The organism is Mycobacterium sp. NGS40, assembly GCF_059812735.1.
The window spans coordinates 57,672-115,342 of record NZ_JCALDG010000006.1 but is presented as its reverse complement, the minus strand read 5'-3'; the positions used below and the strand labels follow the sequence as shown (position 1 = coordinate 115,342).

Genomic DNA, 57,671 nt, shown 5'->3' with positions numbered 1-57,671 from the left:
CGAAGTCGGTGATCTCGTCCACCATCGGCGCGGCGGTGCGATCGTGATCGTGATCGGTCATGCCGATGCCCTCTCGGATCCGGCCGCTTCGAGCCATCGCTCGGGGATCTCGGTTTGCAGGGTGTCCTTGCTGGGACCGGTGTAGGCATGCCAAAGTTCGGCGAGGTTGAACCGAACGATGTAGAACCACTCGGGTTTTTGATCGGGGCCGGCCCAGGTCTCGTCTTCGGCGGCGGGGCTTTCATAGGTGACGGCGGCGATTTCACCCGTCGCGCCCCGCACATACTCCTGGGTTCGGGTATAGAGCAGAATGGGCAGCTCCTTCACCACGATCCGGTCTCCGACCCGAAACTTCGGCTCGCCGGCCTGACCGGCGAATATCTGCGGGTCGCCAGTGCCGACGGCGCGAAGGTGGTGTTCGTTGCGTTCGACCTTGGCGGGATCGCCCTCGAATTTGGGCTTGGCCTCCAATGCCTTGCCCTGCAGACCCCCTTCGTATCGGGCCTTCACCTCGATCATGCGCTCGGCTAATTCGCTGAGCCCGATGTGGTGTTTCTCGACCAGCACGCGCACGACGGCGAGCAGCCAGCGCACGTAATAGGGGAGACCAAGATAGATCGCGCGGCCCAGGTCGACATTGCCCATCCGCCGCCGCTCCTCCGACAACCAGATACCGCGCCAGCCGAGAACCTCGCACATGATGTAGGTGTTCTCTTCCCAGATCTCGTACTGCTTGTTCTCGTATTCGATCGGGGCATCCGGCTCGCCGCCGACGTCGTGCGGTGTCTTGACGTACGCGGCGAAACGATCGTGATCGATCAGATCGGGGGTGGGTGCGTCGGGGAGTTCCGGGTAAGAGGACTTGAGCCTGGCGACTAGATCCAGGCGCTCCGCGCGGTCATAAGGAGTCGCCATCTCGGCTCCATTCATGCGTCGCGATCTAGGCCTGTGCACAGCCCGGTGCGCACCCAATACAGCTCACTCCACTCGTCAAGATCACGCAACCGCAAAACCAATTGCGCGCAGGGTAATGTCGAACCGATGGAGCGTCGCGTCCTCGAAGCGATCATCTACGAACGCGAGCCGCCGATCGCGCGGATCATTCTGAATCGGGTCGACAAGGCCAATACCAAGGATGCCGTGCTCGTCACCGAAGTCGACAATTGCCTGCACGAGGCGGACCGCGACAGCGAGATCAAGGTCGTCATCCTCAAAGCCAACGGCAAGGGGTTCTGCGGCGGCCACGTCGCCCGCTGGGGGCCGGACGAAAACCCCTATCCCGATTTCGGAAACACCTTCGAGGACCTGTACAAAGGGACCGCCGATCTATTTCTGTGGCCCACGCTGTATTTGTGGGAATTCCCGAAGCCGACGATCTCGCAGATTCACGGCTATTGCATGGGCGGCGGAATCTACCTCGGGCTGCTGACCGACTTCTGCGTGGCGTCCGATGACGCGTATTTCCAGATGCCGCTTGCCCAAAGCCTCGGAGAACCCGGCGGCCACACCATGATTGAGCCGTGGTTGCTGATGAACTGGCATCGCACCATGGACTGGCTGTTGCTGGCGCCGACGCTGTCCGCCCAGCAGGCTCTCGAGTGGGGGCTGCTGAACAGGGTGGTGCCGCGCGACGACCTCGAGGACACGGTCGAGGAGATGGCGCGCAAAATCGCCCAAATCCCTTTGACCACACTGATGGCGGTGAAGAACAACGTCAAGCGCGCATGGGAACTGATGGGCATGCGGGTGCACCTTCAGGTCAGCCACATCCTGACCAACATGGTCGGCGCCGCGACCGACGTCCAGGCACGCCGAGCCGAACTGATGCAATCAGGCATGAAGCCACGCGATTTCGTCGACCGCGACGACAAGAATTCCTAGCGGCTTTGCTCGCCGGCGATTTTGCGCCCGGCCGCATGCCGTGCCGCGACGTAACCGAACACCATCGAGCTGGCAATGCTCGCGCCCGCACCCGGATACGTGCGGCCCATTACCGTCGCGGTGGTGTTGCCCGTCGCGTACAGGCCGTCGATCACCTGGTCCTGCTGATCCAGCACTTGGGCGTGCTCGTTGGTGATCACACCGCCACATGTTCCGACGTCGGATGGCAGAACACGCGTCGCGTAATACGGCGCACGGTCGAGCGGCCCGATCGCGGCGTTCGGTCGATATCCCGGATCACCGAGACAGTCGTTGTAGGCGGACTGCCCACGTCCGAAGTCGGGATCCAATCCCTTGGCGGAGAAACGGTTGAACCGTTCGATGGTGCGCGACAACTCATCGGCCGGCAGGTCGATCTGGCGGGCCAGGTCGGCGATCGTGGCGCCGCGTTTGACGGCGCCTTTCTCGATCAGCTCGGGCGGCAGGTGCTGGTTGCGTTTCAGCGGATTGGAGCTGGTGACATACCGACGCACGTATCCGTCGTCGAAGATCATCCAGCAGGGGACCGCCTTGTTGGCGTACATCGCCTTGCCCACTTCGACGTAGGAGTTCGATTCGTTGCAGAACCGACGGCCGGTCGAATCGACGTAGATGGCGCCGGGACGCTGCCGTCCCGAGCCCAGAGATGCGGCGACTGCTCCTCCGTTTGCGATGAAAACCGAAGGAAGCCACCATGCTTCGTCCAGCAGATCGGTCTTGGCGCCGAGCCGCATTGCCGTTTCCAGCACTTCGCCGGTGTCACCGGCGTTGGCGATCGACCACTGGCCTTCATTGGGTTGGTCGCCGCTGTACCGGCGGCGCATCTCCTTGTTGTGGCCGAAGCCGCCGGCGGCCAGCAGAACTCCCTTGCGCGCCTCGATGTTCAGCGCGACGCCGTCCCGGTTGACGCGAGCGCCGACGACCCGGCCGTCCTCGACGATCAGGTCTTCCATCGCGGTGCCCGTCCACAGTGGCGGTTGATTACCGCCCAGGTCGATCAGCACCTTGAGCATCTGCGCGATCAGCGAGGCGCCGTTGGTGAGGATCTGTGCGCGCCTTGCACGCGCCGCGGCGGTGCGCAGGAACACCTTGGTGGCGACCGCGAATGCGCGGGGCGCACGGTTGAAGTACTGAACCGAACGAAGCTCGTTGGTGAGTACCACGTACCCGTAACTCTTGGCCAGCGGCGGCTGAACCTTGTCGTACCAGCTGCCGAGTTCGGCGGCGTCGAACGGGATTCCCTCGACGGCGCGGCCGGACTCGTTGCCGCCCTTGTGATTCGGGTAGTAGTCGCTCCAGCCGGCACAGCGGATCAACCGAACGCCTTTGCGGCTGAGAAAATTGATCATCTCGTAGCCCGCGGTCAGGAACATCTCCCGGCGCGCCGGCGAGGAAGCCGGACCGATATCGCCGACCACGTCGGCCAGATAGGCCAGGCCGTCTTCGTGCGAATCGGCGATGCCGTCGGCACGCATCAACGGATTGTTGGGCAGCCAGACAATCCCGCCGGAAAGCCCGGTCGATCCGCCGACCAGAGCCTGCTTTTCGACGATCAGGGGTTCCAGTCCGCTGTCCAGCGCCGCCAGGCCCGCCACCATGCCGCCCCCGCCGCTGCCCGCGATCAGCAGGTCCACCGAGCGGTCCCACTGCGTGGTCATGAGCTGAACCCGAGATCGGCGATTGGGACGTCGATCGTGGTGTTGGTCTTCTGGATCGCGGGAACCAGCGCGTCGTGGGGTAGGCCGGCGAGGAACCCGTCGATTACCCGCTCGAAGTTCGAGATCAACCCTTCGATCTGGTCGGACAGCCGCATGAACTCAAAGCCCTTGGAATGCAATCCTTTTTGCTGGCGCGGCAAGTTGGAGAAGTCCTGGGCGGGGATCGGCGGCCAGCGCGGGTCGTCGGGTGCCATGGGTTCCGGTGGGGTGGGCTTGCCGGTGACCTGGTCCGGCGGGATCCGCGTCAGCGACCAGATCTCGAACAGGGTCTCCTCGGGCCCCAACGGCCTGATCCGGTACGACGAGGCGCTGCTGTATTGCGGCAGCAAAAAGTAGTGGGGGAAAGCGAAATTGATTGCCTCGGTGATGCCGCGCCGCTCCAACTCGTTGAGATCGGGCATATCGCAGCCCCGCGCCCGATGCCAGCCGACGATGGCGTCGTTGAGTGTCCTGCGCCAGGTGACCATGGCCTCGGCGGGATCAACCGGCAGGTCGATGTTCTGCAAGCCCTCGGCGATCCGGACGTCGTTCTCATGCGTCATGCCCGCCATGCCTTCGCCGAGCGTCCGCATGAAATACAGGTTGGTCTGTGCCAGGCCGGGCTTCGCGGTGGTGGTGGGCATGCTCGACGGCAGCAGTTGCGGGTGCGTCTGCGGAACGTGGTAACCCTCCATGAATGCCGCCGTCGCCAATTTCCAGTTCACCGGAAGTCGGCAGGATTGCCACCACTCGGTGCGCAGCGTTTCCACCTGCCATGCGTCATAGATCGACGCGAACGGTTCGATGCACTCCCGCAACGCCGGCGCACCGTTGTCGAGGTTGATCCACGCGCAACCACCCCAGAGCTCACAGCGGACCGGCACGAGTGCGAGGTCATCTCGGCGCATGTTGTTCGCGGCGAACGCCTCGGGCCGCAGTACGAAGGTGTTGCGGCCGTCTAAGCCCCAGCACCAGCCGTGAAACGGACACACGAAGGTACGCCGATTCCCGTTGCCTTCCACCAGCTTTACCCCGCGATGGCGGCAGGCGTTGTGATAAGCCCGCACCGTCTCGCCGTCGACCCGGACCACGATGATCGACTCGTCGAGAATCTCGTACTCGACGTAGTCGCCGGGCTTGGGTATCTCCTCGAGCCGGCAGGCCATCTGCCACACTCGGGGCCACAACATCTCGGCCTCCAGCGCGTAGAAATCCGCGTCGTAGTAGCGCTGCTTGGGAATTCGATCGACGGCCGCCACCGCCCATGGCACCGGTAACGCCGTCCAGTTCGCGCGTCTCGAACCTGCTTCTACAGCCATCTCGTCATCCCTTGTGTCAGCGTCACACGATTCGTGATGCCCGCCCCTGCCAGTAACGCTCGCGAATGCGCCTTTTGTAGAGCTTTCCGTTCGGATCGCGAGGCAATTCCGGGTCGAATTCGACTGTGCGCGGGCACTTGTAGCCGGCCAGGTGGGCCCGGCAATACGCGATCAGCTCTGCCTCCAGGTCAGGCCCGGCGTCCACGTCGGCAACGGGCTGCACGACGGCCTTGACCTCTTCGCCGAACTCGTCGTTGGGAACGCCGAAGACTGCGGCATCAACCAGCTTGGGATGCATCACCAGAAGGTTCTCCGCCTCCTGCGGGTAGATGTTCACCCCGCCGGAGACAATCGTGAACGTCGACCGATCGGTCAAGTACATGTACCCGTCCTCGTCGACGTATCCCATGTCCCCCAAGGAGCGCCAGCCGCGGTCGTTGTACACCGACGCGGTCTTGACGGGATCCTTGAAGTACTCGAATTCGGGTCCACCTTCGAAGTAAAGCTCTCCAGCCTGGCCGATGGGAAGCTCTTGACCGTCGTCGCCGACCACATGCACCGGGGCCATCGGGATCCCGACCGAGCCGGGATGGGCAAGCCACTCCTCGGGGCCGATCACGGTACCCGCGAATCCTTCTGTGCCGCCGTAATATTCGTGAATGATCGGCCCAAGCCAATCCATCATCTGGTGCTTGACGTCCACCGGGCAGGGGGCGGCGGCATGGATGACGCAGCGCAGGCTGGAGACGTCGTAGCCGCGCCGCACCGCCTCGGGCAGTTTGAGCATCCGGACGAACATCGTCGGAACGAACTGGGCGTGCGTCACCCGGTGTGTCTCGATCAGTCGCAAGACCGCCTCGGGGTCGAACTTTTTCATGATGATCGACGCCGCACCCACCCGGCTGGCCGCCATCGTGTAGTTCACGCCGGCGGCGTGATACAGCGGCGCCGGGGACAGGTACACACTCGATTGGTCCATGCCGTACTTGTGGATCAGTGCCAGCTCGAGCACCGACTGCGCCCAGGAGCCGTTGCCGTCAACCGGCAGCGGCCGGCGGACCGCCTTGGGCCGGCCCGTGGTTCCCGACGAGTAGAGCATCTCGGATCCGTCCGACAACGGTGGGCCGGCACCCGCCGCCGCCAGCGCGTCCTCGTATCGGGTCCAACCGGGCAGCTCGCCGCCGACGCCGATGTGGACGCCGACCGTTGGGTTGACATCGCCTACGTGGGACGCGATTTCGGGCATCGACGCGTCGACGAACACCGCCTTGGCATCCGAGTCGCCGATCACGTAGGCAACCTCGTCGGGCGTGAAATGGGTGTTGACGGCGGTGTAGTAGAGCCCGGAAAGCTGGCACCCCCAGGTGATTTCGAAGAACTCCGGTCGATTCGGCAACACCAGGGCCACACCGTCGCCGCGCCGCAACCCCGCATCGTGCAGCGCCGCGGCGACCCGTCGGCTGCGCTCGTAGAGCTCGCCGAACGAGATCACGCCGCCGTCGGCAATCAAAGCCGGCGACTGTGCGTGCGCGATCGCGTGGTCGGCGATGTTCACCAGCGGGCCTACGTCGCCGCGGCGCCGTCGGTCTGTGCGGCGGCCGCGGCCTGACGCCGCGCGTGTTCGGACGGCAGCACCTTGTCCTTGAAGACGGTCTGGATCAGCTGCTGTACGTCCTTGCTGATCGAGGCGAGTGCGACGAGATCGTTGGAGCTCTGCCAGTGCACCCGCATGCCCATCAGCTCCCAGGCCCGCTTCAGATTGGCCTTGGTGAGCATCAACGTCGTCAGCGGCGCCTGGGCGATGTGGCGGGCGATCGCGTCCACCCGATCGTCGAGATCCTCGCGCTTGACCACCTCGTTGACCAGGCCGACCTCCAGCGCCTTGCGCGCGTCGATCACCTCAGCGGTGAACAGGTAGTAGGCCGCACGGCGCCAGTTCATGAACACCCAAGGCTCGATCGAACATTCACCCGACGGCATGCCGAACCCCTGCAGCGGCGGGTAAGAGAAGTAGGCGTCGTCGGAGGCGATGACGATGTCGGTGGTCAGGCCCATGTGCGTCCCGCCGCCCACGCAGTAGCCGTGGACCTGCGCGATGGTGGGCTTGGAGAACTCCCACAGGTTCAGGGTCGGCTTGACGAACAGATCCGACTGCGCCTTCCACGGGTGGCCCGTCACCATCGCGTTCTCCACGAACGACGGGTAGTCGACGGCATTGTTGCCGATCGCATGCCCGGAGCAGAAACCCTTGCCGTTGGCCTTGAGCACCAGGACCTTGATGTCGTAGTCGCGGTCGGCGTCCAGTAGTGCGGCGTCGACCTCTTCGGCCAGCTTCTGGTCCTGCGCATTGGCCTTCTCTGGCCAGTTGAGGATGATCTTCGCGATCGGTCCATTCTTCTGGTAGATGATGCGTTCGCGAGTCTCGTTGAGGTCCATATGCTTTGCCCTTCCGTTATGACGAGATGACGCCGATTTCGGCGCCGATGTCGTAGATGGTCCCGACCTGGCCCGTCCACTGGACGGTGCCGGATGCTCCCGCTTCGATTTCCTGCTCCACCTTCTCGGTGGCGATCACGTAGATCGGTGTGCCCGCCTCGACGTGCTCGCCGGCGCCGACCAGCAGCCCGGTGAGTTCGGCTTCGGACACCGCAACCGATACCCGGGGGATGCGAATAACGAAGTCAGCCATGCGCATTCGCCTTCGCAACCGTGCGCTGGGCCGCTTCGACGACTCCGGTCGCCGACGGGTACACCTGCGCCTCGAGCGCGGCGGCGGCCGGGTTGGGCACGAACCGCGCGCCTACCCGCTCCACGGGTGCGGCGAGCTCGCCGAACAACTCTGATTGCAGGATCGCGGCGATCTCTGCCCCGGGGCCGGCGAATTGCACTGCGTCGTGGACGATTACGGCCCTGCGGGTACGCCGCACGGACTCGACGATGGTGTCGACGTCGAGCGGCACCAGGGTGCGCAGGTCGACGACCTCGGCGCTGACGTCGTGGTCGGCGAGGGTAGTCGCTGCCGCGAGGCACTCGTGCACACTGCGGCCGTAGCCGATCAGACTCACATCGGTGCCCGGCCGCTTGATGTCGGCCTGGCCCAGGGGAATCGAGAACCCGGGATCAACGGGAACCGGCCCCTTTTTGCCCTGCAGCCGGATCGTCTCGACGAACAGGCACGGGTCGGGGTCGAAGATCGCCGAGGCCAGCAGGCCTTTACCGTCTCGCGGGGTGGACGGCACGATCACCTTCATCCCCGGGATGTGCATGAACCACGCCTCCAGACTCTGCGAATGCGTGGCGCCGGTGGCCAGCCCCGCATAGACCTGGGTGCGAATGGTGATCGGCGCCGTGGTGCGGCCGGCGGTCATGAACCGCAGCTTGGCGGCGTTGTTGATCAGCTGGTCGGCGGCGATGCCGATGAAGTCCATGATCATGATTTCGGCCACCGGCAACAGTCCGTCGATCGCGGCGCCGATCGCCGCACCGACGATCGCGGCCTCCGAGATCGGCGTGTCCAACACCCGGTCGTGACCGTATTTCGTCGACAACCCCGCCGTCGGTCCGGACGCACCGGGATCCGCAATGTCCTCACCCAGCAGGAACACTCGGTCGTCGGCCTGCAGCGCCTGATCCAGCGCGAGGTTCAGCGCCTCGCGCATCGTCATCTCTTTTTCATCCATGTCTTTACACCGGGAACTTGATCGCAGTTGCGTACACGTCGCGGTCGAGTTCGTCGGCCGTGGGGGACTCCGCACTCATCACCGTCTGCAGGGCGGCTTCCACTGCGGCCAGCGCTTCGTTGTCAATGCGCGCGAGCTCCTGCTCGTCGGCGATGCCGGCGTCGGCGAGATGCCTCCGGAAGCGCGGCACCGGATCGGCGGCCATCGCCGCTTCCAGTTGTTCCTTCGGGATGTAGGGCATTCGATCGCCGAAATAGTGGCCCCGGAAGCGGAATGTCACGCACTCGATGAAGGTGGGGCCCTCGCCGCCGCGCGCCCGCCGCAGTGCCTCGTCCAGCGCGGCGCGCACCGCGAGCGGGTCGTTGCCGTCGACCCGAACGCCCGGCATTCCGTATCCGGCGGCCCGGTCGGCGACCCGCTCGAGCTTCATCGTGTCGTGCGTCGGCGTCATTTCGGCGTACTGGTTGTTCTGGCAGACGAACACCATCGGCAGATCCCAGAGCGCGGCCATGTTGGCTGCCTCGTGAAAGGACCCCGTATTGGTGGCGCCGTCGCCAAAGCTGACCACGGTGACGCGATCGAGCCCCTTGCGTTTGGCGGCCATCGCCAGCCCCACGGCCACCGGCGGTCCCGCACCGACGATACCGGTCGAAAGCATCACTCCCACCTCGGGTTTGGCGATGTGCATGGTTCCGCCCTTGCCGCGACCGGCACCGACCGTGCGTCCCATCATCTCGCCGTAGATCTCCTCGAGCGGGACACCTTTGCCGATCAGATCGTGCAGCCCGCGGTAGGTGGTCACCAGCTGGTCGTCGGGCCGCAGCGCGATACCCATCGCGGCGGCGATCGCCTCCTGGCCACGCGACGGCCAGTACACGCACATGAACTCGCCGGTGCCGATGCCCTTGGACAGCCGGTCGTCGGCCGCCTTCATCAGCACCATCAAGGCGTAGAGGCGGTTGACGTCGCGGGATTCGGTAGCGGTCATCGCGTTGTTCCGTTGTGGTGCAGTCTGATTGGTGCGAGCACCGTCATGCGCCCGACCATGGCTTGACCTTGAGGAAGCCGCCGCCGTCGACGCGCAACTGCTGTCCGGTGATATAGCGCGCGGCGTCGGAGGCGAGGAACAGCACCGCCTCGCTGATGTCCTCGGGTTCGACATAGGGGATAGGCATCGCCTGGACGAACGGGAAAATCGGTTCGGCGTCCTCGCGCGTCGGCTCTTTCAAGTCGGGCCGAAAGGCGCGATACATCGGCGGGCTGTGCAACATGTCGGTGTTGACGTTGGTCGGATGTACCGCGTTCATCCGGATGGAGAACGGTGCCAGCGCCCGTGCGAAGTCGTTAACATAGTGCGCCGCAGCCAGTTTCGCGAAAGCATAGCCAGCACCGCCGGGACCGCCGTCGATGCCGGTGGTGTTCATCGACGACATGAATGCCGCGTTGGAACCGATCACGATGATCGACGCGCCGGCCTGTAAGTGTTTGAGGCTCGCGTGTACGAGATTGAGCACGCCGACCAGATCCACGTCCACGGCGTCGGCGAACGCCTTCGGGGGCAGACCCGCGGTGAGCGGGCAGATACCCGCGTTGGCGACCACGATGTCGAGGTGCCCGAGTTCGGCGACACCCTCATCGATCGCAGCGGACAGGGCCACCCGGTCGCGGACGTCGGCGATCGCGGTGAACGCGCGCTGTCCCTCCTTTTCGACCAGCCGTGCTGTCTCGTCCAGATCCTCCGGCCGGGCCAACGGGTACTCGTTCGTGTCGATGTCCTCGCACAGATCGACCGCGATGATGTCGGCACCTTCGGCGGCCAGCATCCGCGCATGCGATCGTCCCTGACCCCGCGCGGCGCCGCTGATCACGGCGACCTTGCCCGTTACCCTGCCCATCGCTGATCCTTTGTCCCGGTGGCTACTTCCAACGACCCGAGTTGGGGCCCGCGTGGCGGCTCGTTACCAACGATCGGCTCCATCGCATCTTCTCCACGTAAACCTGCACGTGGCAGTGGCCGGGCTATCAATATCCCTTAGAGTAACTAGAATATCTAAAATAGCAAGAACAGACGGAGACGAGGGGGTTGGCGATGTCAGGCGTTCTGCAAGGGGTGCGAGTCGTCGAGTTGGCGTCCTGGACATATGTCCCCTCGGCCGGAGCGGCGCTGGCCGACTGGGGCGCGGACGTCATCAAGGTCGAGGGCGTGGCGTTCGGCGATCCCGGCCGCGCGCTGGTCGTCGGCGGCTTCACCCGCCAAGCGGCCCGCCCGGATGCCGACTTCATCCTCGAGTTGGGCAACCGCGGCAAGCGCAGCATCGGCATCGACATCAAATCCGAGACGGGCCGCGAATTGTTCGGCCGTCTGTTGGCCACTGCGGATGTATTCCTGACGAATTGGCTGCCCGGCGCACTGGAGCGCGCGCGGCTTACGGTCGACGACATTCGCGCGTTCAACCCGAAGATCATCATCGCGCGGGGCACCGGCCTCGGGGTCCGCGGCCCGGACCGCGATCGCGGCGGCTTCGATGCGGCCACCTACCTGGCGCGCGGCGGGGTCGCCTATACCCTGACCCCGTTCGGGATCGATACGCCGGCGGTTCAGGGCCCCGGCTTCGGGGACCTGCAAGGCGGGGCCACGCTGGCCGGTGGCGTGTGCGCGGCGCTGTTCCACCGGGAACGCACCGGCGAGCCGACAATCGTCGACTCCTCCCTCCTGGCCCAGGCGATGTGGTCCATCGCGCCGTCAATCTGTGCCGCCGATTTCTTTGATATCGACGGAATTCCCGGGGCCCCACCGGGATTGGCCATCAATCCGCTGGTGAACCGGTACCAGACCAAGGACGGCAGATGGATCCAGCTGGTCTTCCTGCAACCCGACAAATTCTGGGCCGGCTTCTGTGAGCGCATCGGACTTGCGGAGTTGGCCACCGACGAGCGCTTCGTGCCGTCGAGCAATCTGATCGCGAACGCGGCCGCGGCGACCGAGATCGTCGCGAAGACTTTCGCCGGCCAGGACCTCGCGCACTGGCAGCAGGTGCTCGCAAGCGAACCGGGCGTGTGGGGCGCACTTGCCACACCGAGGGAGACACTCAACGACCCGCAAGTGGAACCCAACGGTTACGTGGTGACAAACGTCGACGATTACGGCGAGGAATATCGAATCGTCGCTGCGCCGGTCCAATTCAACGAAACGCCCCCACTTCCGGCGCGGGCTCCAGAACATGGTCAGCACACCGAGGAGATTCTGCTCGAGCTCGGCGTCGAGTGGGACGACATCGCAAAAGCGAAGGATCTCAACTCGATCCTCTGATACCGGCGGACCACGCCACCGGCCCGACAGTTGACAAACGGCTCCTATCCGAGGGACCAAAGTCATTGTCTGCCAACAAACTGATGACGACGGCGGCTACGAGTCGTAGGTTTGTGCCCGAGGTACATCATGGCCACCTTCATGCGCAACAGCGATGCCTTCACGTGGGCAATGGAAGCCGATCCACGGCTGCGGTCAACTGTGGTCAGCATCGTGTTGCTGGACCGATCCCCGGACTGGGATGAGGTGCGTGACCGACTCGACCTGATCAGCAGGAAACTACCGATGTTTCGGCAGCGGGTGGTGGCGTCACCACCGCCGGCCCCACCGCGGTGGGAGTACGTGCGGGACTTCGACCTCGGCTACCACATTCGCCGAACCTCCTGCCCGGGGGCCGGTGGGATCGAGGACGTACTCGAGGTGGCCCGGTTGGCCGAGATGCAGGACTTCGACCGGGCGCGGGCGCTCTGGGAGGTAACGCTGATCGATGGCCTCAAAGACGGTGGCGCGGCGATGATCTGCAAGTTCCACCATGCGCTCACCGATGGAGTCGGGGGCGTCCAGATCGCGATGAACCTGTTCAACCTGTCCGAAGAGATCTATCCGCACGAGTCCCTGCCGCCCGAGCCGCAGGGATACGACCCGTCGTTGCTGGGGGACTACCGCGACTCCTGGCGATACGACGCCGACCTGATGGGCAAGGCGTTGATCGGTGTCGTCAAGACGGCTCCACGGTTGCTGATCGACAGTGTTCGGCGGCCAATCTCGACGGTCCGATCCGCGGCGGCGACCACGGCATCGGTCTACCGGACGGTGCGGCCGATAGCCCGGACCGGGTCACCGCTGATCACCGAGCGTGGCCTGATCCGGCGACTCGGTGTCCATGAGGTGCCGAAGTCGCTCCTTCGGGAAGCAGCGCACCGATGCGGGGGCGCGCTGAACGACGCGTTCGTCGCCGGCGTAGCCGGTGGGTTGCGGCAATACCACGAGAAACACGGGGTCGAGATCGGCGATCTGCACCTTTCCATGCCGATCAGTCTGCGCACAGCCGCCGACGAGATGGGAGGAAACCGGATCACGCTGATGCGCTTTGACGTGCCGGTGAGCGAGGCCGACCCGGCCGCACGAATCAAGGCGATACACCAGCGCACCGGCGCGGTGCGCGATGAGAGATCGCTGCCCTATACGCAGTTGATCGCCGGCGCGCTGAACCTGATGCCGCGCTGGTACATCGGTTCGGTACTGCGTCACGTCGACTTCGTGGCCAGCGACGTGCCGGGAGTGCCGGTGCGGGTCTACCTGGGCGGGGCGGCGGTACGCGCCCAATACGCATTCGGTCCGACGATCGGAGCGTCGGTCAATGTTACGTTGCTGACCTACGTCGACACCTGCGCGATCGGCATCAACGTCGATACCGTCGCGATACCCGACTATGATGTCTTCTACGACGCCATCGTCGCGGGGTTTGACGAGTTGACCTCGCTCGCAACCTAATTCGGAACTGAGATGCCGCCGACGTGACTACCGGCGCATACCGACACGATCACGACCACATATCAGTATCGGCGGCGGTATGGCATAACGGTGCCATTCGACAAATCATGGCACAGTGCGCCTTTGAGAATCCCGATCGCGAGTCATGCGTTCTGGCACGGATTCTTGTTCGCTATGCCGAGTAGCGGATTTTCGTTGGGGGCGACAGGAGGTATGAAGAGCATGGCGAACTGGGTTCCCGCACCTTCCTCGTGCGGACCGAACTCCAGCCGCATTCTCGACACCGCGCGGGGGATCATCATCGGCCTTCGCCGGTGCCGTTCGGAGACGGCGTTCGACGAATTGCACACTGCGGCACTGCGTCACAAGGTTCCGGTATTCGCGATGGCATGGGCGCTCGTGCACCTGGCCGGCGAGGGCGAAAAGACATCGAGCTTCATCGAGGCGCAGTCGGCTGCGCGCCACGAGTGGGGTCAACTGTTCAGCGGAGCAGCAGCACTGAGCTGCTGAGACGTGATCACGATCTTGGCGCGGCCGGGGTCCCTGGGGGGTACCACGGCCGTGCCAACCCACGTCAAGAATTCACGGGACTGACGCCGACGATCGGGCACTAGCGGCGGTCCGTCGGCGAGTCTTCACCGCCCCTTCACGCCTCGTCAACGACTCCAGGCCGGTGAGTCGGCCGCGGTGCGCAATGCTGCGATGATGCGCTGCTCCTTTTCCAGGAAGCGCTCGGTGGGAGCCGGCACCGAGATGGCGACGACGTTGTCGCCCAACGTCCGTCGCGCGATGGAGGCCGCCGAAATTCCCGGGGTGTGCTCGCCCCGGTCGAATGCGATCCCGCTACGCCGGATCTCGGTGAGCTCGCGGCGAAGCCGCTCGGCCACGCCGGCACTGAACCTGGAGATCATCGCCTCCGCCTCGGTGTCGTCCAGCGCCGCGAGCGCCGCCTTGCCATTGGCGGTCACTTCCAGCGGGAATCGGACACCGACGGCAGAGACCGCGCGGAGCCGGTGTGAGGATTCGATCTGGTCGACGAACCACATCCGCTGGCCACGCAACAAGGACAAATCGACGGTTTCACCGTCGGTCGCCCGCGCTACCCGTTCGATGGTCGGCCGGAAGATCGCCGAGACGTGCGGTCCCGCGGCGCTGCCGAACCCCAGCAATCGCTCGCCCAGCGAGAAGTGGCCTTGTGAATCCACCCCGGCCAACCCGACTTCCACCAGACCGACCAGAAGGCGCCGCGCCGTCGATTTGGCCAGTCCGAGCCGCTCACCGAGGTCGACCAGCCGCAGCCGTCCCGGCTCGGCGGCGATCTCGTCCAACGCCGCGGCGGCCCGGCGCAGCACCTGGATGCCTTCGTCGCGATTCGTGGGCGAAGCGGGTTCCGTGGGTGCCACACTTCCACTATAGTGTTCCGCAATGCGGACTACCAAGACCCGCAATATGGATCTAAGGAGCTCCAGATGAGTTCGCTACCCGCAGGGCGGCACTTTTTTCGCAGCGACGCCGGATACGAAGATGCTCGCCGCGGCACGGTATGGAACCAACGAGTCCCCGCGCGCTACCCGGAGCTGATCGTTGCGGCGGTCGACACCGACGACATCGTCAGCGCCCTGCGCTATGCCAAGGCCAACGGGCTCAAGGTGAACATCCGCTCGGGCGGCCACAGCTGGGCGGCCAATCACTTGCGCGACGGCGCCGTGCTGGTCGACGTCAACCGGATCAATCACGCGAGTATCGATGCCGAAAAGGGCGTCGCCGTGGTCGGCCCCGGCAAGGGCGGCAGCATCCTGATGGCCGAGCTGGAAGCGCAGAATCTGTTCTTTCCCGCCGGACACTGCAAGGGTGTGTGCGTCGGCGGTTACCTACTGCAGGGCGGATACGGCTGGAACAGCCGGGTCTGGGGCCTGGCGTGTGAGAACGTCATCGGCCTGGATGTGATCACTGCCGAGGGCGAGCAAATCCATTGCGACGCAGACAATCACGCCGATCTGTACTGGGCCGCGCGCGGCGCCGGCCCGGGCTTCTTCGGCGTGGTCACCTCCTTCTACCTGAAGCTGTACCCACGCCCCGGCGCCTGCGGCACCAGCGTCTACGTCTATCCCATCGAGCTCGCCGACGAGATATACACGTGGGCGCGCAACGTCAGCGCCGAGGTGGACCGCCGCGTCGAAATGCAAATCGTGGCAAGCAGAAGCGTCCCCAACATGAACATCGAAACGCCGGCCATCACCTTCGCGTCGCCGGCATTCGCCGACACCGAGAAACAAGCCCAGGAGGCCCTGGCCATCTTCGGTACGGTGCCGGTTGTGGATAAGGCGCTGGTCGCAATTCCTTACCTGGCCACCGACATGCCCACCTGGTACACCGCCGTGATGAGCAACTACCTGTCCGACCACCGCTACGCCGCCGACAACATGTGGACGTCGGCCTCCGCCGAGGATCTGCTGCCGGGCATTCACAACATCATCGACACGATTCCCGACCACCCGTCGCACTTCCTGTGGCTGAACTGGGGGCCGTCGCCGGCCCGCCCCGACATGGCCTACAGCATCGAAGACGAGGTTTACCTCGCCCTGTACGGGGCTTGGAAGAACGAGTCCGACGACGCGAAGTACGGCGACTGGGCGCGCTCCAACATGGCCGCGATGTCGCATCTGGCCACGGGCATTCAGCTTGCCGACGAGAACCTCGGCCAGCGTCCGGCCCGATTCGCCAGTGACGAAGCGATGGCCCGCCTCGACAAGATACGAGCGGCCTACGACCCGGATGGTCTGTTCAATGCGTGGATGGGACGACTCTGATGGCCGGCGATCTTTACCTCGGCTACCGCAACGAGGACGCGAACACACCGTTCGGTAAATTCTTCAATCCCGAAATGGCCTCGCTGCCAACACATGTCGTCGAGGCGCTGGAACACGGTCCGCAAGGGGGGATGGCAATGCCGGCGTTCGAAGACGCCGCGGGCGTCGCCGAGGAGGGCTACCAGCAGACCGAGAACGGCTACGGCGTCCTGGACGACGGCAGCTATCAGGTGTCGGTACGCACCGATATGCCCGGTGTCACGCCGGCGATGTGGTCCTGGTGGTTCGGCTGGCATGGCAGTGACACCCGCCGGTACAAGCTGTGGCATCCACGGGCGCACCTGTCCGCGGCCTGGAAGGACGGCTCGGACGATGCGGACGCCCGTCGAGGCGCCCAGCGCTACATCGGCCGCTGGTCGTTGATCAGCGAGTACATCGGCTCGACGATGCTCAATGGCGCAATCCAATTCGTTGCTCCCGCGGAGATGGACTGTCCGCCCGACAGCGAGGATGCGGTGGCGATCTGCGCCCGGCTGGGCGCCAGTGACGCTCCGGTGGATGTCGGATGGTTCATCCATCACGTCCGGTCCACGCCGACCGGATCCGAAATGCGGTCCCGGTTCTGGATGGGCGGACCGCATATCGCGGTGCGCAACGCTCCCGGGGTTGCCTCAATGGCTCTGCGCCCCATCGCATCTCGTATACTGGGCAACCCGGAAGCCAACGCCCGGAATCTGCTCGTGCATTGCGCGCAGGAGATGAACCACCTGGCCGGATTCCTGCCCGAGCTCCATGGGGCGTTCGGCGACGAGTAACCGCGTTCAGCCGGCGTAGGCGGGCGCGACGAAACGCTCGACCAGCTGGCGCTCGGCCTCGTCGTCGCCGACCGGCCAGTACATCAACGACAGCACCACGCGGACTACCCATTGGGCGCCCTGCGCATCGCCGTGGGTGAGGCCGGTCAGCTCGGTGGCGAACCCGGCCAATAGCGGTGATCCGGTAAGCCAGGCCATATCGCCGGCTCGCAGCGGACTGATCATCAGCTGATACAGCGGATCGGCGCGGATCAGCTTGAGCGCCACGGTAATGGCGGTGACGACCCGCTCCGGACCACTCATGGACTCGACGGTCTGCCGCACGGTCTCGACGATGCGCGACGCGGCGCGGGTGATGGCCGCATCGCGGATTTCGGCCTTGCCGCCGGCGTAACGGTAGATGGTGGCCCGCGAACAATGGACACGCTTGGCCAGCGCGTCGATGTCAAAGCCGTCCGGCCCCTCGCGCATGATCATCTCGGTGGCGGCGGCATAGATGCGCTCGGTCGCGATCTTGCGGCGGTCGCCCCCGACCAGCCAGTCGTCCCGCGCCATCGATTACCACCTTCGTCGCGAGAACTTAAAACGTTTTCATCTCATGCTGAGACGAATGGAGTCCTTTATCTCACCATAGTCGCAGGTTCGGGTTCACCGCTGAGACAGCCCGATCGGGGAGCGCCGCGTGGCGGCTTTCAACTTTTCGCATGACCGTTGACGTGGTGATATCGGTGTTCGCAGGCTGAATCTGTGACAGTCATAGCCCAGGCCGACACGTTCCTCGGTGCCGAATCTCTGCAGGATCCCTACCCGCTGTACGAGCGCATGCGCAGCGCGGGGCCGGTGCACCGGATCGGTGATTCCGAGTTCTACGCCGTGTGCAGCTGGGATGCCGTTGAACACGCCATCAGCCGGCCCGAGGACTTTTCGGCGAACCTGACCGCGACGTTGACCTACACCCCCGACGGCGGCATCAAGGCGTTCGAGATGGAGCCGCTCGGCGGCGCGACCCACGTGCTGGCCACCGCGGACGATCCCGCCCACGCCGTGCACCGCAAGCTGCTGGTGCGCCAGTTGGCGGCCCGGCGAGTTCGCGCAATCGAGCAATTCGCGACCGATACCGCGGACCGGTTATGGAACGAGGGCTGTCGCGACGGGCGCATCGAATGGATGGACGCCGTCGCCAACCGCCTGCCGATGATGGTGGTGGCAGAGCTGATCGGGGTCCCCACGACCGATGCCGCGCAGCTGATGAAGTGGGGCTACGCGGCCACCCAGACAGTGGAAGGTCTGGTCAGCGAGGAACAACTGGCCGCCGCGGGGATCGCGGTCTTGGAACTCGGCGGCTATATCAGCCAGCAGTTCGATCTCGCCGCAGCGGATCCCCAGGACAACCTGCTGGGCGAGCTTGCCGTTGCCTGTGCCTCGGGCGAGCTGGAAACCTTCGCCGCCCAGGTGATGATGGTGATCTTGTTCGCCGCCGGGGGAGAGTCGACCGCGTCGCTGCTGGGCAGCGCGGCCTGGATTCTGGCGAACCGCCCCGACATCCAGCAACAGGTGCGCGAAAACCCGGCGCTGCTCCCGGCATTCATCGAGGAGACACTGCGCTACGAGCCGCCGTTTCGGGGCCACTACCGACATGTGCGAAACGACACCGTGCTGGCCGGTGTCGAGCTGCCCGCAGACGCGCACCTGTTGCTGCTGTGGGGTGCGGCCAACCGCGACCCGGCCCACTTCGACAGGCCCGGGGAGTTCCTGCTGGATCGCGCCGAAACCAAGGGGCACATCAGTTTTGGCAAAGGCGCACACTTCTGCGTCGGGGCCGCGCTGGCACGCCTGGAAGCCACGATCGTATTGCGCCTGCTGCTGGATCGGACCTCGACGATCGCACAAGCCGACGTTGGACAGTGGCTGCCCAGTCTTCTCGTGCGTCGTCTCGAACGCCTCGAGCTGGCCGTCGGCTGATTCGCGGCTATTTCCCGGGCGGAAGTTGGCGTGGCCCTTCGGGCGGGCGAAGCTGGCGCGGGCCCTCACGCTGCGACAACTCCGGAGTGCGATCGCTGTCCGCGGGCGCCAGCGGTAGCCCGTCGGCGTCCTTGACGCGCAGTCCCGGTGCACGGTGCTGATTCACGCGCGGGGCCGGGTGGTCGTCAGTCTCGTGGTGCTCGCGCGCGGAGGCGATCCGCTCGGGACGTTGCGTATCGGCCGTCGACGAGCGCGGCTCGCCTGGGCCAGAGCTTTCGGCGTCGAACGTGACTTTGCGAGTGCGCCTGAGCGCGAACGTGATCTCCTCGACCTCTTCGAACACGTGGCGCGCGGTGCGCAGCGGTGCCGTGGTGGTGTCGATCGCCCGCGCGACGAAGGGCGGCACCAGCGGACGAATCCAGCGCGCCGCGGCCCTGGGGATCGACGGGATGGCCGAAGTGGTGGGCTCGTCCGGCACTTCAACCGCGCCGGCCGGTTCGACCTCCGCCGGCAGATTTTTCACCGCCGGCGTCAGATCGACATGGGAATCCGCTGTGCCGGCGGGCAATTCGGCGGTAGCGCGACTGGCGGCTTCCGCCTCGGCGGCGATCGGCAGGTAAATGTCTTCCTGCACCGGTTCGAAGGTCCGCACCGGCGGCGCGGGGCGCGGGCCCTCGATGGCTTCGGTGACTCGACGGCGCTGCTGCTCCCGGTCGATCTCGGTCTGTGCTTCGATGGCCAGCCGAGCCTGAGTGAGTTGATGCTCGGCCCATAGGATTTCGGCTTCGCGGCGGACTTCGGCGCGCTTGATCGCGATCGCGGTATCCGCGTCGAGTTCGGCGCGCTCACGCTCCGCCCGGGCGGTTGCGCGGCGATCGTGAGTGGTCTCGCCGCGCCACACCCGCAGAATCAGGGGAAGCAAATAGACCAACACGAAAAACGCGATGGTCGCCAAGCGCAACACCATCGCCCCGGCGCTCGCGACGGTGAGCTCGTTCATCGCGATCCAGCGCACGCCAACGCCGCCCGGGCCGGCATCGGCAAGCACCCGGTCGCGGGCGTCGTTGACGGCCTGCTCCTCGCGGGAAATCGTGGCGTCCAATGCGGGCGCCTGGGTCTCGCGGGCCGCCAACGCGTTGTCCAGCTCACGCTGCGCATCGGCGAGAATCTGGTTGGCCGTTCGGGTTTCGGGCCCGGCACCGGGATCGCCGGTGATGTGGGTCTGTGGGCACGCCGGACTCGGGTGGTATTCGCAGCGCGCGACGACCAGGGCGTTGTCCTGGCCGTTGCGGGCCTGGGTGACCGCGTCGTCGAGCCCGTTGCGCGCCGCACGGGCGCGTTGCAGCGCTTCCGACGCCTGCGCGACAGCCGGCGCCGAGTCGGCGCTACGCAGCGCCCGGTCCTCGAGATGGTGGTCGATCGAACGGGAAAACACCACGAGCGCGGCGAGTTCGCCGACGACAACGCCGACCGTCACCGCAACGACCACCCGGCCGGCGATGCCGGGCCAGCCTCGGTGCGGGCCGCTGGCGATGCCGCGCGTCACAGCCCCGACCAGCAGGCCGAACATCAGGGTCAGCGCGACGACAGCAATCAGCGGCCAGCGTGCCGACGCCTTGACCGCCAAGGCCGCGACCAGCCAGGCCAGCGCAGCTCCGAGCAGCACCACTGCGCCGGCGACGGCGTGGGTGGACCGCTCGTGGCGTTCACTCAACTCGCGCCAGTGACCGCCACCAAGCCAGGCGAGTACCCCCTCGACCCGGGAGACGGCTGAGCGCGGCTCAATTGATTCGTGGGCGCCCATCAGACTCCAACACCTCCGTCGTCAAGCGTCCCAGGCCCTCGGCCGACACACCGAATCGAAGCGCCGACGTGTGGCGTTGTTCACAACGCGATCCCGTGGGGGCGGAGAAGGGTGAAATTCCTGCGACGCGGACAGATCTGCGAAGTTTCCGGCAAATGCCGTGAGACGGTATAAGCCTATGCAAAACCACGACTACGTCACCTACGAAGAATTCGGACGCAGATTCTTCGAGGTCGCCGTCACGCCCGAGCGTGTCGCCGCCGCATTCGCCGACATCGCCGGCAACGAATTCGCGATGGAGCCGATTGCCCAGGGACCCGGCGGGATTGCCAAGGTCAGCGCCAACGTCAAGATCCAAGACCCGCGGGTCACGCGACGCTTGGGGGACAGCATCACCTTCGTCGTTCACATTCCGCTCTCGATTGATCTGCTGCTGGATCTGCGGCTCGACAAGCAGCGTTTTCAGGTCTCCGGTGACATCGCGTTGCGCGCGACCGCACGCGCGGCCGAGCCGCTGATCCTGATCGTCGACGTCGCGAAGCCGCGACCCTCCGATATCACCGTCAATGTGTCGTCGAAGTCGTTCCGCGGCGAGATACTGCGCATCCTGGCCGGTGTGGACGGTGAGATTCGCCGATTCATCGCCCAATACGTCGCCGACGAGATCGATGCGCCCCACTCGCAGGCCGCGCAGGTCATCGACGTCGAAGAGAAGTTGAACGAGGCCTGGCCGTAGTGCATGCGCCGGCAAATTGCCGGCCGGCCGAGACGGTGACGCAACGCGCGTTTTGCGGTTCCCTCGGCGCGGGTATGTAGAACCTCGACTGAACGCTCGGGACGGTTCAAGAGGAGCGACAAACTTTGGCGCAAGTAGATGTTTCGACGACGTCGGATCTGGACCCCAGTGCCGCTTGGAAACTGGCGTCCGATCTGGGTCGATTCGAGGAATGGATGACCATCTTCGGTGGCTGGCGCGGTGAAATGCCGTCGACGATCGAGCAGGGCACCAAAGTCTCGTCGTGCATCAAGGTCAAAGGATTCCGCAACGTCGTGCACTGGACGGTGACCCGCTACGACGAACCCAAATCGATTGAGCTGCAAGGCCGCGGTCGGGGTGGGATTCGGATCACCGTGGCGATGGACGTCACCGACACTCAACCGGGGTCCGTCTTTCACTTGAACGCCGACATCGGCGGCGGGGTGCTCAGCGGGCCGGTCGGCAAGGTTGTGGCGCGCGTGCTGCGCACCGATGTGCGCACGTCGGTAGAAAACCTGGCCGCGCTGCAGTAGCCGCGGGCGTCACCGCGCGGGGTGGCTTCCGAGCCATTCCCGTTCCGCCTGGCGGATTCGCCTGCCGTCCATGGCAAGCCAATCCAGCCCGACGCCCAATGCCATCAGTCCGGCAATGGCCGCCGAGAGACCAATGCCGATCTCGCCCAACGCAAATCCGGTGACGGATACCACCAGTGCGATTACCGCGGCCCCGACAACGAGCATGCCCGGCGTCCGCACGGATTGCTGCGGCGGTCCAGAGCGAACCTCGTCAATCGAGCTGTGGCTGTTGTGGTCCATGCAGACGCGGCTACCCGAAACCCCGCGTGGCCAAACGGCTTCGGCGCCCGGACCGCCGGTGAGCGCGTTCATTCCGGATCCCACGACAGCAATCGACGCACCGGCCGCGTCTCGATCGCATTGACGGTCAGCAGTCGGCGCGTGATCCGCCACCCCGAGTCCGTCGACTCGTACTCGTCGTCGTAGCGCAAATGCCAAGCCGCGTCGAATACCTCATCGCCGCGCCGAGTCCAATGATGGGCGACGCACGCGATCCGGCCGCGCGCAGTGCCAGGACGCGGCCCGTCGTCGTACACCTCGCCGACGATCGCGTGTTCGGTACGGGCCACCGCGGCCACCGCGGCAACGGCCTGCCTAATGGCCGGCCGGCCCCGATGCGCATGAAGCGGCGTCAACGTGGCCGGCGGCCCAGGCACCATCAGCTCGGCGTCTATCGCGAAAAGTGCTGCCACGGAATCGAATTGACGATCGTCAACCCCGGCCGCATAGCGGTGTACCACATCGCTGAGTGCGGATCGATCGTTCGCGGAGAGCGTCATGGCACCCGAAGCTAACAGGCGCGCGGTCAGATGGTCGGCGGTGCCAGCGCGGTGCGCACCGCATCGACCAGCGTAGCGACCCGGCGACTGGTGAATACGTCCTCGAGCATCACCGGCTTACCGTCGGGGCCCGTCAGCGGAACCCGCCAGTTTGGGTACTCATCGGTGGTACCGGGCTGATTCTGGGTGCGGCGATCACCGACCGCGTCGGTCAGCGCCACGCCCAACAACCGAGACGGCGTCCGGCCCAGGTAGCGGTAGAGGGCCAGCACGATCTGCTCGGGCTCGTCATCGTGCTCGCCGAGCAGCCCCACCCGGCGCAGCTCGGCCATCCAGGCCGCCAACTCCGCGCGATCGGACTCCAATTCCTCGGCCACGGGTCGGGTCAGCAATCCCAGCGACTCGCGCAGCCGGACATGGTCGCCGACCAGGTAACCGGCGGTCGGCGGCAGATCGTGGGTGGTGACCGACGACAGGCAGTACTCGCGCCAGCGTTCGGCCGGCAGCGGACCGCCGGTCCCGTCGCGGTCCAGCTCGAACCAGAGAATCGAGGTGCCCAGCAGTCCCCGGAGTAAGAGGTAGTCGCGGACCCACGGCTCGACGGTGCCGAGGTCCTCGCCGACCACCAGGGCACCGGCGCGGTGCGCCTCCAATGCGACGATGCCGACCATCGCCTCGTGGTCGTAGCGCACATAGGTGCCTTCATTCGGCGGTGCGCCCTCGGGGATCCACCACAGCCGGAACAACCCGATGATGTGGTCGATCCGGACACCGCCGGCATGCCGCAACACCGCCTGGATCAGCGCGCGGAACGGCCGGTACTCCTGCTCTTCCAGTCGGTCGGGGCGCCATGGCGGCTGCGACCAATCCTGGCCGAGCTGATTGAATTCGTCGGGCGGCGCGCCCGCTGTCACCCCCAGCGCCAGCACATCTTGCAGAGCCCAGGCGTCGGCCCCGTTCGGGTGCACGCCGACCGCCAGGTCGTGCATGATGCCCAACGACATGCCGGCCCGCACCGCCTGCGACTGTGCCGCGGCGAGTTGTTCGTCGATCTGCCATTGCAGCCAGCGGTGGAAATCGACCGCCTCCGCATGTTTTTCGGCGAACCGGGCGACGCCGATCGCGGTCGGATGCTGCAGGAATTCCGGCCAGCAATGCCAGTCGCCGCCGTATTTTTCGGCCAGCGCGCACCAGACGGCGAAGTCGTTGAGCGCGCCGCCTTCACGCTCGCAGAAGGCGGCATAGGCCAGCTCCCGTCCCGCGGACCGCGGTATCCGGTAAATCAGCTTCAGCGCCTCCCGCTTGGCCTTCCATGCCTTGTCACGGTCAATGGAATCGAGCCGGGCGGCGTGCTGTTGGACCTCGTCGCGAAGCCGACGCAACCGGCCACGCTTGGCCAGGTCGGCGAATTCGGGGATGGACTCGACGCGAATATAAAGCGGGTTGAAGAAGCGGCGTGACGTCGGAAGATACGGAGAAGGCTCCATCGGGATCGTCGGGGTGGCCGCGTGCAGCGGGTTGACCAACAGGTAGTCGGCCCCGTGCCGCGACGCCGACCAGACGGCCAGGTCGGTCAGGTCGGTGAGGTCGCCGACGCCCCACGACTGTTCGGACCGCACGCTGTAGAGCTGGGCGGCCAGGCCCCAGGCCCGACGCGCGCCGAGTTGCTCCGGTAGGCCGAGCCAGTCGGGCGTCACGATCAGCGCGGCGCTGGTTTCGATACCTCTGGATCGCAGATGCAAACGGTGGTAGCCCAGTGGCAGATCCGTCGGCAGCACAAAGCTCGCTTCGCCGACCCATCGCCCGTCCAGATTGAACGGCGGCGTGAAGTTGTCGACCTGCTGCACGCCGCCGTGCACGGTCCCGTCCTCGAGCCGCAACAAGACTTCGGCGGGATCGCCATGGGTCACGTGCACCCAGAACCGCGTCGGGGCGCCGGTGCGGGCGACGATGGTCGCCGGCAGTTGACGCGACCAATAGGTGCGCAGCTGGTTGGCCAGGGCCGCGTTGCGATCCTGCTCGGTGCCGGCCTCGACGCCGAGAGCCGCGAGCACGGCGATCAGCGTGTGCTCCGATATCTGAGCCTGGCGGCCCGCCCAGTCCTCGTACCACGTGGAAATGCCGAATCTCCCGGCCAGTTCGACCAACGAAGGTGCCAGCTCAGTCATGCCGCTCATCTTGCTGCCAAACGCCGCCCGGCACGATGCGAGCCGGGCGAATGACAGCGCTTGCTCGACAGGACGGGTTGGCCGTCCGCGGCTACGATCCCAATGGAGAGACGAGCAGTCCGGCCGGGGGATCCAGTGGGGAACAGGGAAACTGCCAGCTCAGCGGCGTTTGCCGGCGCTGAGCGAGTTGGCGATGCCGATTGACGCCGGCCGGATTGATGGACGTGACGAGGCTTTGAAGTGAACGCCACATTGCGCTACATGGCGAGGTCATTGCGGGTGGCTTACGGTTATCGATGTGATTCGCGTGCTGGACGTTGTCCAGGCGTTCTAACAGACCGGATGGTGAATTAGTGGCGGAAGAGAGTCGCGGGCAGCGCGGCTCGGGGTACGGCCTCGGGCTATCGACGCGCACCCAGGTGACCGGCTATCAGTTCCTTGCTCGGCGCACCTCGATGGCACTGACCCGCTGGCGGGTCCGGATGGAGGTCGAGCCGGGACGGCGCCAGACCTTGGCCATCGTGGCGTCGGTCTCCGCAGCGGTGGTGATCTGCCTGGGCGCGCTGTTGTACTCCTTCATCAGCCCGGCCGGTCAGGTGGGGGATTCGCCGATCATCGCCGACCGCGACTCCGGTGCGCTTTACGTCCGGGTCGGCGACAAGCTGTACCCGGCACTGAACCTGGCCTCGGCCAGGTTGATCACCGGACGCCCCGACAACCCGCACCTCGTGCGCTCCAGCCAGATCGCCAACGTCCCGCGTGGCCCGATGGTGGGCATCCCCGGTGCGCCGTCGACCTTCGGCCCCAAGACCCCGTCCCTGTCGTCGTGGCTGATCTGCGACACCGTCGCCGGTTCGACCGGCGTCGGTGCGCCCTCGGGTGTGACCGTGACGGTGATCGACGGCACGCCCGATCTCAGTAACCGCCGCCACGTATTGAACGGCTCGGACGCCGTGGTGCTGAGCTACAACGGCGACACCTGGGTAATCCGGGAAGGACGCCGATCGCGGATCGACGCGGCCAACCGCTCCGTGCTGTTGCCGCTCGGCTTGACCCCGGAACAGATCAGCATGGCAAAGCCGATGAGCCGCGCCTTGTTCGACGCGTTGCCGGTGGGCCCCGAGTTGACGGTGCCCGAGGTGCAGAACGCGGGCAGTGCGGCGACCTTCCCCAACGCCCCCGGCCCGGTGGGAACGATCCTCGTCACGCCGCAAATCAGTGGGCCCCAACAGTATTCGCTGGTCTTGCCCGAAGGTGTGCAGACGCTGCCGCCGTTGGTCGCGCAGATCATGCAGAACGCCGGCGGTGCCAACAACAGCAAGCCGGTGACCGTGGAGCCGGCGGCGTTGGCCAAGATGCCGGTGGTCAACAAGCTTGACCTGTCGTCGTACCCGGACAACCCGCTGAATGTCACGGATTTGCGGGAGAACCCGGCGACCTGCTGGTGGTGGGAGAAGACCAGCGGAGAGAACCGGGCCCGCATCCAGGTCATCTCCGGACCCACCATCCCGGTGTCGCAGTCCGAGACGAAAAAGATTGTCTCGCTGGTGAAGTCGGACACCACCGGCCGCACCGCCGACCAGGTCTACTTCGGTCCTAACTTCGCCAACTTCGTCGCCGTGACCGGCAACGATCCGGGTGCTAAAACCACCGAATCGCTATGGTGGGTGACGGATGCCGGCGCCCGATTCGGTGTCGACGACACCCGCGAAGTGCGCGAGGCGTTGGGTTTGCAAACCAACCCGAGCCTGGCGCCGTGGGTCGCGCTCCGGCTCCTTCCGCAGGGCCCGACGCTGTCGCGGGCTGATGCGCTGGTGGAGCACGACACCCTCCCGATGGATATGTCCCCTGCAGAGTTGGTGGTACCGAAGTGAAGCGTGGATTCGCCCGGCCGACGCCGGAGAAGCCTCCGGTCATCAAGCCGGAAAACATCGTCCTGCCGACACCGCTGAGCATTCCGCCGCCCGAGGGCAAGCCGGTGTGGTTGGTTGTGGTCGGCGTTCTGGTGATCGGCCTGATGATCGGCATGGTCGCCATGGTGTTCAGCAGCGGCTCTCGCGTATTCGGTGGCGCCGGCGCGATTTTCCCGATCTTCATGATCGGCGGTGTGGCGATGATGATGTTCGGCGGCCGGTTCGGCGGCCAGCAGCAGATGAGCCGCCCGAAGCTCGACTCGATGCGCGCCCAGTTCATGCTGATGCTGGACATGCTGCGTGAGACCGCGCACGAGTCGGCCGACAGCATGGACGCCAACTACCGCTGGTTCCACCCGGCTCCCGACACGCTGTCGGCGGCGGTGGGATCCCCGCGGATGTGGGAGCGCAAGCCTGACGGCAAGGACCTCAACTTCGGTGTGGTCCGCGTCGGCGTGGGTATGACGCGCCCCGAGGTGACCTGGGGTGAGCCCCAGAACATGCCGACCGATATCGAGCTGGAGCCCGTTACCGGTAAGGCACTTCAGGAATTCGGTCGCTATCAAAGCGTCGTATACAACCTGCCCAAGATGGTTTCGCTGCTCGTGGAACCGTGGTACGCGCTGATCGGTGAGCGCCCGCAGGTATTGGGATTGATGCGTGCGATCGTCTGTCAGCTGGCGTTCTCCCATGGCCCCGACCACGTGCAAATGGTCGTGGTCAGTTCGGACCTGGACGAATGGGATTGGGTCAAGTGGCTGCCGCACTTCGGCGATTCGCGGCGCCAGGACGCGGCGGGTAACGCCCGGATGGTCTACAGCTCGGTGCGCGAGTTCGCCGCCGAGCAAGCCGAATTGTTCGCCGGCCGTGGATCGTTCACGCCTCGCCACGCCAGCTCGTCGGCCCAGACGCCGACGCCGCACACGGTGATCATCGCCGATGTCGTTGACCCGCAATGGGAATACGTGATCAGCGCCGAAGGTGTCGACGGCGTCACCTTCTTCGACCTGACCGGTTCTTCGATGTGGACGTCGGTTCCGGAGCGGACGCTGCGGTTCGACGACAAGGGCGTGATCGAGGCGCTGCCCCGGGACCGCGACACCTGGATGGTGATCGACGACAAGCCGTGGTTCTTCGCCCTGACCGACCAGATCAGCTCCGCTGAGGCTGAGGAGTTCAGTCAGAAGCTGGCGCACTGGCGCCTCGCGGAGGCCTACGAGGAGATCGGCCAACGGGTAGCGCACATCGGCGCGCGGGACATCCTCGCCTACTACGGGGTTGACGATCCCGGTGACATCGACTTCGACGCGTTGTGGGGTGCCCGCACCGACACGATGGGCCGCTCGCGGTTGCGGGTGCCGTTCGGTAACCGCTCCGACAACGGCGAGCTGCTGTTCCTGGACATGAAATCACTGGACGAAGGCGGCGACGGCCCCCACGGCGTCATGTCCGGAACGACGGGTTCCGGTAAGTCGACACTGGTGCGCACCGTGATCGAGTCGCTGATGCTCGCCCACCCGCCCGAGGAGCTGCAGTTCGTCTTGGCCGACCTCAAGGGTGGATCGGCGGTTAAGCCGTTCGCCGGGGTGCCGCATGTTTCGCGGATCATCACCGACCTCGAGGAAGACCAGGCGCTGATGGAGCGCTTCCTCGACGCGCTGTGGGGTGAGATCGCCCGCCGCAAGGCGGTGTGCGACAACGCCGGGGTCGACGACGCCAAGGAATACAACTCGGTGCGGTCCAGGATGCGCGCCCGCGGTCAGGACATGCCGCCGCTGCCGATGCTCGTGGTGGTTATCGACGAGTTCTACGAGTGGTTCCGCATCATGCCGACCGCGGTCGACGTCCTCGACTCGATCGGCCGGCAGGGACGCGCCTACTGGATCCACCTGATGATGGCTTCGCAGACGATCGAGAGCCGCGCCGAAAAGCTCATGGAGAACATGGGTTACCGGTTGGTGCTGAAAGCGCGTACCGCCGGTGCGGCGCAGGCCGCTGGTGTGCCCAACGCCGTAAACCTGCCCGCGCAAGCCGGTCTGGGTTACTTCCGTCGCAGCCTCGAGGACATCGTCCGGTTCCAGGCGGAGTTCCTGTGGCGTGACTACTACTCCCGCGGGATCACCATCGACGGCGACGACGCGCCGGTGCTGGTGCACAGTATCGATTACATTCGCCCGCAGCTGTTTACCAACTCGTTCACCCCGCTCGAGGTCACCGAGGCCGGGCCGGACATCGAGCCGTCGCCGATTCTGGGCAACGGCGAGGTGCTCGAGGTCGACGGCGCCGAGAGCGAAGACGACGACAACGAAGGCATCAGGACGCCGAAGGTCGGCACGGAGATCATCAACCAGCTCCGCAAGATCGACTTCGAGCCTTACCGGTTGTGGCAGCCGCCGCTGACCCAGCCCGTCGCGATCGACGAATTGGTCAACCGGTTCCTCGGCCACCCCTGGGACCAGGACTACGGCTCGTCGAAGGACCTGGTGTTCCCGATCGGGATCATCGACCGGCCGTTCAAGCACGACCAGCCGCCGTGGACGGTGGACACCTCCGGGCCGGGCGCCAACGTGCTGATCCTGGGCGCCGGTGGTGCGGGCAAGACCACGGCCCTGCAGACGCTGATCTGCTCGGCCGCGCTGACCCACACCCCCGAGCAGATCCAGTTCTACTGCCTGGCCTACAGCAGTACCGCGCTGACCACGGTCGCGCGCCTGCCGCACGTGGGTGAGGTGGCCGGCCCGACCGACCCTTACGGTGTGCGCCGGACGGTGGCCGAACTGTTGGCCCTGGTGCGCGAACGCAAGCGCAGCTTCCTCGAGTACGGGATCGCGTCGATGGACGTGTTCCGGCGCCGCAAGTTCGGTGGCGAGGCCGGGCCGGTGCCCAACGACGGCTTCGGCGACGTCTACCTGGTGATCGACAACTACCGGGCGCTGGCCGAGGAGAACGAGGTCCTGATCGAGCAGGTGAACCAGATCATCAACCAGGGCCCCTCGTTCGGCGTGCACGTTGTGGTCACCGCCGATCGCGAATCCGAGCTGCGGCCGCCGGTGCGTAGCGGGTTCGGGTCCCGCGTCGAGCTGCGCCTGGCCGCGGTCGAAGACGCCAAGCTGGTGCGGTCCCGCTTCGCCAAGGACGTCCCGGTCAAGCCCGGGCGCGGCATGGTCGCCGTCAACTACGTCCGACTCGACAGCGACCCGCAAGCGGGCCTGCACACGTTGGTGGCCCGGCCCGCGCTGGCCAACACCCCCGACAAGATCTTCGAGTCCGACAGCGTCGTCGCGGCCGTCAGCAGGCTCGCGAGCGGCCAGGCGCCGCCGGTGCGCCGTCTGCCGGCGCGGTTCGGCGTGGAGCAGGTGCGGGAGCTGGCTGCCCGCGACCACCGCCAGGGTGTTGGCGTCGGCGGAATCGCTTGGGCCATCTCCGAATTGGACCTGGCGCCGGTCTACCTGAACTTCAACGAGAACGCGCACTTGATGGTGACGGGCCGACGCGAATGTGGGCGTACCACGACGCTGGCCACGATCATGTCCGAGATCGGCCGGCTGTATGCCCCGGGCTCGAGCACCGCACCGACGCCCCCGGAGGGCAAGCCCTCGGCGCAGGTCTGGCTGGTCGACCCGCGTCGTCAGCTGCTGACGGTCCTGGGCACCGAGTATGTGGAGAAGTTCGCCTACAACCTCGACGGTGTGCAGGCGCTGGTGGGCGAGCTGGCCGCGGTCCTGGCCGCTCGCCAGCCTCCGCCGGGGCTATCCGCCCAGGAGTTGTTGTCGCGGTCGTGGTGGAGCGGTCCGGAGATCTTCCTGATCGTCGACGACGTCCAGCAGCTGCCGCCGGGCTTCGATTCGCCGCTGCACCAGATCGCTCCGTGGGTGACCCGGGCCGCCGACGTCGGCCTGCATGTCCTGGTCACCCGGACGTTCGGTGGTTGGTCGTCGGCGGGCAGCGACCCGATTCTGCGGGCTCTGCACCAGGCGAACACGCCGCTGTTGGTGATGGACGCCGACCCGGACGAAGGCTTCATCCGCGGCAAGATGAAGGGCGGCCCGCTGCCCCGTGGTCGAGGCCTGCTGATGGCCGAGGACACCGGTGTGTTCGTCCAGGTGGCGGCAACCGAGGTCAACAAGTAGGGCAGCAGCCGCTGAGTTGGGATTGCCGCGGGTCGACCGCGGTCAGTCCCAACTCAGCGGCAATGCTTTGAGCGCGAATGTCTTTGACGGAAACCTGATTTCGGGCGTGTAGTCCGGGGGCACGTCGAAGTCGGGGATCTGTTTGAGCCACTCGGCGACGATCACGGTCAGCTCGATGCGCGCCAGATGAGAGCCCAGGCAGCGGTGCGGTCCACCGCCGAATCCCCAGTGCCGGTGCACCTTTCCGTCCATCACGATGTCGTCGGTCGAAACCGAGTCGGTGCCATCGCGATTGATCGCCGCCATGCACAACCGCACCGAAGTGCCGGGGGGAAGCGTCATGCCGCCGATTTCGACGAACTCCGTGGTGACTCGGGGAGCGACCGGCGCCGACGGCTCGAGCCTGACGATCTCTTCAATGAAAACCCTTGTCTGCCTTGGGTTGTCGCGAAGCATGTCGCGTAGCTGCGGTCTGCGCGCCAGTTCGTAGATGGCGTATCCGATCGCCGCAGTCACCGTGTCCAAGCCGGCCAGGATCAACAGATGGCTCATTCCCAGCAGTTCGAGATCGGTGAAGTCGCCGTCGCCCGTCATGACCTGGGACAGCATGTCGGTGCCCGGGTTCTGCCGGCGTTGGGCGATCACGTCGGTCAGATAGTTCAGCAGCAGGTGGCCCTTGTTGAGGTCCTCCTGGCTCAGGTAGGGGTTGTCCGCGATCAGGGCGTCTTTCCAGCCGATCAGCAGGTCGCGGTCTTCCAGCGGGAGACCATAGAGGTCAAGGAACACTTGGAACGGATACAGGTTCGCGAAATCCGCCATCACCTCGCAGTTGCCGCGGCCGGCGAACTCCGCGATCATCTCGGCGGCGTGCCGCTCGAGCACCGGCCGTGACTTGCTCAGGGCGTGCGGGCTGAAGTACGGCTGCAGGATTTTGCGGTATCGGGTGTGCTCGGGCGGGTCGAATGCCAACGGCACCACCGGCAACGGGTAGCCGGGAGGCTGCAGCGCGAGCCGCGACGAGAAGACCTTGGGATTTCGCAGCGCGGCCAGTACGTCGTCGCGCCGGGTTATGTAGTAGAAGCCGTTCATGAAGACGACCGGGCCCGCGTCCCGGAGCACCTTCCATCCGACACCACGGTCGAGGGCCATGGGCAATTTGGCGTATTCGAGCCGCGGTAGGTAGAAGTCGCCTGGCTCGTAATCGCCAGAGATGCTCATGCGCTCTATCTCCGCTTGTTGTCAGCTATTTCGTTCCTGGTGCCCGGCTCGGCCAGGCCGCGCCTGGAACGACGCCGTCGCCGTTTTCGGCGGCACATCAATATCGCACGTGTGTCGCACATGCTCCAATCCGGCTGGTGGGCCGCGGAACTGGCCGACCTCGAGCGTGTCAGCATCTTCTAGAATTCGAAAGCGGTCGATTTACCTATCGATTCGTCAAATCCGATCTGGCGCGATCCGTGGACGCGGCGGGAGAGGGGACCTGGTGAGGGTTCGTCTCGAGAAGTCGAAATGCGTGGGCCACGCCCAGTGCTACGCCGTCGATCCCGATCTGTTCCCCATCGACGAGTCGGGCTATTCGATCCTCGAAGAACACGAGGTGCCACCCGAGGAAGCGGAGCTGACCCGCGACGGGGTGGCCTCCTGCCCGGAGATGGCGCTCATCCTCGACGAGGAGTGACGAGGACCAACGGCGCCGGCGGCGTCCGGTCCTAAACAGGCAGGCGAACCCCGGGTGAACAGCCAACCGCCGCAAATGAACGCCAGTTGGCCGGGAGTGAACAATGGTTGGCCTGGTGTGAATAGTTGGCATCGCAAGTCGGTGGCCAGGGTATAAGCCATTAGTGTCTTTCACGAGCGGCAGTTCAGCCCAAGCGAGCTGTCGCTTGGTTGCTGGTAGTGGGGGGTAATCGAGGCAGGATGGGCATGACGCTGCTGACCAACTGTCCGGGAAACATGGTGGTAGAACACCGTGTCGGCGATGGCGGGCGGATGCACCTAAACCTACCGGATTGCCGGCTCAACGGGTTTGCCAACCCGCGGACACGTCTGGCTTTCAACGGGTCGGCGGTCCGGGGATAGCAGGTGCCGAGGCAGCCGCTAATGGTTAGTACAGGTTCTTACGCGATAGCCGAGATTGCCACCGCAATCCCGGCCAATTGAGGAGGACACGGTGTTGGACTTCGGAGCGTTACCGCCCGAAATCAATTCCGGTCGCATGTATGTGGGCCCGGGATCGGGGCCAATGATGGCCGCTGCCGCAGGCTGGGACGCGCTGTCGGCCGAGCTGGCCATAGCGGCCAGCGGATACAACTCGGTGATTTCCGAGCTGACCAGCGGACCGTGGATGGGGCCCGTGTCGCAGCGGATGCTCGCCGCGGTCCTGCCGTATATGACCTGGCTCAGCTCGATGGCGGCCGATACGGAGCAGACCGCGATGCAAGCCCGGGGGGCGGCCGCCGCGTTCGAGGCGGCGTTCATGGCGACGGTGCCACCGCCGGTGATCGCGGCCAACCGCGTGTTGTTGGCGACCCTGATCGCGACCAACTTCTTCGGCCAGAACACCCCGGCGATCGCGGTCACCGAGGCCCAGTACATGGAGATGTGGGCGCAGGACGCCGTCACCATGTACAGCTACGCGGCCGCATCGGCGATCGAGGCGGAGGTGCCTCCGATCACGTCGTCGCCGCAGACCACCACCCCGGACGGGACGAACAACCAGGCGCAAGCAGTGGCAAAGGCCGCTTCCGAGCCGGCGAGCCAGTCGGGTCAGACCGTGACCAACGCCGGCACGCAAATGGCCTCCAACAGCACGGTGCCGCAGATGCTGCAGCAAGCCTCGGTAAACGCCCCGGCCGCGGCGCCCCAGCAGCTCGCCGCCGCGCAGGATCCGCCCTGGTGGCAGGGGTGGTTCACGATCCCGACGCCGGACAATCCCAATGGCTGGACCCCAGGCTTCTTCAACACGCTGCGCCAGGGCCTGCAGGCCTACTTCGGCGTTGGTCTTGGAGCCTTCGGCTACCAGATGCAGCAGCAGTTGACCTTCGGTATCGGTACCACGGCCGGTGGTAGTGGTGCGTGGTACCCGACGCCGCAGTTCGCCGGTCTGGCCGCGCTGGGCGGTGGCCACCCCGGCGGCCTCGCGGCCACCGCGCACCTGGCCACCTCGGTCAAGGTCGGCGGACTCTCGGTCCCCAACGCCTGGGCCGGTGCGGCACCCACCGCCGTCGAGGAACCGGCCATCCATGCCACCACCGTCAACTACGCCACCAGCGCCGCCGGACCCGCCAACAACGGCGTCCTGCAGGGCATGCCCATGACCGGTACCGGACGACGCGCCGCCACCGGCTTCACCCACAAATACGGGTTCAAGCGCAACGTGCTTGTCCGTCCACCGTCCGCGGGATAACGGCCATGACGAATTCGAATCTCGAGGAACAGAAGTGACGGCCAGATGAACAGAGATTGTCCGGGTCTGAACAGTTCGCATGGACAGGGCAAGTCCAACAGCGGGCGAACTAACGTCATTATCGGGAAAACCCGTCGGTGCGCGCACCGGACGGTTACTGAGGAGGGAATCACATGTCGTTTGTGACAACGCAGCCAGAAGCGTTGGCGGCGGCGGCGAGCACATTGCAGGGGATCGGTTCGGCGCTGACCGCCCAGAATGCTGCGGCCGCTGCTCCGACGACGGGTGTGGTACCGGCCGCCGCCGATGAGGTGTCGGCGCTGACCGCGGCACAGTTCGCTGCACACGCGCAGATGTACCAGGCGGTCAGTGCACAGGCCACCGCCATCCACGAGCAATTCGTCAACACCTTGAGCATGAGCTCGGGGTCATATGCGCTGACAGAGGCGGCCAACGCGGCCGCGGCCGGCTAAGGGGATCACGATGATTGATTTTGGGGCTCTCCCTCCAGAAGTGAACTCCGCCCGCATGTATTCGGGCGCGGGTTCGACGTCGATGACGACGGCGGCTTCGGCCTGGCGTTCGCTTGCCGCGGAGCTGAATGCGGCCGCGTTGGGCTACGACAACGTGATCACTCAGTTGTCCAGCGAGGAGTGGCTGGGGCCGGCCTCGGCCGCCGCGGTCCAGGCGCTGACGCCGTATGTGACGTGGATGAAGACCACCGCCACTCAGGCCGAAGAGGCTGCCCAGCAGCTCGATGCGGCCTCCGTGGCGTTCGAGACGGCGTTCGCCTCGGTGGTGCCTCCGCCACTGATCGCCCAGAACCGCGCCCTGCTGACCCAGGCTCTGCAAACCAACGTGTTAGGTCAGAACACCGGTGTGATCGCCCAGCTCGAGTCGCAGTACGGGCAGATGTGGGCTCAGGACGCCAGCACCATGTACAACTATGCCGGGCAATCGTCGTCGGCAACGAAGGTAACCCCGTTTGCTGCGGCGCCCGAGGTATCCACCCAAGATGCGGGGGCCAAGCAAGCCGCAGCGACCTCAGCCGCGTCGGCGACCGGCACCGGCAACGCCGCCACTACCACGGCGCAGGCAATCCAGCAGACGCCCCAAACGTTGGCGGCGATCACCACGCCCGCTCAAGCCACCAACAACGCGGACCTGCTCACGCAGGGGTGGTTCCTGCTGACCGGGCAGACCGTCCTGCCCAGCAGCTTCGCGACCTTCGTCAACGGTCTGAGCCCGTTCGTCGGTTTCGCCTATAACACCGAGGGTCTGCCGTACTTCTCCGTCGGTATGGGTAACAGTGGTGTGCAGATCGCCAAAAGTACCGGGGCCCTCGGCGGTGCGGCCGCCAGCGCGGCCTCCGCGGCACCCAAGGGCCTGGCCGGTCTGGGCGGCATGCTCGGCGGCGGTGCCCACGCGGCGCCGGCGGTGGCAGCCGGTCTGGGCAACGCGGCCTCCGTCGGTCGGCTGTCGGTGCCGGCCGTGTGGTCTGGAGCCGCTCCGGCGGTCAGCCACGCCGCCGCCGTACCCGTCAGCGCCATCACCGCGGCCCCCGAAGCCGCGGGCTCGGGCAACCTGCTCGGTGGTATGCCACTGGCGGGCATGGGCGCCGGCCAAGGCTTCGGTGCCTCCGGTCCGCGCTACGGATTCCGCCCCACCGTGATGGCCCGCCCGCCCTTCGCCGGGTAGCCATTCGATTCACTGCGAATGCACGCATGACGGCCGCATGGCCGTCATGCGTGCATTTTGTTTGTCCCGACTCGATGTGAGCGGCCGAAACCCGTTGCAGTTGAACGGGTTTCACGTGCCCTAGTTCTGTCACGCTCCGAGTCACAGGTCCCAGACTGCCAGCGCGTCGCGCACCTCGGCAACGGATGTAGGCACCCGACAACGCCTGTCGTCAAGGGTCGAATCTCGTAGATCCGCTGGGCTATTCGCGATGGAATCTAAGCACCACGCGCAATCCGACCGGGATCCAGGAGGCTCAGTCATGTCGATTGATTTTGGGGCGTTGCCGCCAGAGGTCACCTCTGCGCGCCTATATGGGGGCGCAGGCGCGACGTCGTTGATCACGGCAGCCTCGGCGTGGAATTCCCTTGCGGCCGAGCTGAACTCGGCTGCGATGGGCTACCAAAACGTGATCACTCAGCTATCGAGTGAGGAGTGGCTGGGGCCGGCCTCGGCCAAGGCCGTCCAAGCTCTGAATCCGTATGTGACATGGGTGAAAACCACTGCGGCCCAGGCCGAGCACGCGTCCCAGCAGCTCTCCGCGGCCTCGGCGGCGTTCGAGACCGCGTTCGCCTCGGTGGTACCGCCACCGGTCGTCGCGCAAAATCGCGCCTTGCTGGCCCAGGCGATGGCAACCAACGCGCTGGGCCAAAACGGCGGTTTGATCGCCCAGCTCGAGGCGGAATACGCAAAGATGTGGGCCCAGGACGCCACCACGATGTACAACTACGCGGCCCAGTCCGCATCGGCGACCAAGGTGACCCCGTTCAAATCGGCACCAGAGGTCACCGACCCCTCCGGGCAGGCCAAGCAGGGCGAGGCGACTTCGTCGGCGGCGGCCACCGGAGCCGGCAATGCCGCGAATTCGACGGCCAATGCGATCACCCAGACACCGAGCACGCTGCAGTCGGCGGCTACGCCCGCGGCGGCGGCTGCCGCAGCGGCCACGCCCACGGACCCGTTCACCGAACTGTGGTTCCTGTTGACCGGGCAGACGACGTTGCCCACCAGCTTCGCCACGTTCGTCAACGGCCTGAGCCCGTTCGCCGGTTTCGCCTATAACACCGAGGGTCTGCCCTACTTCTCCGTTGGTATGGGCAACAGCGGTGTACAGATCGCCAAAAGTACCGGGGGCATCGTCTCGGCCACCGCGAGCGCGGCGTCGGCAGCCCCCAAGGGATTGGCCGGTCTGGGCGGCATGCTCGGCGGCGGCGCGACCCATGCGGCGCCTGCGGTCGCCGCGGGTCTGGGCAACGCGGGCTCGGTGGGCCGCCTGTCGGTCCCAGCCGTCTGGAACGGCGCCGCGCCGGCGATCGGCCACGCGACGGCCGTGCCGGTCAGCGCGATCAGCGCGGCTCCCGAAGCCGCTGGCTCGGGCAACCTGCTCGGTGGCATGCCCCTGGCCGGCATGGGCGGCGCCCATGGCGTCGGCGGCGCGGGACCCCGCTACGGCTTCAAACCCACCGTCATGGCCCGCCCGCCCTTCGCCGGCTAGCGGTTATCCGCTGCAAACTGCACGTTTGCGGCCCCTGAAGCGCCACCGAGCAGCGATGCTCCGTGGGTTTTATCCGCGGGCGGATTTTTATCCGTCGGTCAAGTTCTCTCCCTATTGATGGCACCCCTAACCTCCGCGCGCGCCGGGTGCCGCGACGCGACGGCATCTCGCATTCGCCCAGGTGGCAGCCCGCATTCGCGACGCGGTAAGCCACCGGTGGGATCTTGTACTCCTGTCGGATAGCGCCACGCGCCCGCGCAGCCTTCGCCTGACCCGCGGACTCGCCCGGCCACAACCGCCGGGGCCGCGCCTTAGCCTCGCAACCAACCATTTCGGTCAAGGTCATCGACAAATTCCAGTTGCGAGGAACACATGCCGTTCGAACCGGGCGCTGCGTCGATGGACTACGGCGCCGTACCGCCAGAGATCACCTCGGCCCTGATGTACACGGGTCCCGGGTCGGGGCCGCTGATGGCCGCGGCCGCTGGATGGGATGGGCTGGCAACCGAGCTGGCAACCGCGGCCAGCGGCTACAGCTCGGTGATCTCCGAACTGAGCAGCGGGCCATGGATCGGGCCGGCGTCGGCGTCAATGATTTCGGCGGTGTCACCATTCGTGAGTTGGCTCGGTGCGGCAGGCGCCCAAGCCGAGGAGACCGGCACGCAGGCCCGGGCCGCCGCCGCCGCGTTCGAGGCGGCGTTCATGGCGACGGTGCCACCGCCGGTGATCGCGGCCAACCGCGTGTTGTTGGCGACCCTGATCGCGACCAACTTCTTCGGCCAGAACACCCCGGCGATCGCGGCGACCGAAGCCCAGTACATGGAGATGTGGGCCCAGGACGCCGCCGCCATGTTCGGCTATGCGGCCGCATCGACGCTCGCGACGGAACTGACCCCGTTTACGCCCTCCCCCCGAACCACCGACCCGGAGGGGACGACGGACCAGGCGCAAGCGGTGGCAAAAGCGGTCTCCGAGCCGGCGAGCCAGTCGGGTCAGCCCGCAGCCAACGCCACCACGCAAGCGGCCGCCACCAATGCCGTTCCGCAAGCAGCGCAACAACTTTCGACCAACGTAACGGCGGCTGCCAGTCCTTCGGCCACGGCGACCGATCCACCGTGGTGGTCCAATTGGTTCACCATCCCCACTCCGGACAACCCGATGGGATGGGGTCCCAGCGTCCCGCAGACTATCTTCAAACAGCTCAGCGGCCTTCCCTACTTCGGGACGGGTTTGGGCGCCTTCGGTTATTCCATCCAGCAGCAGACGACGTTCGGCTTGGGGTCGACGGCCGGCGCCAGTGGCGCGTGGTATCCGACGCCGCAGTTTTCCGGCCTGGCCGCGCTGGGCGGTGGCCACCCCGGCGGCCTCGCGGCCACCGCACACCTGGCCTCCTCGGCCAAGGTCGGCGGACTCTCGGTCCCCAACGCGTGGGGCAACGCCGCACCCGCTGCGCTCGAAGAGCGAGCCATCCAGGCCACCACCGTCAACTACGCCACCAGCGCCACCGGACCCGCCAACAACGGTGTCCTGCAAGGCATGCCGATGACCGGCGCGGGGCGACGGGCCGCCACCGGCTTCACCCACAAATACGGCTTCAAACGCAACGTCCTTATCCGACCACCATCGGCTGGATGACCCGTGCCCACTCGATCCACCGTCGTGCAGTCACCCGTCAGCGATTCACACCACCGTGCAGTCCGCTCAGCATCCAGGAGGCTCAGCTATGTCGATTGATTTTGGAGCGTTGCCGCCAGAGGTCAACTCTGCGCGTCTATACGCGGGCGCCGGCTCGACGTCGTTGATCGCGGCGGCCTCGGCATGGAATTCCCTTGCTGCCGAGCTGAATTCGGCTGCGCTGGGTTATGAGAGCGTGATTTCCCAATTGTCTAGCGAGGAGTGGCTGGGGCCGGCTTCGGCCGCCGCCGTCCAGGCGCTGACGCCGTATGTGACGTGGGTGAAAACCACTGCGGCCCAAGCCGAAGAGGCCGCCCAGCAGCTGTCCTCAGCCTCGGCGGCGTTCGAGACCGCGTTCGCCTCGGTGGTACCGCCGCCGGTGATCGCGCAGAACCGGGCACTGCTGACCCAGGCCATGGAAACCAACGTGCTGGGACAAAACACCGGCGTGATCGCGCAACTCGAAGCCCAATACAGTCAGTTCTGGGCCCAGGACGCCAGCACGATGTACAACTACGCCGGGCAGTCGTCGTCGGCGACCAAGGTAACCCCGTTCAAGTCGGCGCCCGAGGTGTCCACTCAGGACGCCGGGGCCAAGCAGGCCGCGGCGACCTCGTCGGCCTCGAGCTCCGCGGCCGGCAACGCCGCGCAGACGACAGCCAACGCGATCACTCAGACACCCAGCACCCTGCAAGCCGCGGCGACACCCGCCGCGGCCGCAGCCGCCGCCACCACCACCACGGATCCGTTCACCCAGGCGTGGTTCCTGCTGACCGGGCAGACCATTCTGCCGAGCAGTTTCGCCACCTTCGTGAACGGTTTGAGCCCGTTCGTCGGGTTCGCGTATAACACCGAGGGTCTGCCGTACTTCTCCGTCGGTATGGGTAACAGTGGTGTGCAGATCGCCAAAAGTACCGGCGCCCTGGGAGGCGCGGCCGCCAGCGCGGCGTCCGCGGCTCCCAAGGGCCTGGCCGGTCTGGGCGGCATGCTCGGCGGCGGCGCCCACGCGGCGCCGGCGGTCGCGGCGGGTCTGGGCAACGCGGGCTCGGTCGGTCGCCTGTCGGTCCCGGCCGTCTGGTCCGGGGCCGCTCCGGCGGTCAGCCACGCCGCCGCGGTGCCCGTCAGCGCCATCACCGCAGCGCCCGAAGCCGCCGGCTCGGGCAACCTGCTCGGTGGCGTGCCACTGGCCGGCATGGGCGGCCAGGGCGGCATCGGCGCCGCCGGGCCGCGGTACGGTTTCCGCCCCACCGTGATGGCCCGCCCACCGTTCGCCGGCTGAGGAAGCGCCGCAGCTCGGGCCGCGAAGAACAGTTAGCTAAGTCGATGCGGCCAGGGTGCGCGACCGGCGATGGGATCTCATCCCCGCGGTTGCCCGCGCGGCTCTCCGGCAACGCCCCTGCCGGCAGGCTATCGACAACGAGGGAGGTCAGACAGTGTCAGTCTGGTGATTTCGCTGCTCAGGGGCCCCAAACTAGGCCTTACGCTGTTACTGTGTCGTTACTAAAAGTGAATTCGCCGTACCGTTCCGTGAACAATTGCGAACGGGCGGTCCACGGATCAGGCTTTACGGATCACGGTCATCTACTCTCATCAGAGAGTTTGGGGATTATGGAGGAGGAAAAATCATGTCGTTCGTGACGACACAGCCGGAGGCTTTGGCCGCGGCAGCCGGGACCCTGCAGGGTATCGGATCTGCTCTTAGCGCCCAAAACGCGGCTGCGGCGGCCCCGACGACCGGGGTGGTGCCGGCGGCTGCCGACGAAGTTTCAGCGCTCACTGCGGCTCAGTTCGCCGCGCACGCGCAGATGTACCAGGCCGTCAGCGCTCAGGCCACGGCGATTCACGAGCAGTTCGTGAACACGCTGTCGATGAGTTCGGGCTCGTACGCCGCTACTGAAGCAGCCAACGCAGCCGCTGCCGGCTAACTGGTTTCTTCATTTGAGGCTAAGGACACCCACATCGGAGTGGGTCACGCCAGCCACCCAGCGGTCGGGCAAGCCGTCTACGAGTAGACGGTCCGAGGGGTGCTGGTCAGGAGGGGGATCATCCTTAGGTGTTCGGTCCGGCCATTACGTCACGGTTGTAACTGACCGGACCCAGCCACTGTCCAACACAACAAAATCTCGAGTCGCAATATTAAGGAGAAAGGCAACATGGCAACACGTTTTATGACCGACCCGCACGCGATGCGTGCGATGGCGGGCCGTTTTGAGATGCACGCGCAGACGGTGTCGGATGAGGCTCGCAAGATGTGGGCGTCGTCGATGAACATCGCCGGTGCGGGCTGGAGCGGTCAGGCCCAGGCCACGTCGTACGACACGATGGGTCAGATGAACCAGGCGTTCAACAACATTGTCAACATGCTCCACGGCGTGCGTGACGGACTGATCCGTGACGCCAACAACTACGAGACGCAAGAGCAGGCCTCGCAGCAGGCCCTCGGCCACTAGTCGTAGCAACTACGGCTGCGTAACCTTCAGACATTAGGAGAAAAACGCTATGAGCATTAACTACCAGTTCGGAGATGTGGACGCGCACGGCGCCCTCATCCGCGCGCAGGCCGCTTCGTTGGAGGCCGAGCACCAGGCCATCGTTCGCGATGTGCTGGCTGCCGGCGACTTCTGGGGTGGCGCCGGTTCGGTGGCGTGCCAGGAGTTCATCACCCAGTTGGGTCGCAACTTCCAGGTCATCTACGAGCAGGCCAACCAGCACGGGCAGAAGGTGCAGACCGCGGGCAACAACATGGCCAGCACCGACAGCGCCGTCGGGTCCAGCTGGGCCTGACACCCTTCGCTTCACCCGGGGCCGCACACCAATCGGTGTGCGGCCCCGTTTCATGTGCGCCGGCGCTGTGTTGGACGGCCCGGGTGAGCCGTCAGCGAAACTCGTTGCAGCACAGCGTCGTTTGCCACGATGTTCGCACCGCACTCGATCCGGGGCTTCGTAAGATTTGAGAAGTCTATGAACTCCGTGACAAGCGCTTATGCGCTTTGCGAGAATTCAAGGACATGACCGCCGTAACGTCCGGATACGCGGGTAGCCAGCGCCCACGTCAAGCCATCCTTGGACAGCTGCCGAGGATCTATCGTGCCGACGGTTCACCGATCCGGGTTTTGCTGGTGGACGACGAGCCGGCGCTCACCAACCTCGTCAAAATGGCCCTGCACTACGAGGGCTGGGTGGTGGAGATCGCCCACAACGGACGTGAAGCACTGGCCAAGTTCGACCGGGTGACGCCGGATGTCCTCGTTCTCGACATCATGCTTCCGGACATGGATGGCCTGCGCATTCTGCAGCGGATCCGCGAATCCGACGTTTACACCCCCACACTGTTCTTGACCGCACGCGATTCGGTCATGGACCGGGTCACCGGCCTCACCGCGGGCGCCGACGACTATATGACCAAGCCGTTCAGCCTCGAGGAACTGGTCGCACGTCTGCGCGGGTTGCTGCGCAGGTCCAGCCAGCTGTCCCCGCCGGCCGCCGAAGCGCTCAAGGTCGGCGATCTTCGGCTGGACACCGCCAGCCGCGAAGTCACCCGCGACGGCACACCGATATCGCTGTCGTCTACCGAGTTCGAATTGCTGCGTTTCCTGATGCGCAACCCGCGCCGCGCGCTGAGCCGTACCGAAATTCTGGACCGCGTCTGGAACTACGACTTCGCCGGGCGCACCAGCATCGTCGACCTCTACATCTCGTATCTGCGAAAGAAAATCGACTCTGGCCGCGAGCCGATGATCCACACCGTGCGAGGTGTCGGATACATGCTGCGACCCCTGGAATGACGGGCCGGCGCAATACCCCTTTCTGGTTGCCCCGGTCGCTGCGCCGCCAATTGCTGATAGGCGTATTAGCCGTTGTCACAGTGGTTTTGGTGTCTGTCGGGGTGGTCTCGGTGCTCAGCCTTCGCGGCTACGTCACCGCGATCAGCGACGCCGATGTCGCCGAATCGCTCGATGCGCTGAGCAACTCCTACACCCGGTACCGAAACGGCGAGCACACCTCGGCGCACCGCCGCACCCCGCCGGTGGACCAGGCGATGCTGGAATTCACCGGACAAACACCGGGCAACCTGATCGCCGTGGTGCACGACGGCACCGTGATCGGCTCCGCGGTGTTTTCCGAGGACGAACCAAAACCCGCCCCGCCCGACGTGATTCGCGCGATCGAGTCACTGTCCTGGGCCGACGCGCCACCCAGGACCGTGCGGCTGGGCAGCCTGGGCGCCTACCGCGTCGACAGCCGGCGCGAGGGATCCGATCTGCTGATCGTCGGGATGTCGGTGAAGCTGGCCGACCAGATCATGGCCCGCAAGTACATCACCACCAGCCTGCTGATCGCGGCCGCCCTGGTGATCACCGCCGGGCTCACCGTCTGGGTGGTCGGCTACACACTCCGCCCGCTGCGCCGGGTCGCGGCGACCGCCGCGGAAGTCGCCGGCATGCCCCTTACCGGCGACGACCACCGGATCAGCGTCCGGGTCCGGCAGGAAGACACCGATCCCGACAACGAGGTCGGCATCGTCGGACACACGCTGAACCGGTTGCTGGACAACGTGGATAGTGCGCTGGCGCATCGCGTCGACTCCGACATGCGGATGCGGCAATTCCTCACCGACGCCAGCCACGAGCTGAGAACACCGCTGGCGGCGATTCAGGGCTACGCGGAGCTGACCCGTCAGGACAGTTCGGCGCTACCACCGACCACCGAGTACGCGCTGGCGCGCATCGAGTCGGAGGCGCAGCGGATGTCCTTGCTCGTCGAGGAGCTGCTGTTGCTCTCACGCCTGGGCGAGGGCGAGGACCTGCAGAACGAAGACGTGGACCTGGCCGAACTGGTCGTCAACGCGGTGAACGACGCGGCCGCCGCGGCACCGACGCACATTTGGCTCAAGGACCTGCCCGAAGGCGCGGTCTGGGTGCGGGGCGACCATGCCCGGCTGCATCAAGCCGTCAGCAATCTGCACAGCAACGCCCGCCTGCACACACCGCCCGGCGTCACGGTCACCACCGCAATCACCTGCCAACGCGGCGATTCCGGCGCTCCGTACGCCGAGCTGACCGTGGCCGATAACGGTCCCGGCATCGACGTGGATCTGCTCCCCCGGCTGTTCGAGCGATTCGTCCGCGCGAACACCTCCCGCTCCGACGGGTCGGGCATCGGGCTGGGCCTGGCCATCGTCAGTTCGATCGTCAAAGCCCATCACGGCTCGGTCAGTGCCGAATCCGCCCACGGCCGAACGGTCTTCCGGGTGCGGCTGCCGATGATCGACGGCCCGAGCGGGTAGCCCGGGACCGCGACCCCACATCAGACTTGAATCGCGGCGAGACGATCGTAGGCTTCTCGCCAAATCGCCTCATGCTCGCCAGATGAGAGCGCACCCGCCTTGAGCAACCGGTCGGCGCGGGTCAGCATGGTGGCCAAGCTGAGACCTTCTACGTACCTAGTTAATTCGCGAGAGTCGGCGCCCTGGGGCATCAGGGCGATCGACACAGACCTCACTTGCACGCGGGTGGGCCCGGCCGTCAGGAAGAGCAGAGCGCCGATGATTACATAGCAGACAACGGCGAAGGCCAGCACGGTGTCGGGTGAGGCCGCCACCTCGCCGAGCACCACCATCGCGATCAACCCGAGCGCGGCGCCACTCATCGGCCATCCGCGCCATAGCCGCGCCAGTTGCCGATCGGCGACGCTGCTTCCGGGCGGATAGACGACCAACTGGAAGCGTTGAACCCCGTAGCGTCCGACCGTGGCAACAAATGATCCCCACGGGTGGGCGCCGTCGAGCAGTCGCGACCACCCTCCCCGCGCGGAAAGTGCCGCGCGTGTCGTCGGGACCACGGCGGGTTGAGTAACTCGGTCGCGCGTGTCGTTCATGAAGCCAGATTGACGCCCTCGGCACCAAGCGGGCTTGGGTCCGAACAGCATCCATACGCGCACTGCCCAAACATTTACGGAACACTTTCGACCGACCCCCAGCGCACCCTTCACGAAAAGCTCTGTCGCAACTCGTGATTGGCTACGCCGAACCGATCACTCGGTTTGATCTGCCGACGGTCGACCGGGGAGCGGTTTACCGGGCTCGTCGGGAAACGCGATCACACGCTTGAACAGAACCGTCCGGTTCGAACACAGTGGCGTAAAGAAACCGCAAAGGTGCACTGCGGCGCCGTTAGGAAAGCATCAACCAAAGGCCCTATCGCATTGGCCCCGATTAATTTCAAGCTGACCTTGCCTCCGAGGACTGCGGTGTGGCTGACTCGATGAGGTCCTTTCGTATGCACGCGTTCGGCGCGGAACGGAGACAAGATGGGCGTGTTGGCTTTCGTCGTGCTCACGGTGGCGGTGTTCGCCGTGCTAGGCCTCGTGCAGAAGTTGGTCGAACGGCTGTGAACTACGAAAACGTCGTCGGTCTAGTACTTTCCATCGTTCTCGCCCTGTTTCTCGGGTGCGCCCTGCTGTTCCCGGAGAGGTTCTAGTGAGCACAACGTCCGCGGGAATCATTTTCCTCGTACTTCTCGTCGCGGCTCTGGTTGCGGTGCATGTGCCGTTGGGCGACTACATGTATCGGGTTTACACATCGGAGAAGAGCTCGTCGGTCGAGCGCGTGATCTACCGGCTGATCGGTGTCGACTCACGCTCCGAGCAGACCTGGGGCGCCTACGCCCGCAGTGTGTTGGCGTTCTCCTCGATCAGCGTCCTCTTCCTGTTCGTGTTCCAGCTCGTGCAGGGCAAATTGCCGTTGCACCTGCATGATCCGGCCACCAAGATGACGCCGGCGCTGGCGTGGAACACCGCGGTCAGCTTCGTCACCAACACCAACTGGCAGGCCTACTCCGGCGAATCGACGCAGGGCCACCTGGTACAGATGGCCGGGCTGGCGGTGCAGAACTTCGTCTCGGCCGCCGTCGGCATGGCAGTGGCGGTTGCGCTGGTGCGCGGCTTCGCCCGCAGGCGCACCGGTGATCTGGGGAACTTCTGGGTCGACCTGGTCCGCGGCACGCTGCGCATCCTGCTGCCGATCGCGGTCATCGGGGCGATCGTGTTGATCGCGGGCGGGGCGATCCAGAACTTCCACCTCAACGACCAGGTGGTCAACACGCTTGCCGGCACCCAACAGACCATCACCGGCGGCCCGGTGGCCAGCCAGGAAGTAATCAAAGAGCTTGGCACCAATGGCGGTGGCTTCTACAACGCCAACTCCGCGCACCCGTTCGAGAACCCGAACGCGTGGACGAACTGGCTGGAGATCTTCCTGCTACTGGTGATCAGCTTTTCGCTCCCGCGCACATTCGGGCGGATGGTCGGCAGCACCAAGCAGGGCTATGCGATCGCCGCGGTCATGGGGACGCTGTATCTCATCAGCGTGTCGTTGATGCTCTGGTTCCAGTTGCAGCATCACGGCACGGTACCGACCGCGACGGGCGCGGCGGCCGAAGGTGTGGAGCAACGGTTCGGCATCGCCGACTCGGCGGTATTCGCCGACTCGACCACACTGACCTCTACCGGTGCCGTTGACTCGTTCCACGACTCCTACACCAGCCTCGGCGGCATGATGGCGATGTTCAACATGCAGCTCGGTGAGGTCGCTCCCGGGGGGACCGGCTCTGGCCTTTATGGCATGTTGATTCTGGCCGTGATCACCGTATTCATCGCAGGCCTGATGGTCGGACGCACCCCGGAATACCTCGGCAAGAAGATCAACCCGCGCGAAATCAAGTTGGCGGCAAGCTATTTCCTTGTCACACCGCTGATCGTGCTGACCGGAACCGCGATCGCGATGGCGCTGCCCGGCGAACGCGCCGGCATGCTGAATACCGGCCCGCATGGACTCTCGGAAGTGTTGTACGCGTTCACCTCCGCCGCCAACAACAATGGATCGGCATTCGCCGGAATCAGCGTCAACACCGACTGGTACAACACCGCCCTCGGACTGGCGATGGTCTTCGGCAGATTCCTGCCTATCGTGCTGGTGCTGGCCTTGGCCGGGTCGCTGGCCAAGCAGGGTGCCACACCCGAATCGGCGGGAACCTTGCCCACCCATAGGCCGCAATTCGTAGGAATGGTCGCCGGCGTCACGCTGATTCTCGTTGCCCTTACTTTCCTGCCTATGCTCGCGCTTGGGCCTCTCGCTGAAGGAATTCACTGATGACCGCGACCGTCGATTCGACTGCGCAGTCGCAGTCCGCGACCCCCGACACCACGAAACGGGTACAGGGCGGTCTGCTCGACCCGAAGATGTTGTGGAAGTCGACGCCGGATGCGTTGCGCAAACTCGATCCCCGCACGCTGTGGCGCAACCCCGTCATGTTCATCGTCGAGATCGGCGCCGCATGGAGCACCGTGTTGGCGATCATCGACCCGACCTGGTTCGCGTGGCTGACCGTGGTCTGGCTCTGGCTGACCGTAGTGTTCGCCAATGTCGCTGAGGCGGTGGCCGAGGGTCGCGGCAAGGCCCAGGCCGAAACCCTGCGCAAAGCGAAGACCTCCACCATGGCGCGGCGCCTCAAGGACTGGGCGCCGGGCGCCTCCGCCGGGGAAGAGGAAGTCGCCGCGCCGCTACTGCAACAAGGCGATGTCGTCGTGGTCGAAGCCGGGCAGGTGATACCGGGTGACGGCGATGTCGTGGAAGGCATTGCGTCGGTGGACGAATCGGCGATCACCGGAGAGTCGGCACCAGTGATCCGAGAGTCCGGCGGCGACCGCTCGGCGGTCACCGGCGGTACCACCGTGCTAAGCGACCGCATCGTCGTGCAGATCACGCAAAAGCCCGGGGAAAGCTTCATCGACCGGATGATCGCGCTGGTCGAGGGTGCCAACCGGCAGAAAACCCCCAACGAGATCGCGCTGAACATCCTGCTGGCCGCGTTGACGATCATCTTCGTCTTCGCTGTCGCCACACTGCAGCCGCTCGCGATCTACTCCAAGATGAACAACCCGGGCGTCCCAAACAGCGAGGCGCTCAACGCGAGCGGCGTTACCGGGATCGTGATGGTGGCGCTGCTGGTCTGCCTGATCCCGACGACTATCGGTGCGCTGCTGTCCGCGATCGGCATCGCGGGCATGGACCGGCTGGTGCAACGCAATGTGCTGGCGATGTCGGGCCGGGCGGTGGAAGCCGCCGGCGACGTGAACACCCTGCTGCTCGACAAGACCGGCACCATCACCCTGGGTAACCGGCAGGCCGCTGCCTTCATCCCGCTCGACGGCGTCACCGATGAGCAACTGGCCGACGCCGCGCAGCTGTCCAGCCTGGCCGACGAAACGCCGGAAGGCCGCTCGGTCGTCGTGTTCGCCAAACAACACTTCGGGCTGCGGGCACGCACACCGGGCGAGCTTGCACATGCTCAGTGGGTCGAATTCTCGGCTACCACAAGGATGTCCGGCGTCGACCTTGACGGCCATCTGCTCCGCAAGGGCGCGGCGAGCTCGGTCGCCGAATGGGTAAGCGGCCAAGGCGGCGACGTACCGCATCAGCTTGGCGAGATCGTCGACGGCATCTCCGCTGGCGGCGGCACCCCCCTGGTCGTCGGTGAGACCCGCGACGGCGAGGCCGCGGTGCTGGGAGTCATCCATCTCAAAGACGTTGTCAAACAAGGCATGCGGGATCGATTCGACGAGATGCGCAAGATGGGCATTCGCACGGTGATGATCACCGGCGACAACCCGTTGACCGCCAAGGCGATTGCCGATGAGGCCGGTGTTGACGACTTCCTCGCTGAAGCCACGCCGGAAGACAAGCTCGCGCTGATCAAACGCGAGCAAGCCGGCGGCAAACTGGTCGCGATGACCGGTGACGGCACCAATGACGCACCGGCTCTTGCTCAGGCCGATGTGGGTGTGGCAATGAACACCGGCACCTCGGCCGCAAAAGAGGCCGGCAACATGGTCGATCTGGACTCCGACCCGACCAAACTCATCGAGATCGTGGAAATCGGCAAGCAGCTGCTCATCACCCGTGGAGCACTGACCACCTTCTCGATCGCAAACGACATCGCGAAGTACTTCGCGATCATCCCGGCCATGTTCGTCGCACTGTTTCCCGGGCTGGATCTGATCAACATCATGCGGCTGCACAGCCCGCAGTCGGCGATCCTGTCCGCGGTGATTTTCAACGCGGTCGTCATCGTGGCGCTGATCCCGCTGTCGCTGCGGGGTGTGCGCTACACGCCGAGCAGCGCGTCAAAACTGTTGAGCCGCAACCTCTATATTTACGGGCTCGGCGGAATCATCGCCCCGTTCATCGGGATCAAGCTGATCGACCTGATTATCCAATTCGTCCCAGGGATGTCCTGACATGAAGTTTTCGAATTTCGTACGCGTGCACTGGGCGGCCTTCCGTGCGCTGCTGGTGCTGACCGTGATCACCGGCTTGGCCTATCCCGTGTTCGTTTGGCTGGTCGCGCAGATCCCCGGATTGCACGACAAGGCCGAAGGATCAATTCTGACGGTGAACGGCAAGCCGATCGGCAGCCGGCTGATCGGTCAGCTGTTCACCGACAAGGACGGCAACGCTCTGCCGCAGTACTTCCAGAGCCGGCCCTCGGCGGCAGGCACCGGTTACGACCCGACGTCCTCCGGCGCGAGCAACCTCGGGCCGGAAAGCATCGTCGACACACCGGCCGATCCTACGCAATTGGCCGTCGGCAAGTCCGCTTCCGACGCAGGCTTCAAGCCGAGCCTGCTGACGCAGGTATGCACACGCAGCGCCACCGTGGGCCGACTGGAGGGTGTCGACGGTTCGCGTCCGTTCTGCACCGGTGGCGGGGTGGGCGCGGTGCTCTCCGTGATCGGCTCCCGCGACACCCGCGGAAACGTCGTGCACCCCTCCCGCGTGGTCAGCGTCAACGAGCCATGCCAGACGACGCAGACGCCGTTTCTGACCCTTTACGAGGGAGTGCGCGTCGAGTGCGCGAAATACGGCGACGACTACTCGATGGGCCAGGTCGTGCCCGTTCGCGGCAGCGCGCCCGCCAACCCTGCGGTACCCGCCGATGCGGTCACCGCCAGCGGCAGTGGCCTGGACCCCGACATCTCGCCGGCCTACGCCGGCATCCAGGTCGCCCGGGTGGCCAAAGCTCGCCATGTCAGCCCGGATCAGATCAAGGCGGTGCTAGCCCAGTACCGCAGCGGCCGTGACCTTGGATTCTTCGGGGAGCCGACGGTAAACGTGTTGCAGCTCAACCTGGAACTCGACCGCAAATATCCGGTATCGAGCTGACCGCACAGGGGGATGATGGTTGACGTGAGCGACGTCTCCCTCCACGACCACCGTCCCAAGCGGGGCGAGCTCCGCATCTACCTCGGTGCGGCGCCGGGGGTAGGTAAGACGTACGCGATGCTGGGTGAGGCACACCGGCGGCTGGAACGCGGCACCGACCTGGTCGCGGCCGTGGTGGAGACTCATGGGCGCGCGAAAACCGCTGCGATGCTTGAGGGCATCGAGACGATTCCACCGCGTTATATCGATTACCGCGGTAGCAGGTTCCCGGAGCTCGACGTGCCCGCCGTTCTGGCGCGACATCCGCAGGTCGTGCTGGTCGACGAGCTCGCCCATACCAATACGCCGGGCAGCAAGAATCACAAACGCTGGCAGGACGTCGAAGAACTTCTCGATGCCGGTATCGCGGTGATCTCTACCGTCAACGTCCAGCACTTGGAAAGCCTCAACGACGTCGTCGCCCAAATCACGGGCATCGAACAACAAGAAACGATTCCGGACTCCATCGTCCGAGAAGCCTCGCAGGTCGAGCTCATCGATATCACGCCGGAAGCACTGCGGCGCAGGTTATCTCACGGCAATGTCTACGCCCCAGCCAGGATCGACGCGGCGCTTTCTAACTACTTCCGTCGCGGAAATCTCACGGCCCTAAGGGAATTAGCGCTGTTGTGGCTGGCCGATCAGGTGGATACCGCCCTGGCGAAGTACCGCGCGGAGAACAAGATCACCGACATGTGGGAGGCACGCGAGCGCGTCGTCGTGGCGGTCACCGGTGGTCCGGAATCGGAAACTTTGGTTCGGCGGGCCTCGCGCATCGCATCGAAATCCAGTGCCGAGTTGATGGTCGTGCATGTCATCCGGGGCGACGGGCTGGCCGGTCTGTCGGAAACCCGGATGCACAAGATCCGCGAACTTGCCAACAGTCTGGACGCGTCGGTGCACACCGTGATCGGTGACGACGTCCCCACCGCGCTATTGGATTTCGCCCGCGAGATGAACGCCACCCAGTTGGTGATCGGCACCTCACGACGGTCCCGATGGGCCCGCATCTTCGAGGAGGGTATCGGCACGACCGTCGTCCAGCAGTCGGGCAAGATCGACGTGCACATCGTCACCCACGAGGAATCCAAGCGGGGCTTTCATTTCGCGTCGTTTGCCCCTCGTGAGCGACGCATCGCCTCTTGGCTGGCCGCGATCATCGTGCCGTCGCTCATTTGTGCCGTCACGGTGACGATGCTGGACCCCTATCTGGACACCGGCGGGGAAAGTGCGTTGTTCTTCGTCGGGGTGCTGCTGGTGGGTCTGCTGGGAGGCGTTGCGCCGGCGGCCCTTTCGGCGGTGCTGTCCGGGCTGCTGCTGAATTACTTCCTCATTGCTCCCCGGCACAGCTTCACGATCGCCGAACCCAACAGTGCCATCACCGAATTGGTGCTGTTGCTGATCGCCGTCGCGGTCGCGGTGCTCGTCGACTTCGCCAACAAGCGCACCCGCGAAGCCCGGCTGGCGGCTCAGGAAGCCGAGCTGCTGACGCTGTTCGCGGGTTCGGTGCTGCGCGGCGCGGACCTCGAGACCTTGCTGGAACGGGTGCGCGAGACCTACTCGCAGCGCGCGGTGAGCATGCTGCGCGAGCCCGGTGAGGAAGACCGCGCCGCCGGCAAGAAGAGTTACATCGTCGCCTGCGTGGGCAAAGATCCTTGTGTGACCGTCGATTCCGCGGATACCGCGATCGAGGTCGGTGACGACGAGTTCTGGATGCTGATGGCGGGACGCAAGCTGTCCGCCCGCGACCGCAGGGTGCTGACCGCGGTGGCCAAGCAGGCCGCCGGCCTGATCCGTCAGGGCGAGCTGGCCGAGGAGGCCAGCCGAGCCGAGGCCATCGTGCGGGCCGACGAGCTGCGGCGCTCGCTGCTCTCGGCGGTCAGCCACGACCTGCGTACCCCGCTGGCGGCGGCCAAGGTCGCGGTGTCCAGTCTGCGCGCCGAAGATGTCGCGTTCTCCGCCCAGGACACCGCCGAATTGCTGGCCACCATCGAGGAATCCATCGACCAGCTGACCGCCTTGGTCGGAAACCTGCTTGATTCTTCGCGTCTGGCAGCGGGTGTGGTCCGCCCGGACCTGCGGATGGTCTATCTCGAGGAAACCGTGCAACGTGCGCTGGTCAGTATCGGCAAGGGCGCCACCGGCTTCTACCGATCCGCGATCGACCGGGTCAAGGTCGACGTGGGCGACGCGGTGGCGATGGCGGATCCCGGACTATTGGAACGGGTGCTCGCCAACCTGATCGACAACGCGCTGCGCTACGCGCCCAACTGCGTGGTCCGGGTCAACGCCGGGCGGGTCGCAGATCGGGTGCTGATCAACGTGATCGACGAGGGCCCCGGAATCCCGCACGGAGCCGAGGATCAGATCTTCGAGGCGTTCCAGCGGCTGGGCGATCACGACAACACCACCGGTGTGGGACTGGGGATGTCGGTGGCACGCGGCTTCGTGGAAGCCATGGGAGGCAGCATCGCGGCGGGCGACACTCCTGGGGGTGGACTCACCGTCGTCGTAGAATTGGCTGCACCGCCACAACCGATTGGTGTCCGATGACCCGCGCCGGCGACGATGCAGAGCGCAGCGATGAGGAGGAGCGGCGCTGATGACCCGCGCCGGCGACGATGCAGAGCGCAGCGATGAGGAGGAGCGGCGCTGATGACCCGGGTCCTGGTGATCGACGACGAGCCGCACATTCTGCGTGCGCTGCGCATCAACTTGTCGGTGCGTGGTTACGAGGTCGTCACCGCGGCGACCGGTGCCGGCGCCCTGCGCGCCGCGGCCGAACACAAACCCGACGTGGTGATCCTCGATCTCGGCCTGCCCGACGTCTCGGGTATCGAAGTGCTCGCCGGTCTGCGCGGGTGGCTGACGGCGCCGGTGATCGTGTTGTCCGCGCGCACCGACTCTTCCGACAAGGTCGAGGCGCTGGACGCCGGTGCTGACGACTACGTCACGAAACCCTTTGGGATGGACGAATTTCTGGCTCGGCTGCGGGCCGCGGTGCGCCGCAACGCCGCAGCCTCCGAGTTGGACGAGCCGGTGGTCGAAACCGACACGTTCACCGTCGACCTGGCCGCTAAGAAGGTGACCAAGAACGGCGCCGAGGTGCACCTCACCCCGACCGAATGGGGCATGCTCGAGGTGCTGGTGCGCAATCGCGGGAAGCTGGTCGGCCGCGAGGAATTACTCAAAGAGGTGTGGGGCCCGGCGTACGCCACCGAAACCCATTACCTGCGTGTATATCTCGCTCAGTTGCGGCGCAAACTCGAAGACGACCCGTCGCATCCCAAACACCTGCTGACCGAATCGGGCATGGGCTACCGCTTCGAGGCCTAAGCCGAATCTGTCACACGCCGCCCGAGGAATAAGCGTTTTGCCCGCCTCATAGCGACAACTTCGCCGCTGCCCGCCACGCAAGCGCCAGCTGCCACGTGAGCACATAGCGGAGTTTGATTCCTTGAAGCGGAACAGTGCCACACCGGTCTCACACCCGCCACAGTTGTCGCTGTGAGGCGGGCAAAAAGTGTGCCGAATTCCAGGGGCGGGGGTGACTGGTGTGAACTTACCCGGCGATCGAGAGCACGATGCCGTCGAGGATGTCATGCTCGCTGACCGTCAACTCGTCGATACCGGCCCGGGCGCGCAATTCACGGGCCAGCTCCTGCACCACGATCGCGCCGCCGCCGATCACATCAGCGCGACCCTCGTGCATCGGCGCCAGTGCGACGCGCTGCGCTCGTGTCATGCCGATCAGCTTCTCGCACACCGCCACCAAGTCATCGCCGGTGACCCGCGAAAGATGAATGGCCGCAGCATCATAGGTCGCCATGTTGTGCGCGAGCGCCGACAGCGTGGTCATCGTGCCGGCCAGTCCGACCCAGGTCCGGGCTCCCTCGACCGGTACGGACCGCAGCGCGGGCTCGAGCCGCTCGCGCACGAACGCACGCGCGGCGTCCACTTCCGCGGGCGTCGGCGGATCGGAGTGCAGGCAACGTTCGGTCAGCCGGACGCAGCCGATGTCGGCCGAGTAGCTCGCGATCACCCGGTCGGCGCCCAGCACAATCTCTGTCGAGCCACCGCCCAAGTCGACGACAACGAAAGGCCCACGGGCGCTGTCTAATTCACCGACCGCGCCGCGGAACGACAGCTCGGCCTCTTCGGCTCCGGTGATCACCTCGGCGAGGGTGCCGGGCAGCACCGTGCCCAGCACGCCGGCGGTCATCGCGAAGAAGTCGTCGCGGTTGCTTACATCGCGGGCGGCCGAGGTAGCAACCATCCGAACCCGTTGCACGCCATGGGCTTTCATCTGCTCCGCATAGTCGGCGAGCGCGACCCTGGCTCGCTCGATCGCCTCGGGGGCGAACTGACCCGTGGCGTCGACACCCTGACCAAGGCGCACGATCCGGGTCTCGCGGTGCACGTCGGTCAGCCGCCCGTCGGAGACGTCGGCGATCAGCAACCGGATCGAGTTGGTGCCGCAGTCGACACCGGCTGCTCTCAGCGCCACAACTCACCGTCCAGGATCGTGGCCATGGCCGGCTCGGCGGCCAGCAACGCCACCGCCTCGTCGCCCAGCGGATTGACCCCGGGCCCCTTGGCCAGCGCATGCGCGATCAGCACGTGCAGGCATTTGACCCGATCCGGCATCCCGCCGCCGGAGAACGTCGTCCCGAGCGGTTCGATCGCGTCCCGCTCGGCCAGATACGACTCGTGTGCCCGTCGATACGCGGCGGCCAGTTCGGGGTTCGTCCCCAGCCGCTCGGTCATATCCCGCATCAGCCCCGTGGTCTCCAGCCTGCTCGCGGCCGCGGTGAGCGCGGGATGCGTCAGGTAATACAACGTCGGAAACGGTGTTCCGTCAGGAAGTTTCGGCGCGGTCTTAACCACGCCGGGCTCGCCGTTGGGGCACCGGTAGGCGATCTCCAGCACACCGCGCGGCTCGCGACCGAGTTGGCGTGCCACCGCTTCGGAGTCGGCACGATCAACCACCGGGACTCGTGGGCTTCGGTGATTCCGGCGGCGGCGCGGACTGCCCGGGTCCGGCCGGCGGCCCCGGAGTACTGGCCGGTGGCAGGTGCGGCGCGTCGGCGATGGTGTGCCACAGCGAGGAGTACCACGGCGCACTGCTCGACGGCTTCGCCGTCTCGGCGCCCGGCTGGGGGGACGCCGCCGCGCCGGGGGGAAGCTGGACCTGGAACGGCGTGTCCCCCGGCATCACGAAGCCCAGGCGCTCGCGGGCCTGCGCCGCGATATACGCCGGATCGCCGAGCTTGACCTTCTTTTGCTCGAGGTCGGCGATCTGCCGGCGCAGCGCCGCTTCACTGGCGTTCAGCTGCGCCATCTCGGTGCGCTGCGCGAAATAGGTGCGCACGGGTCCCGCGATCGTCAACGTCAGCACGCACACCACTGCGGCCAGCACCGCCGCGCGCCGCGCGGTGAAACCGAGCCGCTGCTCGGATCGCTGCTCGACGGACTCGGCGATCTGGCGCTTGATGGGTTCGACGATGTGCTCGGCCGTCGTGCGGGCAGCGGCGGCGTTCTGCGTGAGTTTCGACGTGCGCGACGACGGCTTGGACGACGGTTTGGCGGCCCGACCCCGCCGGACCGAATCGCCGGCCTTCCCCGGGCGCGATGCCGGGGAGCGGCGCTTCGGATCTGGCCGTTTCGCGTCGGGCATCGGACGCCTAGCCGTGTTTTCCGTTGACTGTCAAGCTATTTCACATCCAGTGCGTAGCGCGGGAAGGCCAGATCGCCGGCGTAGCGGGCGGCGTCACCGAGGGCTTCCTCGATGCGCAGCAGCTGGTTGTACTTGGCGACCCGCTCGCTGCGAGCCGGCGCGCCGGTCTTGATCTGCCCGCTGCCGACGGCGACCGCCAGATCGGCGATCGTGGTGTCCTCGGTCTCGCCGCTGCGGTGGCTCATCATCGTGCGGTACCCACTGTGGTGAGCCAGCGCGACGGCGTCCAGCGTCTCGGTCAGCGTGCCGATTTGGTTCACCTTGACCAGCAGCGCGTTGCCGGCACCGCGTTCGATGCCTTCTTCGAGGCGTTCCGGGTTGGTGACGAACAGGTCGTCTCCGACGATCTGGACGCGGTCACCGATGGCCGTCGTCAACGCCACCCATCCGTCCCAGTCGTCCTCGGACAGCGGATCCTCGAGGGAAACCAGCGGGTAGGTGTCGAGCAGGCTCGCGTAGAACTCGGACATCTGCTCGGCGCTGCGGGTCTGTTTCTCGAAGCTGTAACCCTCACCGTCAGTGAAGAATTCGGTGGCCGCCACGTCGAGCGCCAGGGCCACGTCGGATCCCGTCTTGAAGCCGGTCGCTTCGATCGCCGACAGGATCAGGTCGAGCGCCGCCTTGGTGCCCGCGACGTCGGGCGCGAAACCGCCCTCGTCACCCAGCCCGGTGCTCAGGCCCTGCTTCTTCAGCACCGACTTCAGCGAGTGGTACACCTCGGCACCCCAGCGCAGCGCTTCCTTGAAGCTCGGCGCGCCGATCGGCGCCACCATGAACTCCTGGACGTCGACCCCGGTGTCGGCGTGCGCGCCGCCGTTGAGGATGTTCATCATCGGCACCGGCAGGATGTGCGCGTTGGGCCCGCCGAGGTAGCGGAACAGCGGCAGCTCGGCCGAATCGGCTGCGGCCTTGGCGACGGCCAGTGACACCCCCAGGATCGAGTTGGCGCCGAGCCGGGACTTGTCGGGGGTGCCGTCCAGATCCACCAGCGCCTGGTCGACCAGCCGCTGGTCGTCGGCATTGAGTCCGATCACGGCCGGGCCGATCTCGTCGAGCACGGCCTGCACGGCCTTGTCCACGCCCTTGCCGCCGTAGCGCTCGCCGCCGTCGCGTAGCTCGACGGCCTCGTGCTCGCCCGTCGACGCGCCGGACGGCACCGCCGCGCGGGCGAAGGTTCCGTCGATCAGGGCTATCTCGACCTCGACGGTCGGGTTACCTCGGGAATCGAG

50 protein-coding genes (2 of these 50 cut by a window edge) are annotated in these 57,671 nt (G+C 65.8%); 28 read left to right on the top strand and 22 right to left on the bottom strand.

Features of this window, described 5'->3' with window-relative positions; translation table 11 throughout:
• Both scnC and AC5Y5O_RS11545 read right to left on the bottom strand, forming a co-directional pair.
• Positions 1-61 carry the 5' end (the start) of a thiocyanate hydrolase subunit gamma gene (gene scnC, locus AC5Y5O_RS11550; RefSeq protein ID WP_500025238.1) on the bottom strand. The gene continues 638 nt to the left of window position 1, outside the view, so 61 of the gene's 699 nt are visible here — the first part of the coding sequence; it begins with the start codon at positions 59-61; its stop codon lies beyond the left edge, outside the window.
• Positions 58-915 carry an SH3-like domain-containing protein gene (locus tag AC5Y5O_RS11545; RefSeq protein WP_500025236.1) on the bottom strand — a complete coding sequence of 286 codons (858 nt, stop codon included), beginning with the start codon at positions 913-915 and terminating at the stop codon, positions 58-60. Before AC5Y5O_RS11545 ends, scnC begins: the two co-directional genes overlap by 4 nt.
• A 126-nt stretch (positions 916-1,041) precedes the next feature.
• On the opposite strand from AC5Y5O_RS11545, the gene AC5Y5O_RS11540 reads away from it, so the two are divergent.
• A complete protein-coding gene (locus AC5Y5O_RS11540; protein WP_096287664.1) occupies positions 1,042-1,881 on the top strand; it encodes an enoyl-CoA hydratase-related protein in 840 nt (279 codons plus the stop codon).
• Here AC5Y5O_RS11540 and AC5Y5O_RS11535 read toward each other — a convergent pair.
• The 8 genes from AC5Y5O_RS11535 to AC5Y5O_RS11500 are packed head-to-tail and all read right to left on the bottom strand — an operon-like array spanning position 1,878 to position 10,511.
• Positions 1,878-3,578, bottom strand: coding sequence for an FAD-binding protein (locus AC5Y5O_RS11535; RefSeq protein WP_500025234.1), 1,701 nt, complete (start codon positions 3,576-3,578; stop codon positions 1,878-1,880). The genes AC5Y5O_RS11540 and AC5Y5O_RS11535 overlap by 4 nt on opposite strands.
• Positions 3,575-4,936 (bottom strand): aromatic ring-hydroxylating oxygenase subunit alpha, encoded by a 1,362-nt coding sequence (locus AC5Y5O_RS11530; RefSeq protein ID WP_096287668.1) that lies wholly within the window; start codon positions 4,934-4,936, stop codon positions 3,575-3,577. Before AC5Y5O_RS11530 ends, AC5Y5O_RS11535 begins: the two co-directional genes overlap by 4 nt.
• Positions 4,937-4,958: 22 nt before the next feature.
• Complete coding sequence (locus AC5Y5O_RS11525) at positions 4,959-6,491, bottom strand: acyl-CoA synthetase (protein WP_500025230.1); 1,533 nt, start codon at positions 6,489-6,491, stop codon at positions 4,959-4,961.
• 8 nt (positions 6,492-6,499) lie between these two features.
• Entirely contained in the window at positions 6,500-7,372 is an 873-nt protein-coding gene (locus AC5Y5O_RS11520; protein WP_096287672.1) for an enoyl-CoA hydratase-related protein, read from the bottom strand.
• Positions 7,373-7,388: 16 nt separating this feature from the next.
• Entirely contained in the window at positions 7,389-7,625 is a 237-nt protein-coding gene (locus AC5Y5O_RS11515) for a biotin/lipoyl-containing protein (protein WP_096291134.1), read from the bottom strand.
• Positions 7,618-8,616, bottom strand: a complete 999-nt coding sequence (locus tag AC5Y5O_RS11510) for an alpha-ketoacid dehydrogenase subunit beta (RefSeq protein ID WP_500025226.1) — start codon at positions 8,614-8,616, stop codon at positions 7,618-7,620. The genes AC5Y5O_RS11515 and AC5Y5O_RS11510 overlap by 8 nt, the downstream gene beginning before the upstream one ends.
• A gap of 4 nt (positions 8,617-8,620) precedes the next feature.
• Entirely contained in the window at positions 8,621-9,604 is a 984-nt protein-coding gene (locus AC5Y5O_RS11505) for a thiamine pyrophosphate-dependent dehydrogenase E1 component subunit alpha (protein WP_096287676.1), read from the bottom strand.
• Between the two features lie 43 nt (positions 9,605-9,647).
• Positions 9,648-10,511: a mycofactocin-coupled SDR family oxidoreductase gene (locus AC5Y5O_RS11500; protein WP_096287678.1), complete on the bottom strand. Its 864-nt coding sequence runs from the start codon at positions 10,509-10,511 to the stop codon at positions 9,648-9,650.
• A gap of 194 nt (positions 10,512-10,705) precedes the next feature.
• Here AC5Y5O_RS11500 and AC5Y5O_RS11495 point away from each other — a divergent pair, with 194 nt between their 5' ends.
• From AC5Y5O_RS11495 to AC5Y5O_RS11485, 3 genes are all read left to right on the top strand, one after another.
• Positions 10,706-11,926, top strand: coding sequence for a CaiB/BaiF CoA transferase family protein (locus AC5Y5O_RS11495; RefSeq protein ID WP_096287680.1), 1,221 nt, complete (start codon positions 10,706-10,708; stop codon positions 11,924-11,926).
• A 129-nt stretch (positions 11,927-12,055) separates the two neighbouring features.
• Positions 12,056-13,420 (top strand): wax ester/triacylglycerol synthase domain-containing protein, encoded by a 1,365-nt coding sequence (locus tag AC5Y5O_RS11490; RefSeq protein ID WP_096287682.1) that lies wholly within the window; start codon positions 12,056-12,058, stop codon positions 13,418-13,420.
• A 213-nt stretch (positions 13,421-13,633) separates the two neighbouring features.
• Positions 13,634-13,930 (top strand): ANTAR domain-containing protein, encoded by a 297-nt coding sequence (locus AC5Y5O_RS11485; RefSeq protein WP_342927674.1) that lies wholly within the window; start codon positions 13,634-13,636, stop codon positions 13,928-13,930.
• 146 nt (positions 13,931-14,076) lie between these two features.
• Here AC5Y5O_RS11485 and AC5Y5O_RS11480 read toward each other — a convergent pair whose 3' ends face one another.
• Positions 14,077-14,823, bottom strand: coding sequence for an IclR family transcriptional regulator (locus AC5Y5O_RS11480; protein WP_096287684.1), 747 nt, complete (start codon positions 14,821-14,823; stop codon positions 14,077-14,079).
• A gap of 66 nt (positions 14,824-14,889) precedes the next feature.
• Between AC5Y5O_RS11480 and AC5Y5O_RS11475 the strand changes: the two genes are divergently transcribed.
• Positions 14,890-16,230 carry an FAD-binding oxidoreductase gene (locus tag AC5Y5O_RS11475; protein ID WP_096287686.1) on the top strand — a complete coding sequence of 447 codons (1,341 nt, stop codon included), beginning with the start codon at positions 14,890-14,892 and terminating at the stop codon, positions 16,228-16,230.
• The gene (locus AC5Y5O_RS11470) at positions 16,230-17,045 is read left to right on the top strand and encodes a DAPG hydrolase family protein (protein WP_096287688.1); all 816 of its coding nucleotides are present in this window, start codon (positions 16,230-16,232) and stop codon (positions 17,043-17,045) included. The genes AC5Y5O_RS11475 and AC5Y5O_RS11470 overlap by 1 nt, the downstream gene beginning before the upstream one ends.
• Before the next feature lie 6 nt (positions 17,046-17,051).
• Here the strand turns inward: AC5Y5O_RS11470 and AC5Y5O_RS11465 are convergent, their stop codons facing one another.
• The gene (locus AC5Y5O_RS11465; protein WP_096287690.1) at positions 17,052-17,600 is read right to left on the bottom strand and encodes a TetR/AcrR family transcriptional regulator; all 549 of its coding nucleotides are present in this window, start codon (positions 17,598-17,600) and stop codon (positions 17,052-17,054) included.
• 192 nt (positions 17,601-17,792) lie between these two features.
• Here AC5Y5O_RS11465 and AC5Y5O_RS11460 point away from each other — a divergent pair, with 192 nt between their 5' ends.
• Positions 17,793-19,007 (top strand): cytochrome P450, encoded by a 1,215-nt coding sequence (locus AC5Y5O_RS11460; protein WP_500025218.1) that lies wholly within the window; start codon positions 17,793-17,795, stop codon positions 19,005-19,007.
• 7 nt (positions 19,008-19,014) lie between these two features.
• Here the strand turns inward: AC5Y5O_RS11460 and AC5Y5O_RS11455 are convergent, their stop codons facing one another.
• Positions 19,015-20,811, bottom strand: coding sequence for a DUF4407 domain-containing protein (locus tag AC5Y5O_RS11455; RefSeq protein WP_500025215.1), 1,797 nt, complete (start codon positions 20,809-20,811; stop codon positions 19,015-19,017).
• A 178-nt stretch (positions 20,812-20,989) separates the two neighbouring features.
• Here AC5Y5O_RS11455 and AC5Y5O_RS11450 point away from each other — a divergent pair, with 178 nt between their 5' ends.
• Positions 20,990-21,547 (top strand): hypothetical protein, encoded by a 558-nt coding sequence (locus AC5Y5O_RS11450; protein ID WP_090602139.1) that lies wholly within the window; start codon positions 20,990-20,992, stop codon positions 21,545-21,547.
• A gap of 125 nt (positions 21,548-21,672) precedes the next feature.
• Positions 21,673-22,101, top strand: coding sequence for a type II toxin-antitoxin system Rv0910 family toxin (locus tag AC5Y5O_RS11445; protein ID WP_096287694.1), 429 nt, complete (start codon positions 21,673-21,675; stop codon positions 22,099-22,101).
• 9 nt (positions 22,102-22,110) lie between these two features.
• Here the strand turns inward: AC5Y5O_RS11445 and AC5Y5O_RS11440 are convergent, their stop codons facing one another.
• From AC5Y5O_RS11440 to malQ, 3 genes are read right to left on the bottom strand one after another with little or no spacing between them, the layout of a single operon-like run.
• Positions 22,111-22,455: a LapA family protein gene (locus tag AC5Y5O_RS11440; protein ID WP_243394029.1), complete on the bottom strand. Its 345-nt coding sequence runs from the start codon at positions 22,453-22,455 to the stop codon at positions 22,111-22,113.
• On the bottom strand, positions 22,452-22,922 hold the full coding sequence (locus AC5Y5O_RS11435) for a nuclear transport factor 2 family protein (RefSeq protein ID WP_096287696.1): 471 nt from the start codon (positions 22,920-22,922) through the stop codon (positions 22,452-22,454). Before AC5Y5O_RS11435 ends, AC5Y5O_RS11440 begins: the two co-directional genes overlap by 4 nt.
• 26 nt (positions 22,923-22,948) lie before the next feature.
• Positions 22,949-25,090 (bottom strand): 4-alpha-glucanotransferase, encoded by a 2,142-nt coding sequence (malQ, locus tag AC5Y5O_RS11430; RefSeq protein ID WP_096291138.1) that lies wholly within the window; start codon positions 25,088-25,090, stop codon positions 22,949-22,951.
• A 353-nt stretch (positions 25,091-25,443) separates the two neighbouring features.
• Here malQ and eccB point away from each other — a divergent pair, with 353 nt between their 5' ends.
• A complete protein-coding gene (gene eccB / locus AC5Y5O_RS11425) occupies positions 25,444-26,964 on the top strand; it encodes a type VII secretion protein EccB (RefSeq protein WP_096287698.1) in 1,521 nt (506 codons plus the stop codon).
• Positions 26,961-31,133 carry a type VII secretion protein EccCa gene (gene eccCa / locus AC5Y5O_RS11420; RefSeq protein WP_096287700.1) on the top strand — a complete coding sequence of 1,391 codons (4,173 nt, stop codon included), beginning with the start codon at positions 26,961-26,963 and terminating at the stop codon, positions 31,131-31,133. Before eccB ends, eccCa begins: the two co-directional genes overlap by 4 nt.
• Before the next feature lie 42 nt (positions 31,134-31,175).
• Here the strand turns inward: eccCa and AC5Y5O_RS11415 are convergent, their stop codons facing one another.
• Positions 31,176-32,351 (bottom strand): cytochrome P450, encoded by a 1,176-nt coding sequence (locus tag AC5Y5O_RS11415; protein ID WP_096287702.1) that lies wholly within the window; start codon positions 32,349-32,351, stop codon positions 31,176-31,178.
• A gap of 265 nt (positions 32,352-32,616) precedes the next feature.
• Here AC5Y5O_RS11415 and fdxE point away from each other — a divergent pair, with 265 nt between their 5' ends.
• The 12 genes from fdxE (at position 32,617) to AC5Y5O_RS11355 (ending at position 44,732) form a co-directional block, all read left to right on the top strand.
• Positions 32,617-32,811: a ferredoxin FdxE gene (gene fdxE, locus AC5Y5O_RS11410; protein ID WP_096287704.1), complete on the top strand. Its 195-nt coding sequence runs from the start codon at positions 32,617-32,619 to the stop codon at positions 32,809-32,811.
• A 492-nt stretch (positions 32,812-33,303) separates the two neighbouring features.
• Positions 33,304-34,539 (top strand): PPE family protein, encoded by a 1,236-nt coding sequence (locus AC5Y5O_RS11405; RefSeq protein ID WP_096287706.1) that lies wholly within the window; start codon positions 33,304-33,306, stop codon positions 34,537-34,539.
• Positions 34,540-34,712: 173 nt separating this feature from the next.
• Positions 34,713-35,012: a PE family protein gene (locus tag AC5Y5O_RS11400; protein ID WP_036469081.1), complete on the top strand. Its 300-nt coding sequence runs from the start codon at positions 34,713-34,715 to the stop codon at positions 35,010-35,012.
• Positions 35,013-35,022: 10 nt separating this feature from the next.
• Positions 35,023-36,237 carry a PPE family protein gene (locus AC5Y5O_RS11395; protein WP_096287708.1) on the top strand — a complete coding sequence of 405 codons (1,215 nt, stop codon included), beginning with the start codon at positions 35,023-35,025 and terminating at the stop codon, positions 36,235-36,237.
• A 301-nt stretch (positions 36,238-36,538) separates the two neighbouring features.
• Complete coding sequence (locus tag AC5Y5O_RS11390; protein ID WP_096287710.1) at positions 36,539-37,771, top strand: PPE family protein; 1,233 nt, start codon at positions 36,539-36,541, stop codon at positions 37,769-37,771.
• A gap of 399 nt (positions 37,772-38,170) precedes the next feature.
• The gene (locus AC5Y5O_RS11385; protein WP_500025433.1) at positions 38,171-39,406 is read left to right on the top strand and encodes a PPE family protein; all 1,236 of its coding nucleotides are present in this window, start codon (positions 38,171-38,173) and stop codon (positions 39,404-39,406) included.
• An 88-nt stretch (positions 39,407-39,494) separates the two neighbouring features.
• Positions 39,495-40,724 (top strand): PPE family protein, encoded by a 1,230-nt coding sequence (locus AC5Y5O_RS11380; protein WP_096287712.1) that lies wholly within the window; start codon positions 39,495-39,497, stop codon positions 40,722-40,724.
• A gap of 346 nt (positions 40,725-41,070) precedes the next feature.
• Positions 41,071-41,370: a PE family protein gene (locus AC5Y5O_RS11375; protein ID WP_090602177.1), complete on the top strand. Its 300-nt coding sequence runs from the start codon at positions 41,071-41,073 to the stop codon at positions 41,368-41,370.
• Between the two features lie 228 nt (positions 41,371-41,598).
• A complete protein-coding gene (locus AC5Y5O_RS11370; RefSeq protein ID WP_090602180.1) occupies positions 41,599-41,895 on the top strand; it encodes a WXG100 family type VII secretion target in 297 nt (98 codons plus the stop codon).
• Between the two features lie 49 nt (positions 41,896-41,944).
• The gene (locus tag AC5Y5O_RS11365; RefSeq protein WP_036469090.1) at positions 41,945-42,229 is read left to right on the top strand and encodes a WXG100 family type VII secretion target; all 285 of its coding nucleotides are present in this window, start codon (positions 41,945-41,947) and stop codon (positions 42,227-42,229) included.
• Positions 42,230-42,453: 224 nt separating this feature from the next.
• Positions 42,454-43,230: a response regulator transcription factor gene (locus AC5Y5O_RS11360; RefSeq protein ID WP_090605832.1), complete on the top strand. Its 777-nt coding sequence runs from the start codon at positions 42,454-42,456 to the stop codon at positions 43,228-43,230.
• Entirely contained in the window at positions 43,227-44,732 is a 1,506-nt protein-coding gene (locus AC5Y5O_RS11355) for a sensor histidine kinase (RefSeq protein WP_096289822.1), read from the top strand. The genes AC5Y5O_RS11360 and AC5Y5O_RS11355 overlap by 4 nt, the downstream gene beginning before the upstream one ends.
• A gap of 20 nt (positions 44,733-44,752) precedes the next feature.
• On the opposite strand, the gene AC5Y5O_RS11350 is transcribed toward AC5Y5O_RS11355, so the two are convergent.
• On the bottom strand, positions 44,753-45,322 hold the full coding sequence (locus AC5Y5O_RS11350; protein WP_133160880.1) for a DUF6611 family protein: 570 nt from the start codon (positions 45,320-45,322) through the stop codon (positions 44,753-44,755).
• Positions 45,323-45,923: 601 nt separating this feature from the next.
• Between AC5Y5O_RS11350 and kdpA the strand changes: the two genes are divergently transcribed.
• The 5 genes from kdpA (at position 45,924) to AC5Y5O_RS11325 (ending at position 54,041) form a co-directional block, all read left to right on the top strand.
• Positions 45,924-47,594: a potassium-transporting ATPase subunit KdpA gene (kdpA, locus tag AC5Y5O_RS11345; RefSeq protein WP_096289824.1), complete on the top strand. Its 1,671-nt coding sequence runs from the start codon at positions 45,924-45,926 to the stop codon at positions 47,592-47,594.
• Entirely contained in the window at positions 47,594-49,741 is a 2,148-nt protein-coding gene (kdpB, locus tag AC5Y5O_RS11340; RefSeq protein ID WP_096289825.1) for a potassium-transporting ATPase subunit KdpB, read from the top strand. The genes kdpA and kdpB overlap by 1 nt, the downstream gene beginning before the upstream one ends.
• Before the next feature lies 1 nt (position 49,742).
• Positions 49,743-50,666, top strand: a complete 924-nt coding sequence (locus AC5Y5O_RS11335) for a potassium-transporting ATPase subunit C (protein WP_500025198.1) — start codon at positions 49,743-49,745, stop codon at positions 50,664-50,666.
• A 12-nt stretch (positions 50,667-50,678) separates the two neighbouring features.
• Positions 50,679-53,258: an ATP-binding protein gene (locus AC5Y5O_RS11330; RefSeq protein ID WP_096289827.1), complete on the top strand. Its 2,580-nt coding sequence runs from the start codon at positions 50,679-50,681 to the stop codon at positions 53,256-53,258.
• Between the two features lie 102 nt (positions 53,259-53,360).
• Positions 53,361-54,041 (top strand): response regulator, encoded by a 681-nt coding sequence (locus AC5Y5O_RS11325; RefSeq protein ID WP_096289828.1) that lies wholly within the window; start codon positions 53,361-53,363, stop codon positions 54,039-54,041.
• 226 nt (positions 54,042-54,267) lie between these two features.
• On the opposite strand, the gene AC5Y5O_RS11320 is transcribed toward AC5Y5O_RS11325, so the two are convergent.
• The 4 genes in view from AC5Y5O_RS11320 to eno are tightly spaced (at most 35 nt apart) and all read right to left on the bottom strand, a layout consistent with a single transcriptional unit that may run on beyond the window.
• Positions 54,268-55,212 (bottom strand): Ppx/GppA phosphatase family protein, encoded by a 945-nt coding sequence (locus tag AC5Y5O_RS11320; RefSeq protein ID WP_096289829.1) that lies wholly within the window; start codon positions 55,210-55,212, stop codon positions 54,268-54,270.
• Positions 55,203-55,694 (bottom strand): DUF501 domain-containing protein, encoded by a 492-nt coding sequence (locus AC5Y5O_RS11315; protein ID WP_096289830.1) that lies wholly within the window; start codon positions 55,692-55,694, stop codon positions 55,203-55,205. The genes AC5Y5O_RS11320 and AC5Y5O_RS11315 overlap by 10 nt, the downstream gene beginning before the upstream one ends.
• Positions 55,687-56,382, bottom strand: coding sequence for an FtsB family cell division protein (locus tag AC5Y5O_RS11310; RefSeq protein ID WP_096289831.1), 696 nt, complete (start codon positions 56,380-56,382; stop codon positions 55,687-55,689). The genes AC5Y5O_RS11315 and AC5Y5O_RS11310 overlap by 8 nt, the downstream gene beginning before the upstream one ends.
• A gap of 35 nt (positions 56,383-56,417) precedes the next feature.
• Positions 56,418-57,671, bottom strand: the 3' portion of a protein-coding gene (gene eno / locus AC5Y5O_RS11305) for a phosphopyruvate hydratase (RefSeq protein WP_342926809.1). Its footprint extends 36 nt past the window's final position; the window shows 1,254 of its 1,290 coding nt (coding positions 37-1,290); its start codon lies beyond the right edge, outside the window; its stop codon occupies positions 56,418-56,420.

Coding starts and splice junctions, on each gene's coding strand:
- AC5Y5O_RS11545 (WP_500025236.1), bottom strand. CDS start 915: ATGGCGACTCCTTATGACCGCGCGGAGCGCCTGGATCTAGTCGCCAGG.
- AC5Y5O_RS11540 (WP_096287664.1), top strand. CDS start 1,042: ATGGAGCGTCGCGTCCTCGAAGCGATCATCTACGAACGCGAGCCGCCG.
- AC5Y5O_RS11535 (WP_500025234.1), bottom strand. CDS start 3,578: ATGACCACGCAGTGGGACCGCTCGGTGGACCTGCTGATCGCGGGCAGC.
- AC5Y5O_RS11530 (WP_096287668.1), bottom strand. CDS start 4,936: ATGGCTGTAGAAGCAGGTTCGAGACGCGCGAACTGGACGGCGTTACCG.
- AC5Y5O_RS11520 (WP_096287672.1), bottom strand. CDS start 7,372: ATGGACCTCAACGAGACTCGCGAACGCATCATCTACCAGAAGAATGGA.
- AC5Y5O_RS11515 (WP_096291134.1), bottom strand. CDS start 7,625: ATGGCTGACTTCGTTATTCGCATCCCCCGGGTATCGGTTGCGGTGTCC.
- AC5Y5O_RS11510 (WP_500025226.1), bottom strand. CDS start 8,616: ATGGATGAAAAAGAGATGACGATGCGCGAGGCGCTGAACCTCGCGCTG.
- AC5Y5O_RS11505 (WP_096287676.1), bottom strand. CDS start 9,604: ATGACCGCTACCGAATCCCGCGACGTCAACCGCCTCTACGCCTTGATG.
- AC5Y5O_RS11500 (WP_096287678.1), bottom strand. CDS start 10,511: ATGGGCAGGGTAACGGGCAAGGTCGCCGTGATCAGCGGCGCCGCGCGG.
- AC5Y5O_RS11495 (WP_096287680.1), top strand. CDS start 10,706: ATGTCAGGCGTTCTGCAAGGGGTGCGAGTCGTCGAGTTGGCGTCCTGG.
- AC5Y5O_RS11490 (WP_096287682.1), top strand. CDS start 12,056: ATGGCCACCTTCATGCGCAACAGCGATGCCTTCACGTGGGCAATGGAA.
- AC5Y5O_RS11485 (WP_342927674.1), top strand. CDS start 13,634: ATGAAGAGCATGGCGAACTGGGTTCCCGCACCTTCCTCGTGCGGACCG.
- AC5Y5O_RS11475 (WP_096287686.1), top strand. CDS start 14,890: ATGAGTTCGCTACCCGCAGGGCGGCACTTTTTTCGCAGCGACGCCGGA.
- AC5Y5O_RS11470 (WP_096287688.1), top strand. CDS start 16,230: ATGGCCGGCGATCTTTACCTCGGCTACCGCAACGAGGACGCGAACACA.
- AC5Y5O_RS11465 (WP_096287690.1), bottom strand. CDS start 17,600: ATGGCGCGGGACGACTGGCTGGTCGGGGGCGACCGCCGCAAGATCGCG.
- AC5Y5O_RS11455 (WP_500025215.1), bottom strand. CDS start 20,811: ATGGGCGCCCACGAATCAATTGAGCCGCGCTCAGCCGTCTCCCGGGTC.
- AC5Y5O_RS11450 (WP_090602139.1), top strand. CDS start 20,990: ATGCAAAACCACGACTACGTCACCTACGAAGAATTCGGACGCAGATTC.
- AC5Y5O_RS11440 (WP_243394029.1), bottom strand. CDS start 22,455: ATGAACGCGCTCACCGGCGGTCCGGGCGCCGAAGCCGTTTGGCCACGC.
- AC5Y5O_RS11435 (WP_096287696.1), bottom strand. CDS start 22,922: ATGACGCTCTCCGCGAACGATCGATCCGCACTCAGCGATGTGGTACAC.
- malQ (WP_096291138.1), bottom strand. CDS start 25,090: ATGACTGAGCTGGCACCTTCGTTGGTCGAACTGGCCGGGAGATTCGGC.
- AC5Y5O_RS11415 (WP_096287702.1), bottom strand. CDS start 32,351: ATGAGCATCTCTGGCGATTACGAGCCAGGCGACTTCTACCTACCGCGG.
- AC5Y5O_RS11400 (WP_036469081.1), top strand. CDS start 34,713: ATGTCGTTTGTGACAACGCAGCCAGAAGCGTTGGCGGCGGCGGCGAGC.
- AC5Y5O_RS11395 (WP_096287708.1), top strand. CDS start 35,023: ATGATTGATTTTGGGGCTCTCCCTCCAGAAGTGAACTCCGCCCGCATG.
- AC5Y5O_RS11390 (WP_096287710.1), top strand. CDS start 36,539: ATGTCGATTGATTTTGGGGCGTTGCCGCCAGAGGTCACCTCTGCGCGC.
- AC5Y5O_RS11385 (WP_500025433.1), top strand. CDS start 38,171: ATGGACTACGGCGCCGTACCGCCAGAGATCACCTCGGCCCTGATGTAC.
- AC5Y5O_RS11380 (WP_096287712.1), top strand. CDS start 39,495: ATGTCGATTGATTTTGGAGCGTTGCCGCCAGAGGTCAACTCTGCGCGT.
- AC5Y5O_RS11375 (WP_090602177.1), top strand. CDS start 41,071: ATGTCGTTCGTGACGACACAGCCGGAGGCTTTGGCCGCGGCAGCCGGG.
- AC5Y5O_RS11370 (WP_090602180.1), top strand. CDS start 41,599: ATGGCAACACGTTTTATGACCGACCCGCACGCGATGCGTGCGATGGCG.
- AC5Y5O_RS11365 (WP_036469090.1), top strand. CDS start 41,945: ATGAGCATTAACTACCAGTTCGGAGATGTGGACGCGCACGGCGCCCTC.
- AC5Y5O_RS11360 (WP_090605832.1), top strand. CDS start 42,454: ATGACCGCCGTAACGTCCGGATACGCGGGTAGCCAGCGCCCACGTCAA.
- AC5Y5O_RS11355 (WP_096289822.1), top strand. CDS start 43,227: ATGACGGGCCGGCGCAATACCCCTTTCTGGTTGCCCCGGTCGCTGCGC.
- AC5Y5O_RS11350 (WP_133160880.1), bottom strand. CDS start 45,322: ATGAACGACACGCGCGACCGAGTTACTCAACCCGCCGTGGTCCCGACG.
- kdpB (WP_096289825.1), top strand. CDS start 47,594: ATGACCGCGACCGTCGATTCGACTGCGCAGTCGCAGTCCGCGACCCCC.
- AC5Y5O_RS11335 (WP_500025198.1), top strand. CDS start 49,743: ATGAAGTTTTCGAATTTCGTACGCGTGCACTGGGCGGCCTTCCGTGCG.
- AC5Y5O_RS11330 (WP_096289827.1), top strand. CDS start 50,679: ATGATGGTTGACGTGAGCGACGTCTCCCTCCACGACCACCGTCCCAAG.
- AC5Y5O_RS11325 (WP_096289828.1), top strand. CDS start 53,361: ATGACCCGGGTCCTGGTGATCGACGACGAGCCGCACATTCTGCGTGCG.
- AC5Y5O_RS11310 (WP_096289831.1), bottom strand. CDS start 56,382: ATGCCCGACGCGAAACGGCCAGATCCGAAGCGCCGCTCCCCGGCATCG.